Source organism: Alishewanella agri BL06, assembly GCF_000272005.1.
GTDB classification, from domain to species: domain Bacteria; phylum Pseudomonadota; class Gammaproteobacteria; order Enterobacterales; family Alteromonadaceae; genus Alishewanella; species Alishewanella agri.
In genome coordinates this window covers 1-53,466 of the sequence record NZ_AKKU01000028.1, presented here as the reverse complement: position 1 = coordinate 53,466, position 53,466 = coordinate 1, and the positions used below count along the sequence as shown (strand labels likewise).

The 53,466-nt window shown below is 50.6% G+C and carries 46 protein-coding genes and 2 tRNA genes; 16 read left to right on the top strand and 32 right to left on the bottom strand.

Annotation, left to right across the window (positions count from 1 at the left end):
* Nucleotides 1–7 precede the first annotated feature (7 nt).
* From AGRI_RS16085 to dnaQ, 4 genes are all read right to left on the bottom strand, one after another.
* Nucleotides 8–84 (bottom strand) — tRNA-Asp (locus AGRI_RS16085).
* Nucleotides 85–100: 16 nt separating this feature from the next.
* Nucleotides 101–177: transfer RNA gene (locus AGRI_RS16080), tRNA-Asp, on the bottom strand.
* A 104-nt stretch (nt 178–281) separates the two neighbouring features.
* Entirely contained in the window at nt 282–1,673 is a 1,392-nt protein-coding gene (locus tag AGRI_RS16075; protein WP_008985919.1) for a TIGR03503 family protein, read from the bottom strand.
* Nucleotides 1,661–2,365 carry a DNA polymerase III subunit epsilon gene (gene dnaQ / locus AGRI_RS16070; RefSeq protein ID WP_008985918.1) on the bottom strand — a complete coding sequence of 235 codons (705 nt, stop codon included), beginning with the start codon at nt 2,363–2,365 and terminating at the stop codon, nt 1,661–1,663. The genes AGRI_RS16075 and dnaQ overlap by 13 nt, the downstream gene beginning before the upstream one ends.
* 67 nt (nt 2,366–2,432) lie before the next feature.
* Here dnaQ and rnhA point away from each other — a divergent pair, with 67 nt between their 5' ends.
* The gene (rnhA, locus tag AGRI_RS16065) at nt 2,433–2,912 is read left to right on the top strand and encodes a ribonuclease HI (RefSeq protein WP_008985917.1); all 480 of its coding nucleotides are present in this window, start codon (nt 2,433–2,435) and stop codon (nt 2,910–2,912) included.
* 17 nt (nt 2,913–2,929) lie between these two features.
* Here rnhA and AGRI_RS16060 read toward each other — a convergent pair whose 3' ends face one another.
* Nucleotides 2,930–3,484 carry a glutathione peroxidase gene (locus AGRI_RS16060; RefSeq protein ID WP_008985916.1) on the bottom strand — a complete coding sequence of 185 codons (555 nt, stop codon included), beginning with the start codon at nt 3,482–3,484 and terminating at the stop codon, nt 2,930–2,932.
* A gap of 176 nt (nt 3,485–3,660) precedes the next feature.
* On the opposite strand from AGRI_RS16060, the gene AGRI_RS16055 reads away from it, so the two are divergent.
* Nucleotides 3,661–3,846, top strand: a complete 186-nt coding sequence (locus AGRI_RS16055) for a PA3496 family putative envelope integrity protein (protein ID WP_008609869.1) — start codon at nt 3,661–3,663, stop codon at nt 3,844–3,846.
* Between the two features lie 82 nt (nt 3,847–3,928).
* Nucleotides 3,929–6,895 (top strand): EAL domain-containing protein, encoded by a 2,967-nt coding sequence (locus tag AGRI_RS16050; RefSeq protein WP_237713117.1) that lies wholly within the window; start codon nt 3,929–3,931, stop codon nt 6,893–6,895.
* A 29-nt stretch (nt 6,896–6,924) separates the two neighbouring features.
* Here the strand turns inward: AGRI_RS16050 and folE are convergent, their stop codons facing one another.
* Both folE and AGRI_RS16040 read right to left on the bottom strand, forming a co-directional pair.
* The gene (folE, locus tag AGRI_RS16045; RefSeq protein WP_008985914.1) at nt 6,925–7,566 is read right to left on the bottom strand and encodes a GTP cyclohydrolase I FolE; all 642 of its coding nucleotides are present in this window, start codon (nt 7,564–7,566) and stop codon (nt 6,925–6,927) included.
* 144 nt (nt 7,567–7,710) lie between these two features.
* Nucleotides 7,711–8,064, bottom strand: a complete 354-nt coding sequence (locus AGRI_RS16040) for a DUF2750 domain-containing protein (RefSeq protein WP_008985913.1) — start codon at nt 8,062–8,064, stop codon at nt 7,711–7,713.
* A gap of 161 nt (nt 8,065–8,225) precedes the next feature.
* Between AGRI_RS16040 and ettA the strand changes: the two genes are divergently transcribed.
* The 3 genes from ettA to AGRI_RS16025 all read left to right on the top strand — a co-directional run bounded on the left by ettA (nt 8,226) and on the right by AGRI_RS16025 (nt 11,122).
* Complete coding sequence (gene ettA / locus AGRI_RS16035) at nt 8,226–9,887, top strand: energy-dependent translational throttle protein EttA (RefSeq protein ID WP_008985912.1); 1,662 nt, start codon at nt 8,226–8,228, stop codon at nt 9,885–9,887.
* Nucleotides 9,888–10,002: 115 nt separating this feature from the next.
* Nucleotides 10,003–10,365: a DUF6746 family protein gene (locus tag AGRI_RS16030; RefSeq protein WP_008985911.1), complete on the top strand. Its 363-nt coding sequence runs from the start codon at nt 10,003–10,005 to the stop codon at nt 10,363–10,365.
* 49 nt (nt 10,366–10,414) lie between these two features.
* Nucleotides 10,415–11,122 carry an energy-coupling factor ABC transporter permease gene (locus tag AGRI_RS16025; RefSeq protein ID WP_337445399.1) on the top strand — a complete coding sequence of 236 codons (708 nt, stop codon included), beginning with the start codon at nt 10,415–10,417 and terminating at the stop codon, nt 11,120–11,122.
* Between the two features lie 22 nt (nt 11,123–11,144).
* Here AGRI_RS16025 and gdhA read toward each other — a convergent pair whose 3' ends face one another.
* Nucleotides 11,145–12,497: an NADP-specific glutamate dehydrogenase gene (gene gdhA / locus AGRI_RS16020; protein WP_008985909.1), complete on the bottom strand. Its 1,353-nt coding sequence runs from the start codon at nt 12,495–12,497 to the stop codon at nt 11,145–11,147.
* A gap of 372 nt (nt 12,498–12,869) precedes the next feature.
* Between gdhA and AGRI_RS16015 the strand changes: the two genes are divergently transcribed.
* Nucleotides 12,870–13,151 (top strand): hypothetical protein, encoded by a 282-nt coding sequence (locus AGRI_RS16015; RefSeq protein ID WP_008985908.1) that lies wholly within the window; start codon nt 12,870–12,872, stop codon nt 13,149–13,151.
* Nucleotides 13,152–13,234: 83 nt separating this feature from the next.
* On the opposite strand, the gene AGRI_RS16010 is transcribed toward AGRI_RS16015, so the two are convergent.
* Together AGRI_RS16010 and AGRI_RS16005 are read right to left on the bottom strand one after the other, a co-directional pair.
* The gene (locus tag AGRI_RS16010) at nt 13,235–14,431 is read right to left on the bottom strand and encodes an amino acid aminotransferase (RefSeq protein ID WP_008985907.1); all 1,197 of its coding nucleotides are present in this window, start codon (nt 14,429–14,431) and stop codon (nt 13,235–13,237) included.
* Nucleotides 14,432–14,471: 40 nt separating this feature from the next.
* A complete protein-coding gene (locus tag AGRI_RS16005; RefSeq protein ID WP_008985906.1) occupies nt 14,472–15,173 on the bottom strand; it encodes a GAF domain-containing protein in 702 nt (233 codons plus the stop codon).
* A 142-nt stretch (nt 15,174–15,315) separates the two neighbouring features.
* Between AGRI_RS16005 and AGRI_RS16000 the strand changes: the two genes are divergently transcribed.
* Complete coding sequence (locus AGRI_RS16000) at nt 15,316–15,720, top strand: translation initiation factor (protein ID WP_008985905.1); 405 nt, start codon at nt 15,316–15,318, stop codon at nt 15,718–15,720.
* A gap of 55 nt (nt 15,721–15,775) precedes the next feature.
* Here the strand turns inward: AGRI_RS16000 and AGRI_RS15995 are convergent, their stop codons facing one another.
* From AGRI_RS15995 to AGRI_RS15980, 4 genes are all read right to left on the bottom strand, one after another.
* Entirely contained in the window at nt 15,776–17,443 is a 1,668-nt protein-coding gene (locus AGRI_RS15995) for a M28 family metallopeptidase (RefSeq protein ID WP_008985904.1), read from the bottom strand.
* A gap of 85 nt (nt 17,444–17,528) precedes the next feature.
* Nucleotides 17,529–18,845, bottom strand: coding sequence for an amidohydrolase family protein (locus tag AGRI_RS15990; RefSeq protein WP_008985903.1), 1,317 nt, complete (start codon nt 18,843–18,845; stop codon nt 17,529–17,531).
* Complete coding sequence (locus AGRI_RS15985; RefSeq protein ID WP_008985902.1) at nt 18,845–21,964, bottom strand: amidohydrolase family protein; 3,120 nt, start codon at nt 21,962–21,964, stop codon at nt 18,845–18,847. The genes AGRI_RS15990 and AGRI_RS15985 overlap by 1 nt, the downstream gene beginning before the upstream one ends.
* A gap of 25 nt (nt 21,965–21,989) precedes the next feature.
* Entirely contained in the window at nt 21,990–24,887 is a 2,898-nt protein-coding gene (locus tag AGRI_RS15980) for an EAL domain-containing protein (RefSeq protein ID WP_237713115.1), read from the bottom strand.
* Nucleotides 24,888–25,070: 183 nt separating this feature from the next.
* Between AGRI_RS15980 and AGRI_RS15975 the strand changes: the two genes are divergently transcribed.
* The gene (locus AGRI_RS15975) at nt 25,071–25,526 is read left to right on the top strand and encodes a c-type cytochrome (RefSeq protein ID WP_008985900.1); all 456 of its coding nucleotides are present in this window, start codon (nt 25,071–25,073) and stop codon (nt 25,524–25,526) included.
* 59 nt (nt 25,527–25,585) lie between these two features.
* On the opposite strand, the gene AGRI_RS15970 is transcribed toward AGRI_RS15975, so the two are convergent.
* A complete protein-coding gene (locus AGRI_RS15970) occupies nt 25,586–26,239 on the bottom strand; it encodes a cytochrome b/b6 domain-containing protein (protein WP_008985899.1) in 654 nt (217 codons plus the stop codon).
* A gap of 55 nt (nt 26,240–26,294) precedes the next feature.
* Between AGRI_RS15970 and AGRI_RS15965 the strand changes: the two genes are divergently transcribed.
* Nucleotides 26,295–28,643: a penicillin acylase family protein gene (locus AGRI_RS15965; RefSeq protein WP_008985898.1), complete on the top strand. Its 2,349-nt coding sequence runs from the start codon at nt 26,295–26,297 to the stop codon at nt 28,641–28,643.
* A gap of 182 nt (nt 28,644–28,825) precedes the next feature.
* Complete coding sequence (locus AGRI_RS15960; protein ID WP_008985897.1) at nt 28,826–29,977, top strand: chorismate mutase; 1,152 nt, start codon at nt 28,826–28,828, stop codon at nt 29,975–29,977.
* Between the two features lie 76 nt (nt 29,978–30,053).
* Here AGRI_RS15960 and AGRI_RS15955 read toward each other — a convergent pair whose 3' ends face one another.
* Nucleotides 30,054–31,460, bottom strand: coding sequence for an MBL fold metallo-hydrolase RNA specificity domain-containing protein (locus tag AGRI_RS15955; RefSeq protein ID WP_008985896.1), 1,407 nt, complete (start codon nt 31,458–31,460; stop codon nt 30,054–30,056).
* Nucleotides 31,450–33,057, bottom strand: a complete 1,608-nt coding sequence (locus AGRI_RS15950; protein ID WP_008985895.1) for a Na/Pi cotransporter family protein — start codon at nt 33,055–33,057, stop codon at nt 31,450–31,452. The genes AGRI_RS15955 and AGRI_RS15950 overlap by 11 nt, the downstream gene beginning before the upstream one ends.
* Nucleotides 33,058–33,149: 92 nt before the next feature.
* Between AGRI_RS15950 and AGRI_RS15945 the strand changes: the two genes are divergently transcribed.
* A complete protein-coding gene (locus tag AGRI_RS15945) occupies nt 33,150–34,031 on the top strand; it encodes an LOG family protein (RefSeq protein WP_008985894.1) in 882 nt (293 codons plus the stop codon).
* Nucleotides 34,032–34,049: 18 nt separating this feature from the next.
* Here the strand turns inward: AGRI_RS15945 and tyrA are convergent, their stop codons facing one another.
* From tyrA to ffh, 8 genes are all read right to left on the bottom strand, one after another.
* On the bottom strand, nt 34,050–35,186 hold the full coding sequence (gene tyrA, locus AGRI_RS15940; RefSeq protein ID WP_008985893.1) for a bifunctional chorismate mutase/prephenate dehydrogenase: 1,137 nt from the start codon (nt 35,184–35,186) through the stop codon (nt 34,050–34,052).
* Between the two features lies 1 nt (nt 35,187).
* Entirely contained in the window at nt 35,188–36,240 is a 1,053-nt protein-coding gene (locus AGRI_RS15935; protein ID WP_008985892.1) for a 3-deoxy-7-phosphoheptulonate synthase, read from the bottom strand.
* Between the two features lie 334 nt (nt 36,241–36,574).
* The gene (locus tag AGRI_RS15925; protein WP_008985890.1) at nt 36,575–37,189 is read right to left on the bottom strand and encodes a DNA-J related domain-containing protein; all 615 of its coding nucleotides are present in this window, start codon (nt 37,187–37,189) and stop codon (nt 36,575–36,577) included.
* Between the two features lie 38 nt (nt 37,190–37,227).
* Nucleotides 37,228–37,587, bottom strand: a complete 360-nt coding sequence (gene rplS, locus AGRI_RS15920; RefSeq protein WP_008985889.1) for a 50S ribosomal protein L19 — start codon at nt 37,585–37,587, stop codon at nt 37,228–37,230.
* A gap of 26 nt (nt 37,588–37,613) precedes the next feature.
* Nucleotides 37,614–38,387, bottom strand: coding sequence for a tRNA (guanosine(37)-N1)-methyltransferase TrmD (gene trmD / locus AGRI_RS15915; RefSeq protein WP_008985888.1), 774 nt, complete (start codon nt 38,385–38,387; stop codon nt 37,614–37,616).
* On the bottom strand, nt 38,387–38,923 hold the full coding sequence (rimM, locus tag AGRI_RS15910; RefSeq protein ID WP_008985887.1) for a ribosome maturation factor RimM: 537 nt from the start codon (nt 38,921–38,923) through the stop codon (nt 38,387–38,389). The genes trmD and rimM overlap by 1 nt, the downstream gene beginning before the upstream one ends.
* Before the next feature lie 18 nt (nt 38,924–38,941).
* Nucleotides 38,942–39,193: a 30S ribosomal protein S16 gene (rpsP, locus tag AGRI_RS15905; RefSeq protein WP_008609832.1), complete on the bottom strand. Its 252-nt coding sequence runs from the start codon at nt 39,191–39,193 to the stop codon at nt 38,942–38,944.
* Nucleotides 39,194–39,328: 135 nt separating this feature from the next.
* Nucleotides 39,329–40,696: a signal recognition particle protein gene (gene ffh, locus AGRI_RS15900; protein ID WP_008985886.1), complete on the bottom strand. Its 1,368-nt coding sequence runs from the start codon at nt 40,694–40,696 to the stop codon at nt 39,329–39,331.
* 144 nt (nt 40,697–40,840) lie between these two features.
* Between ffh and AGRI_RS15895 the strand changes: the two genes are divergently transcribed.
* Nucleotides 40,841–41,632: a cytochrome C assembly family protein gene (locus AGRI_RS15895; RefSeq protein ID WP_008985885.1), complete on the top strand. Its 792-nt coding sequence runs from the start codon at nt 40,841–40,843 to the stop codon at nt 41,630–41,632.
* 43 nt (nt 41,633–41,675) lie between these two features.
* Nucleotides 41,676–42,932, top strand: coding sequence for an HlyC/CorC family transporter (locus tag AGRI_RS15890; protein ID WP_008985884.1), 1,257 nt, complete (start codon nt 41,676–41,678; stop codon nt 42,930–42,932).
* Between the two features lie 6 nt (nt 42,933–42,938).
* On the opposite strand, the gene AGRI_RS15885 is transcribed toward AGRI_RS15890, so the two are convergent.
* The 3 genes from AGRI_RS15885 to pssA form a co-directional block, all read right to left on the bottom strand.
* On the bottom strand, nt 42,939–43,577 hold the full coding sequence (locus AGRI_RS15885; protein WP_008985883.1) for a transglycosylase SLT domain-containing protein: 639 nt from the start codon (nt 43,575–43,577) through the stop codon (nt 42,939–42,941).
* A 106-nt stretch (nt 43,578–43,683) separates the two neighbouring features.
* Nucleotides 43,684–45,276: a glutamate--cysteine ligase gene (gene gshA / locus AGRI_RS15880; protein ID WP_008985882.1), complete on the bottom strand. Its 1,593-nt coding sequence runs from the start codon at nt 45,274–45,276 to the stop codon at nt 43,684–43,686.
* Between the two features lie 106 nt (nt 45,277–45,382).
* On the bottom strand, nt 45,383–46,216 hold the full coding sequence (pssA, locus tag AGRI_RS15875; RefSeq protein ID WP_008985881.1) for a CDP-diacylglycerol--serine O-phosphatidyltransferase: 834 nt from the start codon (nt 46,214–46,216) through the stop codon (nt 45,383–45,385).
* Nucleotides 46,217–46,280: 64 nt separating this feature from the next.
* Here pssA and AGRI_RS15870 point away from each other — a divergent pair, with 64 nt between their 5' ends.
* Nucleotides 46,281–46,691, top strand: a complete 411-nt coding sequence (locus tag AGRI_RS15870) for a DUF4124 domain-containing protein (RefSeq protein WP_008985880.1) — start codon at nt 46,281–46,283, stop codon at nt 46,689–46,691.
* Between the two features lie 40 nt (nt 46,692–46,731).
* Here AGRI_RS15870 and clpB read toward each other — a convergent pair whose 3' ends face one another.
* From clpB to rluD, 3 genes are all read right to left on the bottom strand, one after another.
* A complete protein-coding gene (clpB, locus tag AGRI_RS15865; protein WP_008985879.1) occupies nt 46,732–49,311 on the bottom strand; it encodes an ATP-dependent chaperone ClpB in 2,580 nt (859 codons plus the stop codon).
* A gap of 110 nt (nt 49,312–49,421) precedes the next feature.
* Nucleotides 49,422–50,183, bottom strand: coding sequence for a peptidoglycan editing factor PgeF (pgeF, locus tag AGRI_RS15860; protein ID WP_008985878.1), 762 nt, complete (start codon nt 50,181–50,183; stop codon nt 49,422–49,424).
* A 3-nt stretch (nt 50,184–50,186) separates the two neighbouring features.
* On the bottom strand, nt 50,187–51,161 hold the full coding sequence (rluD, locus tag AGRI_RS15855; protein WP_008985877.1) for a 23S rRNA pseudouridine(1911/1915/1917) synthase RluD: 975 nt from the start codon (nt 51,159–51,161) through the stop codon (nt 50,187–50,189).
* 123 nt (nt 51,162–51,284) lie between these two features.
* Between rluD and AGRI_RS15850 the strand changes: the two genes are divergently transcribed.
* Complete coding sequence (locus AGRI_RS15850; protein WP_008985876.1) at nt 51,285–52,037, top strand: outer membrane protein assembly factor BamD; 753 nt, start codon at nt 51,285–51,287, stop codon at nt 52,035–52,037.
* Nucleotides 52,038–52,075: 38 nt separating this feature from the next.
* On the opposite strand, the gene radA is transcribed toward AGRI_RS15850, so the two are convergent.
* A complete protein-coding gene (radA, locus tag AGRI_RS15845) occupies nt 52,076–53,437 on the bottom strand; it encodes a DNA repair protein RadA (protein WP_008985875.1) in 1,362 nt (453 codons plus the stop codon).
* Nucleotides 53,438–53,466: the final 29 nt, after the last annotated feature.

The window sequence follows — 53,466 nt, the reverse complement described above, 5'->3', positions numbered from 1 at the left end:
ACTGAAGTGGCGGAGCGGACGGGACTCGAACCCGCGACCCCCGGCGTGACAGGCCGGTATTCTAACCGACTGAACTACCGCTCCGGAAAGCATCGAAAGTTGGCGGAGCGGACGGGACTCGAACCCGCGACCCCCGGCGTGACAGGCCGGTATTCTAACCGACTGAACTACCGCTCCGCGCAGTGCACCAAACTATCAGATGGGTATCGTCTGGTGCGGCGGGAATGATACGGATATGGCCGAAAGCCGTCAACATCTTTTTTGCCGCTTTTGCCTATTCCTTAATCATCCGGTAACGAAAGGTCTAATATATCGTCTTTTTCCTTCGATTGAGTAGGTTTTGCGCTGCTCGCAGCGTTGCTCTTGGTAGCACTTGGCATAGCTTTAGCTGCGGCAGGCACGTTTTTTTTGCGCCAAAATAGTAAGGCGCTAAAACCCCGACCAGTCATCACCAACCAAATCGCTGTGGCACCAAGCCCCAGAATCAGTAAATTTGATAAGATCACAAGTCCCCACGGAAAAGGTTCTGGTTCTGGCTGTTCAATAACAGGGGGAACCGGTTGTTGTAACTCAGGAGGTAATTCTGTTAACGCCGGCGCCTCTTGCGCCTGCAGCATTACCAGAAACCGCTCTTGTGGCAGGTTAAGGACGAACTCGCGACCATCCTGCATTTGCCCAAATACCGAGACATCAACCAGATAGCTGCCAGCCCCTTTATTCGCAACCGCTAACACTTTGGCCTCGGCCGGATCCGTCAGCGAAAATTGCAACATCTCGCCATCTGGATAGCGAACGACGCCCTGAAATAGCAAACTATTAAGGTTAACGTCGGCAGAAACCGCCTGAAACGACAGCTGATGTGGCGACTCCGCCTTAGTAGCCTGTTCAAATACCAGTTGCACAGGCGCAGGAGCAATAATCACGGGCGGCTGCTCCAGCTCGCGACTATATAAGGGTGTTTTTAACACATAACGCGGGATCCATTCGCCGGCACCAAAGGTCAGATTAATTTCCCCGGTAAAAATACCATCACGCGCGCTGGCGTCATACCCTCTACCATCATCGCGGAAACTGGCAACTTCAGCCAGGCCACGACCGTAATTATCCTGTTCTTTATTATTGGTGCTGATAAATAGCACTTGCAGCGTCAAGATCTCACGAAAATCACGGGCATTCACCACCTGATCACCATCCATCAGGCGAGCGGTAAGCTTAAACGTTTCCCCAACCATTAAAGATGCTGGTAAAGAATCAACCTGCAACTGAATATCAGTTAATACCAGGATCCGGCTTTCCGGTAAAATTCGCCCTACGGCCTGCCACGGGCCCGGCATCGGATTATTAATCTCAATTAAGTCATAGGTTGCGGCATCGTGCCAACGCATATTATGGTCTTTGGCTGTGTTATAGAACACCTTGCTGCCGTCAGGACGCACCAGTACCACCGATGCCGTGCCTTGACGACGGAAAAACACCAGTGTGATACTGTCAACACCATCATCAATCCGAAAACGATTATCCAGTAACGGGATCTGATTACGCACTGGTAGCTGATCCAGAATAGTCAGCCCGGTATCAGACTTTACCTGCGCTGCCGGTGTTGCCGTATCCTGCTGTGCCACCCCAGTACCGCTAAGCAGCAAGGCCGCGAACAGTAAAATTAACCGCGCCACAGGCAGGTTCCTCCTTTTTTCTGCACCAAATCAAGCCGGCTCTCATGAGCGCTAAGCTCAGCCTGGTTGGCCCGAATCACTTTCAAGCGTCCACTACGTTGCACCGGCTGTAAATTGTCCTGCATTTGCTGTTGTGACTCTTCCTCTGCCGCCAGATTCAGACTGACCTGGCCACCGGTCATCAACAGATAGACATCAGCCAGGATCTCCGCATCCAACAAGGCGCCGTGCAAGGTACGATGACTGTTATTAATATCGTAGCGTTTACATAACGCATCCAGGTTATTTTTCTGGCCTGGGTGCAGCTCACGCGCCAGCATTAAAGTATCAAGTACGGTGCAATACTGTGCAACTGGAGGCAGTGCCGGTTTTAATAGCGCAAACTCATGATTGATAAAGCCGACGTCAAAGGCTGCGTTATGAATAACTAATTCTGCGCCCTGAATATAATTGAAAAAGGCTTGGGCGATATCGCGGAATTTCGGCTCTGCTGCCAATCGCTCGTTAGTAATGCCGTGCACGGCAATGGCTTCCGCTTCGATTTCCCGTTCCGGATTGATATAAACATGAAAGTTATTGCCGGTAAAACGCCGGTTGATCAGCTCAACACAACCAATCTCGATAATCCTATGCCCCTCTTTCGGATTAATGCCGGTGGTCTCGGTATCGAGGATAATTTGTCGCTTTGCCATCTGCAGTTTCGCTTTTTCATTGTATTTACGCTAGATTATACGCCGTTTTCAGCTTAGGAAAGGCCAAATGAAGAAAAGTGTTGCAATCTATACCGACGGTTCCTGCCTCGGTAACCCGGGACCGGGCGGCTATGGCACTATTCTCTGCTATCAACAACACCGCAAAGAGTTAAAAGGCGGCTTTCGTCTGACGACCAATAACCGGATGGAGCTGTTGGCCGCGATTGTTGGCCTGGAGGCATTAAAACATCCCTGTTTAGTTGACCTGACGACTGACAGCCAGTATGTGCGACTGGGAATAACCCAATGGTTGGCGGGCTGGAAACGCAATAACTGGAAAACCAGCCAGAAACAACCGGTAAAAAATCAGGATCTGTGGCAAAGACTGGACCAGGCTTGTCAGCCACACCAGATAAACTGGCACTGGGTTAAGGGTCACAATGGGCACCCGGAAAATGAACGCTGCGACGAGCTGGCCCGTGAAGCCGCCAGTGCAGCACCAGCGGCCATAGATAGCGGCTTTGAAGCGACGCAGGCCGCTGGCTAGCCAGCGTGCCCAGCTGCCTACTCGGCTTGTAGCAGCTGTTCCAATTCGGCGATAAACTTCGGATCTGTCGGGTTAACCCGGCTACCAAAATGCAGTACTTTTTGTTCGTCTTTACTCACCAGGTACTTATTAAAATTCCAGGAGGGTGACTCACCCGTTTTCGCAATCAAAGCTTTGAAGACCGGATTGGCAGCGTCACCACGAACGCTGGTAGTCGAGAACATCGGGAACTCGACGCCATAAGTCAGATAGCAAACTTCTGCGGTTTTTTCCTCGTCGCTATGTTCCTGCCGGAAGTCATTTGACGGGAAGCCTAGCACTACTAAGCCCTGATCTTTGTATTTTTGATAAAGCTGCTCCAGTGCTTCGAACTGCGGGGTAAAACCACATTTACTGGCGGTATTAACCACCAGCAGTGTTTTGCCTTGGAATTGCTCACACAGGTCCACCGTTTCACGGGTTTTTAGTTGTTGCACCGAGTGGCTTAACACCGCACCACATTGTGCCGCAGCGGCAGTTTGTGGCAACAAACTCAGCCCCAGTAACCCCATGCCTAATACTAATATTTTCATCTCTAACTCCAGTTTATGTTGTCTGTTCTGCTCACTACGCCAAGCAACCGCTCTCAGATCGTTTTTATCAGCTTTATCGTATATCAACAAAAATATTTATCGATACCTAAAAAAATTTTCACTGTTGTTTCAGCCGCTTTAGCGATAAATAAGCAGAAAATTGTGAGGTAATCAGTATGTCTGCACTACAGCCAATAGAGTTGGATGAATTTAACGAGCCAGCAGAGCTGGAAGCCGCAGTCAATGTGGTTAAGGATAGCAAAGCCAAACAAAAGTACGAAGCAAGGCGACGCATTGACGAAATTATGGAGCAAAAACGACTCCGGGAACTACTGGACGACTGGGAACTTAGCGACGACTGAATACAGACGCTACCTCGGGCGAGCGTTAAATGCTAAACTGCTAAATTATTCAACTTAGCAAAGCATAACGGGCCACCACACTGTGTTGAGATCGAGAGCTTTTCATCTGGGATTTATTGTCCCGATATTGGTTTTGTTGTTAAGTGGCGCCGTAAGTTATAGTTTATTGCAACATCTGAGCGACCAGCGTCAGCTGCAACAGCAAAGCCAGCTCAATGATCAAGCACAATCCTATGCCAGTGCCATTCAACAAGAGCTGGTAAGAACGGCAACCGCAGCTTATGCGATGGCCGGCTGGCTGCGCTTACAACAAGGTAATCTGCAACAATTTGAACACTTTGCTGCGCAAATCTATCCTTATTACCCACATCTAAAAACTTTATCTGCTGCCCCAGCAGGCATCATTCGTGCCGCTTATCCGGCGCAGACCAATCAACAAATGCTAGGTTTCGATATTCTGCAAGATCCAATTCAGGGTCCCTCTGCTAAACGCAGCTTACAAAGCCAGCTGGTCTATCTGACCGGTCCCTTCCAACTGCGCCAGGGCGGTGTAGGTATTATCGGACGCCTGCCAGTCCAGCTGCCGGATGACACCGGCAGCAACCACTTTTGGGGGCTTGTCAGTGTCACTTTCGAACTGGAAGCACTGGAAAGTATCAAACAATTGGCACAACTGCCGGCACGCGGTATTCAATATCAAGTGTGGCTGGATGAGACGACGGAACAAAGTCTGATTATCAGCAGTACGGCTTCTGCGTTCAGCGCGCTAGCAGAAGCGAAAATTCAGACCGGCACCGTCAGCTGGCGTTTGCAGCTCAGTGCACCGGCCGCGGCTAACTACAGCAAGGTTGCTTACTGGCAACAGTTTCTTGCTATCATATTTAATCTGTTGCTTGCAGCGCTAAGTTACTTTTTACTACGCACCCTGAATACAAAGCAACAACTTAAGCAACAGGTTGCTGCCCGAACGGCAGATTTACAAACTCAGCTAGCACGCCATCGCAGCTTTATTGTTGCCAGTAACACCGGCAGCTGGGAATTTGATCCCGAGCTGCAGCAATTAAGCTGTAGTCCGGAATATTTTTCAATGCTGGGTTATCAAAGCCAGGATCTACCCGCAACTACACCGCAGAATCTGGCTAAGGTATGGGCTGATTTATTGCATCCGAGCGATCGTCAGACCGCCAGCCAGGCCTTCGCGGACTATCTGGCAAGCCCGCAACAGGAGCTATATCAAAATCATTTCCGGATGCGGCATAAAGATGGCCACTGGGTGTGGATTCTATCCCGCGGCCGCACTATCGTTACTGAGCAGGGTAAACGGCTGACCGTAGGCACTCATATCGATATCAGCGATCGCAAAGAATCAGAACTGAAATTACAATTGCTGGCACGTTTGTTTGAGCAAAGCTCTGAGGGACTCCTGATCACCAACTCACAACAACAAGTGGTAATGGTTAATCAGGCGTTTTGTAATATTAGTGGCTATCGGCCGGAGGAAGTGGTTGGTAAAGATCCCAAATTGCTGTCATCCGGTAAACATGACAAAGCCTTTTACCAGAAAATGTGGCAAGCCATTCAACAACAGGGCGTATGGAAAGGTGAAATCTGGAACCGGCGCAAAGATGGTACTATTTACCCGGAGTGGTTATCGATTAGTAAAATCGATGGTCCTGAGCCGGGTGAAATTTATTATGTTGGTTTATTCAGCGATATCACCCAATACAAAGAAGACGAAGCACAAATTCGCTTTTTAGCGCAATATGATGCCCTGACCTCACTACCAAATCGTGCCTTATTGATGGATCGGACTGAACAGGCACTGGCTATCGCCAAAGCGCAACAGCAAGCCCTGGCGCTGCTATTTATCGATGTTGACCGTTTTAAACAAATTAATGACTCGCTCGGTCATCAGGTTGGTGACCAGTTACTGATTCTCATCGCGCAACGTTTAGCTACCCTCTGTCGTCCGGAAGATACACTCTGTCGACTGAGCAGTGACGAATTTGTCTTGTTACGCCCTCATACCGATGGTGATCAAGCAGCACAACTGGCCGAGCAAATTCTGCCCTTAATGCTTACGCCTTACCAGGTTACTGGCCAGGAATTGGTGCTCTCCGCCTCTATTGGCATTGCACTCTATCCGGAGGATGGACAACACTTTCATGAGCTGTATCGCCATGCCGATATAGCAATGTATCGTGCCAAGGAAAAAGGACGTAACACATACTGTTTCTTTACCAGCGAGATGCAGCGCTATCATGCCCGCCATCTGCTATTGGAAAACGCCCTGCGCCGTGCCATCGATAATAACGAATTGAGTTTGGTTTATCAGCCACAGTATTCGCTGCAGCAACAAAAGCTGATTGGTTTTGAGGCCCTGCTGCGCTGGCAACATCCGGAGCTGGGTTTTGTCTCTCCCGGTGAGTTTATTCCGCTGGCCGAGCGTAGCGGTTTGGTGATCCCGTTAGGTGAATGGGTACTAAAAACGGCGTTGACAGAACGCGCAGCGTGGCAACAGCTAACGTCAAGCGAACTGACTGTCGCAGTAAACTTATCGCCGGTACAGTTCCGCCAGCCCGGCTTACTGACATTAATTAATGCCCAGCTACAAGCACATCAGCTATCGGCTGCTGCGCTGGAATTAGAAATTACCGAAAGCGCTATGGTCGAAGATCCGGCACAGGCGGCCAGTCTGTTAGACGCATTCCGGCATCGGGGCTTACGCATTGCCGTTGATGATTTTGGTACCGGCTATTCATCGCTTAGCTATTTGAAACGTTTTGCGCTGAACAAACTAAAAATCGACCAATCCTTTATTCGTGATCTGTTAGCGGATGCCGATGACCGGGCAATAGTACAAGCCATTATCAGCATGGCAAACAGTCTGGAGCTGGAAACTATTGCTGAAGGGGTAGAAACCGCTGAACAACAAGCTTTGTTACAGCAGCTGGGTTGTCAGGCGATCCAGGGATACCATTATGGCAAGCCGATGCAGGCAACTGCTGCCAGAGAAATGATTAGCAGGGAACTGGGGCGTGAACCGTAACGAACGGCTCAGGCACCAGCGTGACCGCTCTAGCGGGCTAAAAACTCAGCGCGGGTACGGGCGTCGTCTTTAAAAATACCGCCCAGAGCCGTGGTTTGGGTTTTCGAATTCACATCCATTACACCACGCGATTTAACGCAGTAATGCACGGCATCCATGGTCACCGCCACGTTATCGGTCTCCAGCAACGCCTGCAACGCAATCAGAATTTGCTGCGTTAAGCGCTCCTGCACTTGTGGGCGCTGAGCAAAAAAGCGTACGATCCGATTGATCTTCGATAAACCAATAATCTTCTTTGCCGGAATATAGGCCACAGTAGCGCTACCATCAATAGTCACAAAATGGTGCTCGCAGGTACTGGTAAAGCTAATGTCTTTCACCTTGACCATTTCGCTAACTTGCATCTTATTTTCAATCAGCGCAATTTTCGGAAAGTTGCGGTAATCCAAACCGCCAAATACCTCATCGACATACATCTTAGCAATGCGATGGGGTGTTTCACTCAGGCTGTCGTCGTTTAAGTCCAGCCCGAGCGTCTGCACAATTTCGGTCATCAGCTGATTAATTTTCTGATACTTTTGATCGCGGGATAAGCCGTTATCTCGCATTGGGGTTTCCAGACCTCTGGCTTCCAATGCACTACGGACTAACATCGCTTCTTCAGTTAACATATTCACTTCCAACACCTGACTCTGATGCGCCTTGTACGCGGCAACTCTGCTTGCAGTTTAGCGGCGGGCATAATATTTGCCATTTTACACCCATAAAACACGAAAGCCCAGCTAAAGCCGGGCTCAAGGATGTCGCGGGCGGGCTTACTGTAACAAAGCGAGCGCTTCTAACAGTTCACGCGGCTCCACTTCGGGGCCATTTAACGACTCATCCCAGTTGGTGCCAATCAGCACACCGTCATCGTACATTTCTTTTAACCAACCTTCACAGAACACATCCAGCGGGATAGCTTCCGGCTTATAATTTTCCCATTCGTCTGAGCAATGGGCCTGAGCATCTGCTTTATTTGACCAGAACGGCATCACGTCAGTTTCTTCAAATTCTACCGATTCCACTACCAGCAAATCTTCACCATCCGCCAGGGTCCAGACTACCCCTTCGGTTTTAGCTTCTTCGACAAAACGCTGAAAACTTGGATCATGTGCAAACTCAGACATACCTAACCTGCTTTAAAAGAAATTCTTCCTGCTATTAAAGCAGAGATCGGCAACCAAAAGCCAACTTTATTCACCATAATGGCTGCTCCCTACCCCCTAATCAGAAAATGGCGTACAATCGCCCCGACTGTGACAATCCAGAATGGACGGTAACTGAAACCATGGCGCAATATATTTTTTCAATGTATCGGGTATCGAAAGTTGTACCCCCGAAACGTACCATCTTAAAAGATATCTCCCTGTCGTTTTTCCCTGGTGCGAAAATCGGCGTACTGGGCTTAAACGGCTCAGGTAAATCTACGCTGTTACGCATTATGGCCGGCGTAGATAAAGAATTTGAAGGCGAAGCCCGGGCACTTAGCGGTACCAAAATCGGTTATCTGCCGCAGGAGCCGGAGCTGGATCCGAATAAAACCGTAAAAGAAATCGTTGAAGAAGCGGTCGCTGATGTGAAGCAAGCCTTCGCCCGTCTGGACGAGGTCTATGCCGCTTACGCCGATGAAAATGCCGACTTTGATGCGCTGGCCCGTGAACAGGGTGAACTGGAAGCCTTAATTCAGGCTAAAGACGGCCACAACCTGGAGAATACGCTGGAGCGCGCCGCAGACTCACTGCGTTTACCGCCCTGGGATGCCAAAATCGAACACTTATCAGGTGGTGAACGCCGCCGGGTCGCGATTTGCCGCCTGGTGCTGGAACGCCCGGATATGCTGTTACTGGACGAGCCAACTAACCACCTGGATGCTGAATCCGTGGCCTGGTTAGAGCGCTTCCTGCACGACTACCCTGGCACTGTTGTGGCCATTACCCACGACCGTTACTTCCTCGATAACGTCGCCGGTTGGATTTTAGAACTGGACCGCGGTGAAGGTATTCCATGGCAGGGTAATTACTCCAGCTGGCTGGAGCAAAAGGAAGCCCGCCTGGCGCAGGAAGAGAAGTCCGAGAATGCCCGCCAGCGCTCTATTAAGCAGGAATTGGAGTGGGTACGCACTAACCCCAAAGGTCGCCATGCCAAGAGCAAGGCACGGATGGCCCGCTTTGAAGAGCTGCAAAGCCAGGAATTTCAAAAGCGTAATGAAACCAATGAGCTGTTTATTCCGCCGGGGCCGCGCCTGGGTGATAAGGTGCTGGAAGTCAGTAATCTGCGCAAAACCTTTGGCGATCGGGTGCTGATTGATGATTTAAGCTTTAATATTCCGAAAGGCGCTATCGTCGGTATTATCGGTCCGAACGGTGCCGGTAAATCGACACTGTTTAAAATGATCACCGGCACCGAACAACCGGATGGCGGTAAGATTGAGATTGGCGAGACCGTACAGATCGCCAGCGTCGATCAGTTCCGCGATAAGATGAACCCGAAGAACACGGTCTGGCAGGAAATTTCCAACGGTCAGGATATGCTGCAAATCGGTAACTTCCAGATCCCAAGCCGGGCTTATGTCGGTCGCTTTAACTTTAAAGGCAATGACCAGCAGAAGTTTATCGGTGAGTTATCCGGCGGTGAACGTAACCGGGTGCATTTAGCGGCGCTGCTCAAAGCCGGCGGCAATATGCTGTTGCTGGACGAACCGACCAACGATCTGGACGTAGAAACGCTGCGGGCGCTGGAAAACGCCCTGCTGGATTTCCCGGGCTGTGCCATGGTGATCTCGCATGACCGTTGGTTCCTCGACCGTATCGCCACCCACATTCTGGATTACCGCGATGAGGGTAAGGTGAACTTCTTCGAAGGTAACTACTCGGATTATGAAGCCTGGCTGAAGCAAACCTACGGCGCGGCGGCATTAGAGCCACACCGGATTAAATACAAGCGGATCTAATCACCGCTTTCTCTTTAAAACGCCTGCACTTGCAGGCGTTTTTGTTGGTACAACTTGTCAATTACAAAAAAAGGCGTATAGTAACTGAGAATCATTATCATGTAAGGAGTTTATGATGAAAGCACTGATGATTATTACCCTGCTCACCGGTATTGCCTTACCCACTGTGGCGTCAGATCGTCCGGCCCATTTTCAGGGCACCGAAATTACCTCAGCCGCGCAAGCAAAAAGTATTTTAAAACAGTACAACGCTAAGTTAGCGGCGTTGTTAAAAACCGAGTTAAACCCGACCAGCATGACCGAGATCCACCAGCTGACCTATACGCTGGAGAATGCATTGGCTAAGCTACCCGCTGCAACAGACGACATTAAAGCTGTGCTGGAAGAAGTGCATCTGGGTTCAGAAAGTATGGATTATCAGCGCGTGAAAACCAACGCAGCGGCCTATTTGCAGCAAAGTCAGGCGCTGCTTAACTAACCCTCTGTAATATGGCCTGGCAGCTGCCAGGCTTTGATAAAACCAAAAACTGGCAAGCGCTTGGCACAGCCGTTACAATAACCGCACCCACGTTACTGATTGTACTGTAATGAGCAGCTGGCAACTTTTAAGCTGGATCCTGTTTGCATTTATCCTGCTGCGTTTTTATCCGCGGGAACTGTTACCACGGCTGCTGCAGATCTCAGGCTATCAACATCTGGTATTCGCTTCGGCTGTGGCGCTGACGCTGCTCTGGTCGGTGCGGGCCGGTATCGCACCGGGGTTGGAATTATTCTTTCTTGGTGTGACAACACTGGTACTGTGTCATGGCTGGCGTATCGCGATCTGGATTAGTTGTCTGCCGCTGCTGCTGTTAATGCTGTTTGGAGTTATCGACTGGCCAGATGGCGGCGCCTTTGCCTTAACCACCTTTGTACTACCCGGCTTGTTTAGTTACGCCGTATTTGTCTGGTCTTATCACTATTTAAGCCGGCACCTGTTTGTTTATATCTTTGTTGCCGGCTTTATCAGTGCAGCTCTGACGATCTGCGTGAAAATCTTGCTGACGTCTTTGTGGTTCTATACTCAGTTTGATTACGGCTGGCATACCATCTATCAAAACTATACGCAGCTGGCGTTACTGATTTGGTTTGGTGAAGCTCTGCTTAATGGCATGGCCATCACCCTGATGGCGGTGTACCGGCCACAGTGGCTCAGAACTTTTTACGATAATGAGTACCTGTCGCCGGATCGCTAGGGCGTTTAAACGCCCCAGGTCGCTAGACCACGCCCTGCTCGATCATCGCCTCAGCGACCCGCTTAAAGCCAGCGATATTGGCCCCTAATACTAAGTTACCCGGTTGACCAAATTCTGCCGCGGTATCACGGGCGCGCAGATAGATATTACGCATTATCACCTGCAGCTTGGCATCGACCTCCTCAAAGCTCCAACGTTGCATACTGGCATTTTGTGCCATCTCCAGTTGACTGGTGGCAACACCGCCGGCATTGGCTGCTTTGCCGGGGCCATAGGCAATACCGCTTTTTAAGAATACTTCAACCGCCTCTTGCGTAGAAGGCATATTGGCACCTTCTGATACCGCCAGACAGCCATTCTCTACCAGGGCTCTGGCATCAGCGACGGTCAGCTCATTCTGGGTGGCACAAGGAAACGCCAGCTCGGCTTTAAAGCGCCACACCGCATGACCATCAGCCGGATAATCCGCTGTACTGATATATTCGGCGTCCGGATGAAACTTTAGATAAGCCGTTAAGCGTTGTGGCTGCGCTTCTTTAATCTGCTTTAAGGTATCCAGATTAATACCGCTGGCATGATAGAGAGTGCCTGAGGAATCGGAACAGGTAACCGCTGTGGCACCCAGCTGCTGCAGCTTTTCGATGGTATAGATTGCGACATTGCCCGATCCTGAAACCAAACAACGTTTACCAGCGAGCTGCTGCTGCCGGTCTGCCAACATATATTGGGCAAAGTAGACGCAACCATAACCAGTTGCTTCCTTGCGCGCCAGTGAGCCGCCCCACAATAAGCTCTTGCCGGTAAAGACACCATCAAAGCTGTTGGCCAGCTTTTTATATTGGCCAAACATATAACCAATCTCGCGGGCACCGACACCGATATCACCGGCTGGCACGTCAGTGGTGGGCCCGATATGCCGGTACAGCTCATTCATAAAAGACTGACAAAAGCGCATAATTTCGCCGTCAGATTTACCCTTAGGATCGAAGTTAGCACCACCTTTAGCGCCGCCGATGGGTAATCCGGTCAGGGCGTTTTTAAAGATTTGCTCAAAACCCAGGAATTTGATGATACTGGCATTGACCGAAGGGTGAAAACGAATGCCACCTTTGTAGGGCCCCAGAGCGGAGTTAAATTCGACGCGATAACCTTTGTTTACCTGAATATTGCCCTGATCATCAACCCAGGGCACCCGGAACATAATTTGCCGCTCTGGCTCGACCATCCGTTCAATAATAGCTTGTTGCCGGTATTTAGGATTGTGTTCCAGGATGGGTGTCAACGACTCCAGTACTTCTTCAACGGCCTGATAAAACTCAGCCTGAGCCGGGCTGCTGTGTTGTAAACGGCGAATGGTATCGTGAATATAGGTCATGATTTGGCTTCTTGCTGCAATGTCTGGCGCAATAATGATTTCTAGCCGTATAGATGTCAAGAGAGAAAGATTTCCAAAATAGAATATTTAAACAAATAATGCGCATAAATATATGGAATAGTAAGTTTATTGCGCATAAAAAACCGATCATCATCGGATTTCCGCTTGCCATCCCAGATTGAAAACAAAAAACCTAATTTTTAGTCAAAAACGCTACTAATTAGTATTAAGTAATTTTCACAAATTAATAAAAACTGGCATATAAAAATAATTATATATAAAACATGATGTTAAGTTAGTTACAAAGTTGGCATAACGCTTGTAATAGTAAGGGGGTAGTAACCCACTAACCCTTAACGAAGCGAGTAGAATATGAAAACCTTAACTAAACTGATGCTGACCACTGTTGTAGCTTTAACCTTAGCCGCCCCGGCCAGTGCCAATAGCCTGAGCGAACTCAGTAGTGAATTACTGAGCAAACAGCTGAGCGAATTACGTGAATCGGTAAAAGTACAAGCGAAACAAGCGCTGGAAAGCAGCGTGCGGCAAGTTGCAGAGCAAATTGGTTTGGCATCCGCTGTTACGCCAGAACAGACTGACGTAGCAACGACCAGTCCAGTCGCTAAGCCAGAGGCTCAGGCTAAGGCGGAATAATGCAGAATACAGGACAGGCGGTAATGCAGTACGCCTTCAGGCCCCAGTGGTATTGCGCAACCGGGGCCTGTTAGCCAGCAAGGTTAGCCTTTTAACACCGTCGCCACGGCTTTGGCGAAATAATCGATATTAGTATGATTTAACCCGGCAATACTGACCCGGCTTGAACCCACCATATAAATACTAAACTCTTCGCGTAAGCGATCGATTTGCGCTTTATTGATTCCCAGAAAGCTAAACATACCGTGCTGACGGGCGATAAAGCTAAAATCCTGCGTAATCCCTTCGGCGGCAAATTTATCAATAATCAGCTGACGGTAGCTGTTAATCCGGTCGCGCATTTCTGCCAGTTCCTGATGCCACAATGCTGTTAATTCCGCGCTATCCAGAATATGGCTAACGATAATGGCGCCGTGTGCCGGTGGCATGGAGTAAATCGAGCGTACGACGCTCAGCAGATTGACTTTCGCCAGCTCCATCACCTTGCTGTCTGCAGAGACGACACTAACCGCACCGATCCGCTCACGATACAGGCCAAAATTCTTCGAGCAAGAGCTACACAAGATCATCTCAGCGACCCGCTCCGCCAGATAACGCAGGCCCTTGGCATCTTCATCCAAACCGCTACCAAAGCCCTGGTAGGCCATATCTACCAATGGCGTAAAGCCTCGCTCCAGTGCCAACTCGGTAAAGCGCTGCCATTGCTCAAAGTTCAGATCCATACCACTGGGGTTATGACAGCAGGCATGAACTAATACCACGTCGCCGGCCGGCACTTGCGCTAACTCTGCGAACATCTGCTCGGTTTTTAGCCCCTTGGTATCGTAATCGTAATAGGCGTACTCTTTAACTTTTAAGCCAGCTGCCTGAAACATCGAAATATGGTTAGCCCAGGTCGGGGTGGTGACCCAAATTGTCGCATCCGGATTAGCACGTTTAATAAACTCGGCCGCTACCCGCAGTGCGCCAGTACCGCCAGGCGTATGCGCCGTGGTCACCCGGTTCGCTAGCAACACCGGATGGCTACTGCCAAAGGCCAGCTTCTCAATATGGGCGTTAAACCCCGGATCTCCGGCCATCCCAATATAGGTTTTACTATCTTCCTGCTTCAGACGCAGAGCTTCGGCTTCTTTTACGCACTTCAGCACCGCCGTGTGGCCCTGCTCGTCTTTATACACACCGACGCCAAGGTCAACTTTCAGTGGATTAGGATCTTCACGGTAAGCCGCCATCAGGCCCAGAATGGGATCGGTGGCGACGGGTTTTAACTGAGCAAACATAATGTTCTACCTGGATTAGAGTGCTAATAAAAAAGCCGGTTTACACGGCCGGTAAATAGTCCGGAATAGTCAGGCAGACCGCCACCAGCAAGGCCAGCGCCTGCGGATTAAACACCTCTGGCTGGAAGTCTTCGGCATCGACAATGCCCAGTATTCTGCCCGATTGCGCATAGAGTGGCAAACAGGCTTCGGCCTGAACTTTCGGGTCACACGTATAGTATTCGCCACCCTGTTGTAAATAACTGGCGACACTGTTAATCACCCGCGCTTTACCGCTTAAGCCAACAGTGCTGTTGTTACTGATTGCAGCGAACTCTGCCGTCAGCGGGAACTCGGCGCGTGAGGGCGCACCAAAGTAGCTGAGTTTGACCAATACCGCTTCGCCAGCTGGATTTTGTCTCGCCTGGTAGATGCCAAACCAGGCCACGCCAGCCTGCTGTTGATAAAAAGCAGTAATTTGACTGAGCTTACTGAGGGCTTGTTGATTGGCAGCAGTTTGACCACCTAAAATAGCGGTTAAATCATATGGCTCTGCCGCCAGCACGCCAAACAGTGAGCAGGCCCCACCTTCACCGAGCTCTGGCACCTGATATTGCCAGTTCACCGCTGTGTCGGCCGCTTGCTGCAGATACTGCTGCAACGCCTGCTGTTGTTCAGCGACTGCGGCAGTAAAAGCCGGAGTCGCCCACTCTGCTAAACCACTTAATTGCAAATACTGTGTTAAAGAGACTGAATTACTCAAAGTATAGCCGTCCAGATTTCTAAAATAATGCGCATCATTCTACCAGAAGCCACTGAAAATCCAAGCTGACCACCGAAAAACTTGCCTCGCGCTTACCACCTCAGTAAGCTTGCCGGCAATCGTTTACGCAGATCCCTATCTTATGAGTAAAAAAATATCTCTTGCCGATTGGCAAACGCAACTGGGAGCCAACAACAGTCCGGAAGCTTTGGTACCGGCCTCGGCTGCTGACAATCTGGTTTATTCCACGGCCAGTGGTCGCATTAACAGCAAAACAGAGCAAAAAATAGTCGGTACCGCCTACGCAGACGGGGCTCTTAGGGTAAGGCGTGAAACCAAAGGCCGGGGTGGTAAAACCGTCCTGACGATAAGCGGCCTTACCGGCAGCAACGAGCAACTAAATGCCTTATGCTCTGAGTTGAAAAAGAAATGTGCCTGCGGTGGTGCGGTAAAAGACGGCGTGATCGAAATTCAGGGCGATAAACGCGAACAGGTCACGGCAGTCCTGCAGCAAAAAGGCTATCAGGTAAAACAAGCCGGCGGCTAGCAGAACCATAACTTAACAGTAAAACGGCAGCTCAAGCTGCCGTTTTTGCTCAGGCTCACTGTTCCGAGTTATCCGGCCGGCCAAAAACGCCGGTGAAGAAGCTGTCTTTGCGCCACAGTGGTCGCTGTGCGGCGTTTGCCACATCTAAGGCAATATTAAAGTTAATATCAGTAAAGACCGCCCCGGCATCATAGCGAATGGGGCCGTAGTCACGTTCCAGGCTTGGGATATCGTCTGATGGCTTATGATAATGCTTGGCAAAGAAACTGCCCCAGATCTTACCGCCATCCTGCGCCGGATCCTGCGAGGTAAAACCGGTCATTAAAAAGACGGCCGGTACGCCCTGTTGTACTAACCGGAAATGGTCTGAGCGGGTAAAAATTGCCTGTTCTGGCATCGGATCGGCACTGAGCTTAATACCTTCTTTTTCCGCCGCACGCGCTACTACCTCACCCAGCGTAGAATGGTTAGCGCCAAAGGCTATCAGATCGGCAAAGGGGTAAAGCAGCACCGGCATATCCAAATTAACATTGGCCACCAACTTCTCAACCGCCACAGGTGGATTTTTGGCAAAGTAATCGGCACCCAGCAGGCCTTTCTCTTCGCCGGTCAGCGCGACAAACAGAATCGAGCGTTTCGGCGCCGCTGGCAAAGCCGCAAATAAGCGCGCCGTCTCCAGCAAAATGGCGGTGCCCGCAGCATTATCCATGGCACCGTTATTCACTTTATCATTAGTGCGTAAATCATTGGCCAGGCCAATATGATCAGAATGTGCACTTAATACCACGACTTCATCTTTTAAGCTCGGATCAGAACCAGGCAGTAGCGCCAGCACATTGGGGCTGGTTACATTTTGATGACTGCTCTCGCTTTGCAGACTAACAGTACCATTCAGAGCAAAGCCCTGTGGGGTTGCATCCTGCTCCAGCTGGGCAAAGATCTCATCCAGCGATTTACCACTGGCGGCAAACAAGGTTTTAGCCGCTTCCGGATGCAAATATGCACTGCCTTGTAACTGCGGAAAGCCGCGTCCCGGTTCACCATCAGCATTAAGCCAGGTCATACTGGGCGTATTTAAATACAGCAAGCTGTTGGCATAAGGCCGCGTTTTTTCTTGCTCAGGCGTATGCACCGTTAGAATGCCAACGGCACCACGCTCGGCGGCAAACTCGGTTTTCATGCTACCCAGATAGGCACGCTCTTCACTAGGCAACTTAGCAGGCAAACCTGCCAGCATGACCACAACCTTGCCTGTTACATCAAGGTCCGCATAATCATTCAACCCAAAAGCTTCGGAAACCAAACCATAGCCGACAAATACCATTGGCGCCGTTAACGCCACACTGGTCTGTTGTAAACTAGGCCCACTAAAAAACTGCTGCGGATAGCTCAGCTCCTGTACTTGATCGTCAAACTGAAAACTCAGTTTGGCACTACCTGGTACCAGCAAGGCTTTGCGCAGTGGGACTTGCTGATAGAAACTGCCATCGGCAGCACCGCCTTTCAATCCCAACCCCTGTAACTGTTTGGCAATATACAGTGAGGCGATGTCATGACCACGACTGCCGGTATCCCGGCCTTCCAGTAAATCATCCGCTAAAAAGCTCAGATGGCTCTCAATAAACAGCGGGTTAGCTTTAGGCTGGCTTAGCTCCGGCGCTGACTTACCACAGGCAAACAGCGTAGCCGCTGCGGCCAGCGCCAATAAAACAGGTTTTTTCATACGACAGTACTCGTTTACTCATAAGATTACTGAAAACAAAAAGGGTGCCGCTTAAGCGGCACCCGGAAACGTTACGCAGCAAACATCAGGGTTGTGCAGAAAGCTGCCCCTGCTGCTGATAACGCTGCTGATAGCGACGATGCAGCTGCTTATGCTTGTTATCCAGATTGACAGTACGGCCATCGATCCACATTTGTTCAACCTGATGGCCGCGGTAATCGAAAATATCACCGTTTGATACCACTAAGCTGGCACTTTTACCCACTTCAATCGAACCAAGACGATCGGCAACACCGGCAATCTCTGCAGCATCCAGCGTCAGTGCGCGCAGCGCGGCAGCAGGATCCAGCCCATAGCGGGTAACATGGCCGGCAGCAAACACCAGATTACGGGTATCCCAGAAGCCGTCCAGCGATAGCGCAAACTTCACGCCGGCACGTTTTAACACGCCTGGCGCACTAAACGCCTGATCGTAGGCTTCATCACCTCGGGTCGGCAGACCATAAGGTGCGGTATAGATCACCGCCACCTGGTTGGCAGCCAGCTCATCAGCAATGCGCCAGCTATCACGACCACCGACAATCACTAACTTCACGCCATACTGCTGCGCCAGCAGCATTGCCTGACGCATTTGCCGTGGGTCATCGGCATGCACAAACAGCGGTAACTGCTGCTCAAAAAAGCTTAACATGGCATGCCAGCGTGAATCACGACCACGATTCAGCCCTGCTTTTTCCGCCAGATAGTAGGCATGAGCCGCAGTAAAGTAGTCCTGCAATTGCGCCAGCTGCTCGGCCTGACGCTTTTGCTGCTGCTCGACACTATCGCGAACCCACCAGCCGGTTTGAATCCCCATTCGTGGCCAATTGACATGCAAGCCAACACTGGATTGCACCAAAGCATCCTGCCAGTTCCAACCATCCAGTTGCATCAGGGCTGAGCGCCCGGTGATCAGCGCGCCGGACGGGTAAATCAGGCTGTGGCTAAAGCCATTACTGCGAATGGTTGGGATCACGGCCGAATCAGCATTAAAGGCCACTTCAGCGCGCAAATCCGGGTTAGTAGCAGTGGTTTCCCGATCATCACGGGTGGCACGTACCGCCTCGACTTCAATTAAACCCAGCTGATTAATCAGTGCAATCAGGCCCGGGTACAGATTCTTACCAGTCAGATCCTGCACCTGTGCATTGGCTGGCGCGCTCAGGTTCACGCCAACCGCGGCAATTTTACCATCCTGAATCAGTACATCCTGCACCGTTGGTGCGACCACCACTGAATGGACGGTAGCATTTTTTAATAACAGGGGCTGGCTCGCTGCCGTGCCTGGTACCGGATTAACCGCGGCGGCACTGCCGGCCGCCAGCACACAGGCTGCGGCCAGAATAGATTTTATTAATTTCATCAGTGTTGTCCTCCGTGGGCATGACCGTGGCTGTGCAGATGATCACCAAAACCAAAACGCAGTTTCAGCCAATCGTCGTTATCCTCACAGTGCCAGATCGGATCATCCTGTTTATAACTGTTAGTACTGCCCTGGCGCGCTGACTCACCGGCCGTCAGCACTTTCTGGATCAGCTGCTGGCGCTCGCTCTCCAGTTGCTCACGCTTTGCCAGATCGCTGCTACGATCAAAGTAACGCGCACCTTCAATCCAGGTTTGCTGCACGACGCTATAGACTGATAACGGATGCTGATCCCACAGTACGAAGTCAGCTTGTTTACCTTCGGCAATCGACCCGACTTTATCATCAATCTTCAGTTGCTTGGCCGGGTTGATGGTGACCATCTTCATCGCTTCATGCTCATCCATATTGCAGTACATGGTCGATTTTGCTGCTTCCTGATTTAAGCGACGTAACAGGCCCGGGTCATCGGAGTTAACACTCACTAACAAGCCTTGCTCATGCATTAAACAGGTATTGGTTGGGATGGCGTCTGTCACTTCCATCTTAAAACCCCACCAATCAGCAAAGGTTGACACACTGGCACCGTGCGCCTGCATTTCACTGGCGACTTTGTAGCCTTCCAGAATATGGGTATAGGTATTGACCTTGAAGCCCATTTCCTCAGCAACTTGCATCAGCATCAGAATCTCTGACGCCACATAAGAGTGAGTATGGATATGGCGTTTACCTTCCAGAATTTCGACCAGCGTATCTAACTGATAGTCACGACGTGGTGGCACAGTGCGGCCCTGTTCACGGCGCGACAACGTGTTATAAGCCTGCCAGGCAGCCTGATACTCTTTTGCCGCTTGGAACTGATCACGGATAAAGGTTTCTACCCCAATCCGGCTTTGCGGGTAACGGGTATTAAACTCGGTGCCCCAGTTTGATTGCTTGACGTTTTCACCCAGCGCAAACTTGATGCTTGGCGGCGCATTACGGAACTTCATGCCTTCGGCATCCGCCCCCCAGCGCAGGCTGATAATTTGTGCCCGGCCACCGATAGGGTTGGCACTACCATGCAGTACCTGAACCGCGGTAACCCCACCTGCCAGCGCACGGTAGATATTAATATCATCCGGGTTAATCACATCGCCCAGATGCACTTCAGCGGTATTGGCATGCGAACCTTCGTTAACGCCCTGCTCAGTAGCAATATGCGAGTGCTCATCGATAATACCTGGGGTTAAATGTAGTCCGGTCGCATCAATGACACGGTAGCCGCGTGGCGTTGCCAGATTTTGGCCAATTTTTTCAAACTTGCCGTTACTGACCAAGACGTCGGTGTTTTCCAACACGCCAGCCTCAGTAGCCGACCAGACGGTCGCATTTTTAATATGGAGCTTTTCCGCTTGCGGTAAGGCTTCGACACCAAAGGCACGGTTTGGATAAGTCAGCTTTGACAGCATGGCTGCCGGCGCTGGCGCCGGTTTCGCGGCTTTGGGCTCGACGCTACTGCGCTGCGCCGTCACACTTTGCTGTTTGCCTGCTGCATCCAGCCAATAACCGGCTAACTGTTCACCACTGAGCACGCCATTAAACTGCAGTACTACGGCCTGCTCTGTTAAATCTTTTAATGGCAGACTAAATTGCAGGCGCTGATCCTGAGCTTTGATATTTTCCAGTTTGGCTTTTTTCTCGCCCAATACCGCTTCGCCAGTCAGTTTTGGGGCATTGCCAGTTAACGTAATCTGTACGCTTTGCTCACCAACAGTCAGCTGATACTGTCCGGCAAAGGCCGCAGGCTGGACTGGTGCAAAGCGTTTTTCCTGACCACGCAGCCAGGTCGCCACGATCTCACCCTCCGCGAACAGATCGCCACGGCTGATTACCAGATCGGCCTGATAACCCGGCGCTACTTTACCCAATTGTTGACCCAGGCCAAGAATATTAGCTGGTACCGTAGTCAGCGCCGCCAGAGCTTGCTGTTGGCTTAAGCCGTACTGAACAGCTTTGCGCAGATTCGGGATAAAGTCGGTTTTTTTGTTCAAACCGTGGCTGGTAAACGCAAAAGGGATACCTGCCTGCGCCAGTACTGCCGGGTTAGCCGGTGCCCGTTCCCAGTGGCGTAAATCGGCCAGATTGACATCCAGCCGCTGCTCGGCAGTCGTCACATCCGGCGCTGCCGGGAAATTCAGTGGTAATAAGATCGGCTTGCCAGTGGCTTTGATTTGCTCCAGCCGGCTGTATTCGTAACCTGATCCCAGTACCAAGGCATTAGTAATCTCAAACTCAGACAACACCTTGTTGGCTCGCAGCAGCGAACGCTCATCACTGGTGTCAAATAACACCCCTTGCTGCTTTATATTAGCCAGACCTGCCAGCGCAGCATTAAACTCCAGTGGCTGACCATTCACCGTGACATTTTCGCGGCTGCTGGCTGCCTGATACCAGTTGGCATCAGATAAAGTCTGACGGATCAGCGCAATAGAGCCCATTAGGGAAGAGGGGTAAGTTTGTTTCGAGCTGCCTTTGCTAAACGCCATAAAATGCTGGCTATCGGCTTTTAATACCAGATTATTCGGTAAATCATCGGCCAGTGAGGCTACAAAGGCGGTGCCGCGGAAAATCCCATCCTGGCGCGCACTCTGCACCACCGTAAAGCCCTGCTTCAGAAACTCTTCCGCCGCTTTGCTATCCGGTTTGAATTCGCTGACCCAGCGCTGCTCTGCATGGATGGCATCATTGGCAGCATTACCACCACGGCGTTCATTTTCATAGACCGGACGGCGGCCAAAACTAAAGCCCTCGCCTTCACCGGCTTTTGGCACACCGTACTGGGTGTAGGGGTCGATAAAACCCGCATAGACGGTGTAACCGCTAAGATCCCGCTGTTGGTAACCAGCCGGCACCCGACCGTTACTGTTAACAGCCTCGATTTTGCCATCCCGGATCAGGATGGTCGCACCGGTCAGGGTTTTACCCGGTTCGGTTTGCACGGTGGCATTGGTCAGCGCAACCAGATTCGGTGTTTTATCGCGGATCCCAAGCTGCGGTGTAGTCTGAGCTGCGCTACCGGCTGCACTATAGCAGCCGAATAACGCCAAACTCAGCAAAGACAGGCGAGCTGATGTCATAACATTTTCCTGAATGAAGCGGGGTTTACCCCTGCGTTTTTATACTAAAAGTAAGATGACTTAACTCCTGCTCGGCCAGCGGCATACTAAAATAGTAACCCTGTACCAGGTAGCAGGCGTTTTGCTTTAAAAACTCGGCTTGCGCTTCAGACTCAACCCCCTCTGCTACCACCCGTAGCTGCATCTTCTGCGCCATCGCGATAATAGCCGCCACGATATCCATATCATTCTGATCTTCCGGAATATCTTTGACAAAGGAGCGGTCGATTTTCAGCTCATCAACCGGAAAGCGTTTTAAATAGTTAAGCGACGAATAGCCTGTACCAAAGTCATCAATAGATAAAGAGACGCCGAGACGCTTTAACTGATTTAGCTGTTTAATAGCCGCATCGGTGTCCCCCATTAACATACTTTCAGTAATTTCAAACACCAGATAGGCCGGATCGACACCGGTACGCTGTATAATCCGTTCAATCGTTGCCGTTAATTGTTCGTCGTTAAATTGCCGTACCGACAGATTAATTGAGACACTAACCGCATAACCACGACTATGCTGTCGCGCCAGGAAACGACAAGCCTCCAGAATGATCCATTCACCAATGGGTACAATCAGACCGGTACTTTCTGCTACGTGGATAAAGCGGTTAGGTGGAACCAGCGTATTATCCGGCCGCAGCCAGCGGATCAAGGCTTCATAACCAATTAAGGTTTCATCACTGAGATCGATTTTTGGCTGGTAATAAAGTAAAAATTGCTGGTCCCGGATCGCTTCCCGCAGCTGACTTTCAATCAACAACCGTTCATTCGCCGCATCATTCAAGTCCTGTGAGAAGAATCGGTAAGTGTTCTTACCGCGGGCCTTAGCTTCATACATTGCTAAATCGGCGTGTTTTAGCAGTAATTCTTCATCAACCGCATCATCCGGCGCCACGGTAATACCGATTGACGCGCTAATCGCCACTTCTTGCCGGCCCAGTTTGACGGGTGTTAAAAACGCCTGTTGTAACTCTGACGCTATAGTACCGGCGTGTACCTTATCCTTAATATCACTGAGAATAACCGCGAATTCGTCCCCGCCCAGCCTGGCGATTAAGTCATCATCCCGCAGTCTGCCTTTTAAACGCCGTGCCACCTCGACCAGCAACTCATCACCCGCATCATGACCCAGGGTGTCGTTAATTAATTTAAATTCATCCAAATCGAAATAGAGTAGCGCGAAACTAAAATAACCACGCTGCGACATCAAAATCGCCTTGCGTAGCTGATCGCGGAAATAGCTGCGGTTAGCAAGCCCGGTTAGCGCATCATAATAAGCCAGTTGCTCCATTTGTTTCTGGCTCTGTTTGATAAAGGAAATATCCTGTAACGATGCGACATAATGCGTGAGTAAACCTTTATCGTCACGGATTGGTGCTATCGCCAATGACACCCATTGCCCCTGTTCTGCCTGGCGACCAGGTTGCAGCAATACATCACCATGCCAATGCTGACGCTGCTCTAAGGTCTTGCTGATATCAGTACTGAGTTGCTGCATATCATTGGCAAACAATTTCAGCAAAGAACAGCCATGGATAGTCGCAGCAGGTTGCGCCAACATCTCAGCTAAAAAAGGATTGATATATTCAATTTCCAGATGCTGATTCGTTATTGCGATACCTGAACTGGAAAACGCGACCGCCTTACTTAACTTTCTCGCCTGGAGTTCAGCCCGCTCCTTTTCGGCAATACGGGCATTTAAACCTTGCACCAGCTCACTAATTTCCCGTGACATTCCCAGAAATGCCCGGTTTAGCATCCCCAGTTCATCCGCCTTATTGTCCAGAAAAAGTTCCGGTAATTGTCCCTGCCCCAACCGCTCAACAGCCTGAGCCAACCTTTTTAACCGGCGTAACAAAATCTGGTGCATCAGGCCATACAGCAGCAGCGTCAACAACAACGCAATGGCAACGGACATCAACATCGCGCGAAAACGAAAGTCATATTGTGATGCCAACAGCTGTGCGCGATCCTGGTATAACAGCAGCGTCCATTGCAGTTTCGGGATCGGGATGCTGGTTAACAAATAAGCCGGTGCCAAGGCGGCAAAACGGTCGGACCCGCCGGGTAAGGCTGCGGCGACAGCTGCCAACTGCGGATCGGCAATAGGTTCGCCCTGATAAACAGCATACATAGCTGCTTGGGAGTCTTTAACGCCAGGCTGCAATGCTTGTCCATGTTCATCCAGAAGCAGACTGCGGTTTAACGGACTCCAATGACCGATATTGGAGCGGTTAACGGTTAACTCTGCCAGGTTAAGAGTTAAACCTAACACTCCCAGAAATTCATTTTGCTGATAAATGGGAAGTAACACGGCAACGACCCAGCTTTCCCAAACCTGGTCATAATAAACCGAGCTCCACCGCAAGGTTCGCTCGGGGTTTTGCTCCGGTGCCGCTAACTGATACAACGGATTCGTGGTCACCGGCAACTGCTTGTCTACGTGGATGACCCAATCAGCAGGGGCCACACGAATAAACTGCTCTGCTGCCATAAAAAACACACTGGAAAAATCCTGCTGCAATAGCAGCATCATCTGCTGCCAGGCCAGTGCACTGGCCTGCAAAATGGGTTGCGCTTTATTCGCTGGCCGCCCTTGCGGTGAAAAGACCCCAGACCACTCATCGCGCTGGCGCCAGCTGCCATCGTTAACTGGCAACGCCTCACTAGCCGGTAGCGTACCGACAGAGCGTTCGGTTAAATGACGCAGCAGAATTTGCTGCGCGCGCAACGCTTTTAACTCAAGTGACAGCAGATAACGTTCAAATTGCTTCTGATAATTGTCCGCCGTACGGGCAATACTTTGCTGTTGCTGCTGTTGTAAGCTTTGCTGTTGGTAACTGGTGAAAAAATGGGTGATACTCAAGCCTGTCAGCAAAACGGCCATAAACACCAGAGCTGAAAACTTTAGTCCCAGTGAATTAATCCTGGTAACCTTATTCTGCGTAAGATCCTTCACCAATTGGGCTCGCTGCTGTTATAGTGACCTAAAGTGCCTCAGTCAGGTACACTGAAAGCGGTGTTTGACTGTACAATGTTCTAAGTTAATCGAACAGAAGAGAGTATACAAATGAAAAAAGCCCTGTTTGCTTCCCTGCTAAGTTTTACGCTGGCTATGCCTGCCATCGCTGCCACCGCTTTTACTGATGGCAAAGATGCTGTTGACTACCGTCAAGCCAGTTTTCAATTGATTCGTCACAATATGGGCGATATTCAGGATATGATTCGCGGTAATGTTGCTTTTGATGCTGAGCGGGTACAACGCCGTGCCGAAGCACTGGCCTTGTTAAGCCAATTACCCTGGGAAAGCTTCACCATTCCGGGCACTAAAGAGGCCGGTGGTAATGTTAAGCCGGCGATTTGGGATAATTTGCCAGAAGTACAGGAGCGCGGTGCTAAGATGGCTGCAGATGCAGCAGCTCTGCTCGCAGCGGCGAAAACTGCCGAGCAAGCAGAGATTCGCAAAGCCTTCGGGGATTTCGCCAGAAACTGTAAGGCGTGTCACGATAAATACAAAGCAGATTAATTAATGCATCAAGGGCAGCCATGGCTGCCCTTGCACTGTAAAGCGCCGCTTAATCGTCGTTAAATAAACTTCAACAGCATTTCCCCTTGCCAGAGATAAAACACCGTTAATAACACCGCCACCAGCGCAAAATAACTCCAGCTGGCACGCAAAGATGGTGCTTTAGCAGAAGTACTGGCTTTACTGCGCCCGGTAACCATGGCCCCAATTACGTTATCATGCCGGATACTGTGCCAGATTGCCGCCAATATATGCACAGCGACGCAAATCAAAATCAGATCAATATTCAGTTTATGAATTTTTGATGCCAGTGACACCCAATCTTCTGCTAAGTGCCGCACCAAGGGGCCGTCGCTAATATAACTGTTGTCAAAGGTTGCCAGCCCGCTCAAAATTTGCACACTGAGTAGTGATAGCAGCGCAAAAATCATATAGCCGCCGGCCGGGTTATGACCGAGTACTGGTTTCGGATTGCGTAAATAACGAACCGCGGCGAGTGGTGAAGCCGCAAAGTGACTAAAGCGGGCGGTAACACTGCCATAAAACCCCCAGCAAATCCGGGCAATCAACAAGGCAGCCAGGGTGTAGGCCAGTAACTGATGTTGTGCCATAAGTCCTTCATTGCCGGTGTACCAGAGCGCGGCCAGCAGAACCACCTGCGACCAGTGAAATACCCGTACCGCCAAATCCCATACTTGCACTTTAACTAACATTGAGCTTTCCTTTTGTTGTGCTAACCTTCTGATTTTACACCAGCGGAACAATAAGATGAAAATACTAAGCTGGCTACTGGCGCTGCTTTTACTGGTAATTATTCTGCTCAGCGGCAGCCTATACTTTTACCTTAAGGGTAGTTTACCAAACTATAATGGCCGTTATCAGGTCGCAGTGGCTGAACCTGTCAGCTTAAGCCGTGATGCGCTTGGTTATCTGACTATTTATGCCACCGAGCGTTCCGATGCAGCTTTCGCACTGGGTTTTGCTCACGCCCAAGAGCGTTTTTTTCAAATGGATTTGAGCCGCCGTTATGCCGCAGGAGAACTGGCGGCCTTATTCGGTGCGCGGGCATTACCTCAAGACAAACAACAGCGGCAGCATTTATTCCGGCGCAGGGCCGAACAACTACTCACCAGTCTGCCAACCGCTGAGCTGCAACTGCTGGCCGCATACAGCCGGGGCGTCAATGAGGGTCTGGCCAGTCTGTCGCGAGCGCCGTTCGAATACAGTCTGCTACAGAGCCAACCCGAGCCCTGGCTGGAGGCGGATACCCTGTTGGTGATCTACAGCATGTATCTGGATTTACAGGGCAAAGCCGGACGCGATGAATATGCGATGACCCAATTACAGGCGGCGCTTCCAGCCGACTGGTACCGTTTTTTACAACAACACAGTAGTGATTGGCAAGCAGCAATCGACCAAAGTGAGGTCGCCGCCGTAGCAGTTCCGGATAGCCCTTATCCCACAGCATTACAGCAACGACAAAGTTGTCAGGATTGTACGCTAAAAGATGCGACTGATCTGGGCAGTAATAACTTTGCCGTCGCCGGCAGCCTTACCTCGCATGGCGCAGCAATTCTGGCAGATGATATGCATCTGTCACAACGCGTGCCGGGGATTTGGTACAAGGTGCAATTAAATTGGCAACATAACGGCACCACCAGACAAGTAACCGGCCTCAGTTTACCGGGTACACCCGCGATAGTGGTCGGCTCCAACGGCAAAATCGCCTGGGGTTTTACCAATACTACCGCCGACTGGCACGACCTGGTGAAGATCGAACTCTCAGCCGATAAGCAACAGTACCTTGGCGTCGAGGGTTGGCAGCCGTTGCGACGTTATCAGGAACAGATTCTGGTCAAAGATGCGCCGGTTGAAACCTTGACCGTACAATACACTGAGTGGGGCCCGTTAGTGTCCTTTCCCGACGACCAGCCATATGCACTGCGTTGGGTCGCGCACGAACCCTATGCCGTTAATTTTACGCTGCGCCAGCTGGAACTCGCCGATAATGCTGCAGCAGCGCTCGCGCTTGCACCTGAGATGGGTATTCCGGCGCAGAATCTGCTGGTAGCCGATGCCGGTGGCAATATTGGCTGGACAGTATTTGGCCCAATCCCAGAGCGGAAACTACAAGATTGGAATACTGCACAGTATTGGCATCAGGGTGATAATTACTGGCGTGAGCGCATCGCTGCCTCCGCTTATCCCCATATTTTTAATCCTGCTTCAGGCCGTTTATGGTCAGCAAATGCCAGGACCGTTGGCGGTGAAGTTTATCAACTACTGGGTAATGGCGGCTATGATCTGGGGGCCCGTGGCCGGCAAATTGCGGATAGCCTGCGTGAAGCCAGCCAGTTTGATGAACAGGCGCTACATCAAATCCAGCTCGATCACCGCGCAATATTACTGCAACGCTGGCAACAGCTCTTGCTAAACGAGCTGAGCGTCGAACTAGCGGCGCAGTCAGGTTTGAGCGAGTTTAGGCAACATATTGCCCAATCAGCTGATACTGCCTCACCCGAGGCAATTGGCTATACCCTGCTGCGGCAATTCCGGCTTAGCATGCTGGAGCTGACCTTTGCCCCCGTTGCTGCGTTACTGGAGCAAGCCGGCGCCCGCAGCAGCGATCTAAAATATTCGCTGGAAACCCCGTTTTGGCTGCTGTGGCAACAGCAGCGCCCGGATACCTTACCGGCGTCCCATAGCAGCTGGCAGGACCTGCTGTTAAGCGCCGCTCAGGATAGCCAACAGAAGATCCTGGCGCAGTATGGCAGTTTGCAGCAGGCCAACTGGGGCAAACGCAACAGTGCGCGGATCGAGCATCCGCTGGCTTCAGCCATACCACTGCTCGGCCGCTGGCTGAATATGCCAGCCACGCCGCTCGCCGGCGACAGCCATATGCCGCGGGTACAACATGCGGCCTTTGGCCAATCGCAACGTATGGTGGTGACTCCCGGTCAGGAGCAAAACGGCATTCTGGTGATTCCGGCCGGGCAATCCGGGCACCCGCTGTCGCCCTTTTACCGGGCGGATCATCGTTACTGGCAAGCAGCGATAGCGCTACCCTTTTTACCGGGGCCGGAAAAATATCAGCAACAGTTGCTGCCGGCCCCTTGACTTTGGCCATCCAGACGGATTATGGTGCTGGTATGAAAACAGTATCAGTTGTGCTCGGTTTTTTTAGCTTTACCACCTTAGCGAGGAGGTAGCTGACCGTGCGCGCGTGTTAAGCAGAAACCTCCCAAGCCGGGAGGTTTTTTTTTGAGTCGTTTTTAGTAGTTATCAGCACAGAGGCCGTTATGGAATTAGATCAGATCAGAACCGCGATCAGCGATACCGATCAGCAGTTATTGGGGTTACTGGCAAAAAGGCGTGCACTGGCTTTGGCCGTCGCCGAAGCGAAATTATCGCAGAACAAGCCCATTCGCGATCAGAAGCGGGAACAGGAATTGTTGCTGTCGCTGATTGAGCAAGGTAAGCCGCTGGGACTGGATGCGCAGTATGTGACACGAATTTATCATGTCATTATCGAAGACTCAGTGTTGCAGCAACAAGCCAAAGTGCAGGACCAGCTAAATGGCGAACATACGCCGGCGGTACGGGTAGCCTTCCTCGGCGGTCAGGGCTCGTACAGCTACTGGGCAACGCAAAAATACTTTACCCGCCGCGCCGAGCGCATTATTGAACTGGGCTGTGACAGCTTTAATGACATTGTCAAAGCGGTGGAAACCGGCCATGCCGACTATGCAGTACTGCCGATTGAAAATACTTCATCCGGTTCTATTAACGAGGTGTATGACTTACTGCAGCACACCCGCCTATCAATAGTTGGTGAGTTAACCCATCCGATCGAGCACTGCTTGCTCGGCCTGCCCGGTACCGACCTGAGCAAAGTACGCCAGGTCTGCTCCCATCCGCAGGTCATTGCCCAGTGTAGCCAGTTCTTACTGGGGCTGACCAACGTTAAAATTGAATACTGTGAAAGTTCATCCGCCGCCTTTGCCAAGGTAAAAGCCCTACAGGACCCCACTATTATCGCGATTGGCGGCGAGGAAGGTGGCAAACTCTATGGCCTGGAGGTATTAACCCGCGAACTGGCGAATCAGAAACAAAACGTCAGCCGCTTTATTGTGGTTGCCCGTAAACCGGTGCAGGTGGCAAAAGCGATCCCAGCAAAAACCACCTTTATTATGTATACCGGCCAGCAACCCGGTGCTTTGGTTGAAGCGCTGCTGGTACTGAAACAACATGGCATCAGTATGAGCAAACTCGAGTCACGCCCTATTCCGGGTAATCCGTGGGAAGAGATGTTTTATGTCGATGTCAGCGCCAATCTGAATGACTACGCCATGACGCGCGCGCTGGAAGAGCTGAACAATCTGACCAAGTTTGTCAAAGTGCTGGGCTGCTACCCGAGTGACGAGGTTACGCCAACCGAGATCCAGGCATAAGTCTGCATAGCCAGGCCTAAACAGCCAAGCCTTAACAGATAATATCGAGGGCAGCCCAGAGGCTGCCCTCACTGTATCAGAACAAGATCTGCTGGCCCTGCTCCGGGATCTGCGCCTGAATACCGGCCTCTGCCAGTACCTCTTGCAGCACCTGCTGTGCCTCTGGTTCACCATGCACCAGATAGAACTCGGGCGCGCCGCCAATGGCGGTGGCCCAGCGTACGAGCTCAGTTTGTCCGGCGTGCGCAGAAAAGCCGCCAATGGTATGCAATTTGGCTTTTACCACTGTGTCCTGGCCGAAAATTTTCACCCGCTTTTCACCATCCACCAAACGCCGACCCAGGGTGCCTCTGGCCTGAAAACCGACAAAGATGAGATGGTTGGTGTTTTTCCATAAATTATGTTTCAAATGGTGCACGATGCGACCGCCATTACACATACCACTGCCGGCGATAATAATAGCGCCATGAGTGACCCGGTTGATTGCCATTGAGTCTTCCACGGTTTCAGACACTTTCAACATCGGTAACAACTGCTCCAATGTCATGCCTTTCTTATAACCAATCTTGTCCAAATCACTTTGCTCAAGTCGGTGCAGATACTCGCTATAGATCCGGGTAATGCTAATCGCCATCGGGCTATCCAGAAAGACCAAACGTTGCTTTAGCCGCCCCTGACGGTGCAATAGTGCCAGGTAATACAGAATTTCCTGCGAGCGTCCCAGGGCAAAGGCCGGAATAAACACATTACCGCCATCGTTATAGGCTTGCTCCAACGCAGTCGCAAACTCTTCAATGGTATTATCCAGCGGTTGATGGTTACGATTACCATAGGTACTTTCCATCAACACAATGTCGGCCTGGTCAACCTCGGTTGGTGCCGGCAGCAGTACAGTCGCGGGATTACCCAGATCACCGGAGAACACCAGTTTTTTCATCGCCTGCTTACCCTTTAGCCAGAGCTGCACTATGGCCGACCCCAGAATATGGCCGGCATCAGCAAACTCCAGTTCAACGCCCTGTAATGGGAAAGCTCTTTTGTTATAGCCCAGCACCTGTACTAAGTCACTCACCCGCTCCGCATCCTGCAGCGACATCACCGGCTCATAGATTTTCTTGCCGGCTCGGGCGGCTTTGCGGTTTTGCCATTCCAGATCTTTTAGATACAGATTGACTGAGTCCTTTAACAGCACCGGTAACAGTTCGGCGGTGCCCGGAGTACAGTAAATATTGCCGCCAAAGCCTTTCGCCACCAGCAAAGGCAATAAGCCGCTATGATCAATATGCGCATGCGACAGGATGACGGCATCTATGTCCTTTGGTTTAAACGGGAAGCGGAATTTGTGCCATTCTCTGACCTGATCCGCGCCCTGCACCATGCCACAATCGAGTAAAAACTGTTGTTGATTCATCTTTAACAGATAACAGGAACCGGTGACCTGCCTGGCGGCGCCGATAAAGGTTAAGCTGGCATTAACTGGCATGGCTAATTTCCTTATGGTTCACCGCGCTAGTTTGCGGTGCTGGTTGGGGTCCATGCAGTTTGGCAAGTGCCAGCATAGCCCGGGTTAATTGTTGGTTAAAACGACGCAGCTCGGCAAAACGCAACAGCTGATCGCCGCCGGAGTCATTACTTAAACGTTCGGTCAGCACCAGCAGGTATAACTGCTCTTTCAATTTTTGCCGTTGCCGCATCAAATCACGATAACAGCTACGGATCTGCTGTGCTGCATCCGGCCAATGTGCCGAACTGAGTTGTTGCCATAACGCCTGTTCTGGCACAAAGGCTTGCGGATCGCGCTCGGCTTGCTCTGCTAACTCAGGTAGTAATTGTAATGTCATTTCTAACCTTAGCTGATTTTTGATTAGTTCGTTTAATGCCTGCGACTCCTGCTCTGTCAGCTGGCTTTTGCCCAACAAGGTTAAATAGTGGCTAATCTCACTTTGTAGCTGCCGGATCTGCTCAATACTCTGGCTTGATAATGTTTTCCCCTGACTTAACAGCAACGCCTGACCGCTTATCAGTTGCCCTACCCTCAAACTCTCCATACTCAGGGTCTTAATGGCCACTGCCGGAATACTCAGGCTGGAAGCATCCAACACCCGTAGTTGGCCGGCTTTTTGTGCCCGAAAGCGGCTATTTAAAAACAATACCAACCTGCTGGTCAGCGGCCACATCAGCAGCACGCCTAAAATATTAAATAAGGTATGAAACAGCGCCAAGCTAAGCGCCGGATTCGGGTCGTGAAACAGCGCGTTCTGTAGCAGGCTGATTAACCACAGCAAGGGCGTCAGGATAATGATAGCGACAACACCGGTTACCACGTTAAAGATCACATGTAGCATGGCTAACCGCTTGGCTTTTGCCGTCGCAGCTAAGGTCGAGATAATGGCGGTGGAGGTAGTACCTAAATTTGCCCCTATCACAAAGGCAGCCGCCACTGACAACGGGATAACCCCAGTTGAGGTCGCCGTAATCACCAGCGCCAGTACCGCAATTGAAGCCTGCATCACCACTGTCAGCAAGGTGCCAATTAACACCCCGAGTAACAAGCCCCAGACACCAAGCTCACTGAGCAGGGAAAACTCAATATCGACAAAGACGGTATCAAAGCTGTCTTTTAAGTAAGCCAGCCCCAGGAAAAACAAACCGAAGCCAACCAACGCCTCGCCAAAACCTTGTCGCCGAGCCGATTTTGCGAATAGTTTTAATAAGGCCCCCACGCCGATCAGCGGCATCGCCAGCGCATCAATTTTAAATTGCATGCCGACTAAAGCGACAAACCAACCGGTCAGAGAGGTCCCGACATTACTGCCATAAATGACAAAGGCGGCATTTTGCAGCGACAAGATACCAGCATTGACGAAACCTATGGTGGTGACAGTAATCACGGTTGAAGATTGCACGGCGACGGTGGCGGCCGTACCAAAGAGCAAACCCTGCCAGGATTTTTGGGTACTGCGTTCGAGGAACTGCATCAGTGCCCGACCGGCTGCAGCTTTTAGCCCCTTACTCAGCCAGTCCATGCCCAGCAGGATTAACCCGAGCGCACCCAGACCAATTAAAATATCTGACAGCATAGCCTTCCTTCTTGCTTTTCTATGTTATAACCCAACTTTACAACGCCTTAGCTGTTTTGTATCAAAAAAGTAGTAATAAAGGGGATCTTGTTATGACCGAAAGCAATGCTTTATATAAACGCCATTTTGCCACGGCCCAGGAATCATTAGACGCTATCTCGCAACTGCAGGACCATGACTCCTACAAACTGGCCTTTGCCGATACCGGTTTTTTAATGCAGGACGAGCTGCGGCATGTGCGCTTACAACTGGAATATCTGAAACCGCAACTGGTGCTGGATCAACATCAGATCAATGCCACTATAGTCGTGTTCGGTAGTGCGCGCTTTTTGTCCCCAGCTCAGGCCGAGCAACAACTCGCAGAAGTGAAGCAGCATTATGCGGCAAACCCGGACTCCCCTGCCGCTATCCATGCACTGACGCAAGCGGAGCGGGATCTGAAGAACAGCCGTTATTATGCGGCATCGCAGGAGTTTTCACGTCTGGTGACCAGTCATAGTTGCCAGCATCCGCACTGCGCGCTGACTATTATCAGCGGTGGTGGCCCGGGGATTATGGAAGCGGCCAACCGCGGCGCGATGGATGCGAACGGCAAGAGCATCGGCTTAAATATTGTGCTGCCAAAAGAGCAGCATCCTAACCCCTATATCACCCCGGAATTCTGTTTCCAGTTTCATTATTTTGCCATTCGCAAAATGCATTTCCTGCAACGGGCGCGGGCGCTGGTAGCCTTTCCGGGTGGCTTTGGTACGCTAGATGAGTTATTTGAAACCCTGACCCTGATCCAAACCAAAAAAGCCGAACGGGTACCGGTGATCCTGTACGATAAAGCTTTCTGGCAACGTTTGATCAATTTCGAGATGCTGGCAGAAGAGGGACTGATTAGCCCGCAGGACCTGGAACTGATTCAGTATGTCGACAGCCCTGAGCAAGCCTGGCAGGTGATTTATGATTTCTATCAGTTGGGTAAGTAGCGCCAGTAAATTCGGGCGCTAACTGCGCCCGTCTGCTGCTTTTTGCAGTAATTGCTTACTTTCCTGCAGAAATTGCTGCGCCAGCTCGCCGAAGAACTGCTGGCCCTTGGCAAATTCCGCCATTAAACCGGCTTTGTCCTGCGCTGCCAACAAGCCCAGCAGCTGAGTAAAACGCTGCTGATAACGCTGCAGCAGCGCCGTCACATCAGCCGATGACAACATAATATCGGCATAAAGTTCAGCGTTCTGTGCAAACAAGCGCCCCACCATCGCCAGCTCCAGCCGGTAAATCGGTGAACTGAGTGCCAACAGCTCATTTAAATCGGCCTGCTCTTCGGCCAAATGCACACCATAGACCAAAGAGGAAAAATGCCGCATCGCCTGGATCAGTTGCATGGCGCTATCATGCTCATCCGCGGCCTTAGTCGTCAGCTCCGCGCCCCAGATCACCAGTTGCTTTAATAACCACTGATAATCTTCCGGCTGCCGGCCGTCGCAGACTACGACGACTTGCTTAATCAGGTTATTGATATCCGGACCAAACATCGGATGTAAGCCAACGACAGGCCCGCTATGCTGCGCCAACATCGCTTGCAGCGGCCGAGCCTTAATGCTGGTTAAATCGGCCAGTACGCACTGTGCAGGCAGCGTCGGTAACTGCGCAATCACCTGCTCGGTCAGCGTAATAGGTACCGCCAGTAATACTAGGGCGGCATCCTGACATAACTGGGCCGCCTGCGGCCAGTCCTGAGGTTCCAGTATTGCCACCTGATAGCCGGAGCGTTGAAATAAGCTGACAAAACGATTGCCTAAGGCCCCGGCGCCGCCGACCACCACCACCTTGCCGCCACTGGGCCGGCAACAGACAAAGTGCTGATCCTGGGTGGCATAAGACTCGCGCATCACCCGGCGTAATAAGTCCTCAACCAATTCCGGCGAGACGCCTTGCGCCAGCGCTTGCTGTCGTCTGGCGGCAAGTAATGCCTGCTCCCGCTCCGGTACATAGACCGGCAATGCATATTGTTGCTTCACCTGCCCAACCTGGGCGGTGACTCTGGCCCGGCGCGCCAATAGCTCGACGAGCTCACTATCCAGCTGATCAATTTGCTCTCGCAGCGGCTGTAATGCCGCTGCAGCTGCATCACTGGGCTTCACCTCAGGCCACCGCCGCCAGTTGCCGCATTTGTTGCGCTAAACTTTCCAGTAAATCTGCGGTTGTTGACCAATCGATACAGGCATCCGTGACTGAGACACCATATTTTTCAGCTTTGCCATTGACGATATCCTGCCGCCCGGCCTGCAAGTGGCTTTCCAGCATAATGCCGATAATGGCCTCATTACCGGCCAAACGCTGCGCCAACACCTCTTGGGCCACCTGCGGTTGCCGGTTATGGTCCTTATTGGAATTGCCATGGCTACAGTCTACGACAATGCCGTGCGGTAGTTTGAGTTTATCCAACTGCGCCAACGCAGCCCCGATGCTGGCGGCATCATAATTAGGTTTGGCACCACCTCGCAGAATAATATGCCCATCCGGATTACCGGCAGTTTGGATCAGGCTGACCTCACCTTTTTGGTTAATGCCGAAAAAGGTATGACCGCTGGCAGCCGATTGCAGGGCATTAAGCGCAACGCTTAGGCTGCCATCAGTACCATTTTTAAAACCAACCGGCATGGATAAACCGCTGGCCATCTCGCGGTGAGTTTGCGACTCCACAGTGCGGGCACCAATCGCCGCCCAGCTAATCAGATCCGACATATACTGCGGGCTGATCGGATCCAAGGCTTCGGTCGCCACCGGCAATTCCAGCTCGACCATTTTCAATAACAGCTCTCTGCCCCAGGTTAAGCCGGTCTCTAAATCGAAAGAGTCATCCAGGTGGGGGTCGTTAATAAAGCCTTTCCAGCCGACTGTGGTACGGGGCTTTTCAAAGTATACCCGCATCACGATATACAAACTGTCCTGATAGGCTAACTGCAGTGCTTTTAACTTATTGGCATAGTCAATGGCGGCGACCGGATCATGGATTGAACACGGGCCAGTTACCACTAACAGACGTTTGTCACGGCCGTGAATAATATTGGCGATATCAGCGCGGGCTTTGGCAACAAAGTCCGCGCCTTGCTCCGATAACGGCAATACCCGTTTTAATACAGCCGGCGAACTTAAGGGTTTCTGCGCTACGATACGCAGGTCATCGACGATCATGGACACGATTGAGCTCCTTTGCAGTGCTGCGGAGACTAAGCATAGGCAAGAGTCTGGGCTTGTGCCGCCTGCTGACGCAAAAAAGCGTTATCTTCCGCCCTCTGCGCTAAGTAAGCTGTTCAAAACCCAACTCAAATACGTAAACTTATTTATACAGCACGTATCTATAAAATTACAATAGACTGGAGTGTACGGATAGATGGCTATCAGGTCAACCCTGTAGGCCAACAAAAATAAGGAAATCCCTAGCTTTAGCCAGAAAAACAAAATGCACACTTATCTTTACAGCTAACCTGACAGAATAGCGAATTCAGATAATTAACAGCGAAAAGAGTTATAAACGTTGTAAGATTTTTTGATAGGCCAGCGAGATACGGACAAAGGTGGTTTTATCACCGCCTCGATCCGGATGATGTTTTAGCGATAAACGCCGAAAGGCCTTTTTCAGCTCGCTAAGGCTGCAGGGCCAATCCAGTTGTAGCAGCTGTAACGCCTCATCATCGTTGAGCTGGATCACGCTACTGCTAACGCCATGGCGCTGCTGATAATACTGCCAGAAGCTCGCCAGTCGCTTACTTAATGCCACCGGCGTCATCCGCCAATAGTTTTGCCAGTCGGCATAATAAGCAGCCTTGCTGTCGGTAGGCAGCGGCAGATGGTCTTGCCAGGGTGCAATTTTAATTCGTGCCAGGCCAATATCCAGATAAGCGGTACTGCTTAACGCCCAACGCTCTGCCAGTCGGTACAGCAAGTGATACAGCACAAAATGGCGTTGGAACAGCGCAAACTGGCTGTCTTGAATGGTAGTAAGAGGTTTTAAATCCAGCAGGCTTAAAAGTTGCTGCTCCGTCAGCTCGCCAAAACGGCGTAGCAGGATCTGCTCCAACCGAAGTTCCAGTTGTTGCAACTGAGTGGGATTTAGCGGTGCTTTAGCAGTCAGTTCTGCCATAAAAAAACAGGGCCGGCATAGTGCCGGCCCTTAACAGCTTAGTTAAGCTTTTCGCGGATACGCGCTGATTTACCTGAACGATCGCGTAAGTAGTAAAGCTTAGCACGGCGAACGGCACCACGACGTTTAACGGTGATGCTGTCTACCAGCGGGCTGTGCGTCTGGAATACACGCTCAACACCTTCGCCATTAGAGATTTTACGTACGGTGAACGCAGAGTGCAGACCACGGTTACGCTTGGCGATAACAACGCCTTCGTAGGCCTGTAAACGGGTTTTGTCACCTTCTTTAACTTTAACCTGAACCACTACAGTGTCACCTGGAGCGAATGCAGGAACGTCTTTTTTCAGTTGTTCCTGTTCAAGTTGCTTGATGATGTTTTGGCTAACTTTGCTCATAACAATCTCACTTTACCTGGAGTTAACTATCTTGCTTGCTGCTGCAACGCCTGGTATTCCTGTTGGAATTCTGCCAGTAATTTGCGTTGCTCCTTAGTCAGAGCCAGGGAATTTAACATATCCGGCCGTCTTAACCAGGTTCTACCGAGAGCCTGTTTCAGACGCCAGCGTCTAATTTCTTCATGGTGCCCACTCAGCAATACGGCGGGTACCTGTTTGTCTGCTAACACCTCAGGGCGGGTATAATGTGGACAATCCAACAAGCCGGCTGCAAACGAATCCTGCTCAGCAGATAAATCATGTCCCAAAACCCCGGGCACCAGTCGCGACACGGCATCAATTAACACCATTGCCGGCAACTCGCCCCCGCTTAGTACGTAATCACCGATTGACCATTCTTCGTCAATTTCGGTTTCGATCACGCGCTCGTCAATTCCTTCGTAACGGCCTGCTACCAGGAGCAGTTGCGGATGTTTTGCCAGTTCAACCACACCTTGCTGGTCTAATTTGCGGCCTTGCGGCGACAAATAAACCGTATGCACCTTACCTCCCGCTGTGGCTTTCGCCGCGCGAATGGCATCGGTCAGTGGCTGCACCATCATCAGCATACCGGGGCCGCCGCCATAAGGCCGGTCATCAACAGTCCGATGTTTGTCCGTGGTAAAATCCCGCGGGTTAAAACACTGCAGCTGAATAATGCCCTGCTTTACAGCCCGACCAGTGACACCGTATTGCGTAATCGCCTGAAACATCTCCGGAAACAGTGAGACAACGCCCACCCACCTTGGTTGTTCCTGCATTAAAACGCCGGGTCCCAATCTACTGTGATTTGCTTCGCGGTTAAATCCACCTGCTTGATCACGGTCTGATCAAGATAGGGAATTAAACGCTCACCCTTACCAAAGGCGTCAGTCCGGTTGGCTTTCACCACTAACACATCGTTAGAGCCGGTTTCCATTAAGTCGGTTACCACGCCCAGATCATAGCCTTGCTCATTCACGACTTTCAGATCCATCAGATCTTTCCAGTAGTACTCGCCATCGTCCAGCGCCGGTAAGGCATTGGCAGCAACCGCGATTTCAGCATTGACATAGGCCTGCGCCTGTTCCCGGACATTAATGTCAGTCAGTTTGGCGATTAAGCCATTACTATGCCGTTTCCAGCTGCTGACTGTTACTGTCTGCCAGTTACCCTGAAATTTGACCTGCCAGGGTGTGTAATCAAAAATCCCTTCCGGGATGTCCGTGTAGGAGTTAATTTTTAGCCAGCCATTGATGCCGTAAACCGCACCAAACTTGCCAAGTACTACAAAATCTTTTTCACTCAACAGTGACAACTCCACACGCCTTGCTAATTAAGCAGCTGCTTTCTTAGCGTTTTTTACCAGAGTGGCCACGCGATCACTCAGTGCAGCACCTTGTGCTACCCAGTGGTCAACGCGATCCAGGTCCAGACGCAGTTTCTCTTCAGTGCCGCTGGCGATTGGGTTAAAGAAACCCACGCGCTCAATAAAACGGCCATCACGAGCAAAACGGCTGTCCGCTACCACAACTTGGTAAAATGGACGCTTTTTCGCGCCACCACGTTGTAAACGAATAGTTACCATACCGTCCTCTAATTTCAATCGTTCAGGTTTTAAAAAATAACAAAGCCCGCAGTCGGACTGCAGGGCTGCTGCATTGTACGGATTTTTGCCGCGAATGCAAGGCATTTCGCGGCCTGGCAACCCGTCACACCAGGATCAGCGCGGTGGTAACATACCGGGTGGCAACTTGCCGCCCATGGCCCGCATCATCTTCATCAAGCCGCCTTTGCCGCTCATTTGCTTCATCATTTTCTGCATTTGAGTAAATTGTTTCAGCAACTGATTGATCTCCTGCACCTGAGTGCCGGAGCCGGCCGCTATTCGTTTTTTGCGCGAGCCTTTTAGCAGGTCCGGAAACTCACGCTCTTTCGGCGTCATCGAGTTGATAATGGCTTCCATCCGTACAAACTGCTTTTCATCTAACTGGCTGGCAGCACCTGCCGGCAGATTTTTCATCCCCGGCAGTTTATCCATCAGCGACATCATGCCGCCCATGCTACGCATCTGTACCAGCTGCTCGCGAAAGTCCTCCAATGAAAAGCCTTTGCCTTTCATCATCTTCTGCGCCATTTTCGCGGTTTTTTCTTTATCGACCTTCTGCTCAAGCTCTTCAATCAGGCTTAGCACATCGCCCATGCCTAAAATGCGCGAGGCGATACGATCCGGATGGAAGGGTTCTAAGGCGTCGGTTTTCTCACCGGTACCGATAAACTTAATTGGCTTACCGGTAATATGGCGGATAGATAAAGCGGCACCACCACGGGCATCGCCATCGGCTTTGGTTAAGATCACCCCGGTTAATGGCAAGGCTTCGTTAAAGGCTTTAGCCGTATTAGCCGCATCCTGACCGGTCATGGCATCGACCACGAACAGGGTTTCAATCGGTTTTACCGCGGCATGCAGCGCCTTGATTTCATCCATCATCTCGCTGTCGACATGCAGACGACCGGCGGTATCGACCAGCAGCACATCAAACATCCGGGTTTTGGCATGTGTGATAGCAGCATTAACAATGGCAACCGGCGCCTGCGAGATGTCGCTGGGGAAAAACTCAACATTGACCGCTTTGGCCAGGGTTTCCAATTGTTTAATTGCGGCAGGCCGGTAAACGTCAGCCGATACCACTAACACTTTTTTCTTTTTCCGTTCGGTCAGAAACTTTGCCAGCTTACCAACAGAGGTGGTCTTACCCGCCCCCTGTAAACCCGCCATCAGAATCACCGCCGGCGGTTGGGTATTCAGGGCCAGCTCTTCATTCGCCTCGCCCATGGCTTCTTCCAGGGCTTTACGGACGATTTTTAGAAATTCCTGCCCCGGAGTCAGACTTTTGCTGACCTCCAGACCCACAGAGCGCTCTTTGATCTGGTTGATAAAGTCTTTGACAACCGGCAATGCCACGTCAGCTTCGAGCAGTGCCATCCGCACTTCCCGTAGCGTTTCTTTAATATTGTCTTCGGTAAGACGACCACGACCACTAATATTTTTCAGGGTCCGGCTTAAACGATCTGACAGATTTTCAAACATAGTGGAGATCCAATTCGGTAATTGCGCCGATTATAGCGCGTTGTGATGCCAGCGTCAGCCTTTGCGCAAAGCCATCTTGCTGCTGGGCTTTGCCGGAAACTTGCAATACAATAGCCAACTTACTGCATCACAGGAGTGTTAAGCATGCCTTGGTTGTTACCCGCGTTGGCCCTGACTGCCTATACGGTTGCAACGGTTACCCTGCTTTGGCGTTTGTTCCACCCGGCAGGACCGAATTTTAAACTGACGTTCAGTGCCGGTACTGCGGCAGTGGTACTGCATATGCTGGCGCTGGTAGACAGCATTTTCACCGGGCAGGGTCAAAACTTCAGTTTACTTAATGTCAGCTCGCTGGTGTGCTGGTTACTCACCCTGTCCGTTACGCTAACATCACTGCGCTCACCCGCGGTGCTTCTATTACCACTGGTGTATGGCTGTGCTGCGCTGATTTTGCTGGCCAGTTTGTTGTTCCCGGTTTCAGTTCAGCTGCAGCATCTGGAGCAGAATGCTGGCTTGTTAGTCCATATCGCTATCGCCTTTACGGCCTATGTTGTACTGATTATGGCCACCTTGTATTCAATTCAAGTGTCTTATATTAGTTATAAGTTGAAACAGAAAAATTTTTCTGGTGTCAGTCGCTTTTTGCCGCCATTATTACAAGCTGAAAATCTGCAGTTTCGCCTGTTAGCGGCTGGAACCTTGCTGTTAGCGCTGGCGTTACTCAGTGGTATTCCTTTTATGACAGACTGGATAGATCATAAAAGCCTGTTAAGTTTACTGGCTTTAGTGTTATTCGGTGCTTTAAGCTGGGGACATGCTCGTCTTGGCTGGCGTGGCAAAACCGCTATTACGCTGACAATCAGTGGTAGCGTGTTGCTCACCCTGGCTTATTTTGGCAGCCGCTTTGTAAAAGAGGTGTTGCTAGGCAGATTTTGATACTGCCACTTAATTTATGTTAGGCCATAAAGGTAATTAACGTTTGGACGCAATCTCAACCAGTACACTCTTTATTATTTTGGGAGTACTGCTGTTTATCTCAGCCTATTTCTCAGGATCAGAAACAGGCATGATGTCGGTTAACCGGTACCGGTTAAAGCACCTTGAAAATGAGCAGCATAAGGGCGCAAAACGTGTGTCAGAGCTGCTAGACCGGCCAGATCGGCTAATCGGCCTGATTCTGATTGGTAACAACCTGGTTAATATCGCCGCTTCAGCTATTGCCACTATCATAGGCATGCGTTTGTACGGAGATGCCGGCATCGCTATCGCAACCGTCGTCCTGACCCTGGTGATTCTGGTATTTGCCGAAGTTACCCCGAAAACCCTGGCCGCCCTGCATCCTGAACGCATTGCCTTCCCAAGCTCCGCCCTGTTAAAACCACTGTTAAAAATATTCTATCCGCTGGTCTGGTTAATTAACTGGATCACTAATGGCTTGCTGGCCATTATGGGCGTCAGCCCGGAAAAACATCAGGGCAACAGTTTAAGTGCTGAAGAATTACGAACTGTAGTGCATGAAGCCGGCGCGCTAATTCCGGAACAACACCAGAGTATGCTGGTTGGCGTGCTGGATCTGGAAAATGTAACGGTTGAAGACATCATGACGCCGCGCAACGAAATCACCGGTATCGACGTTAACGATGATTGGAAAGATATCGTGCGTCAGCTGGCGAATGCTCAACATAGCCGGGTATTACTGTACCGGGATAGCATGGATGATGCGATTGGCTTTGTGCATCCGCGAGATCTGGTGCGCCTGCTGTTAAAAGAACAATTTACCAAAGCCAGCCTGCTGCGCTCAGTACATGAAATTTATTATATCCCGGAAGGTACGCCGCTAAATACCCAACTGTTAAAATTTCAGAGTACCAAAGAACGAATCGGTTTAGTGGTAGATGAGTATGGTGATATTCAGGGGCTGGTCACCCTGGAGGATATTCTGGAAGAAGTGGTAGGCGAATTTACCACTGACGTGATTGAAGATAAGCACGAAGATATTCTGCAGCAGCCAGACGGTTCTTATCTGATAGATGGCAGTATTAACCTGCGTGATCTGAACCGGCAAATGCAGCTCGATTTTCCTACCGATGGTCCGAAAACCCTGAATGGTTTGTTATTAGAGCATCTGGAAGAAATCCCGCAAGGTTCAATGAGTGTCAAAATTGCCGGTTTTCAGCTGGAAATTCTGGATGTGCAGGATAATATGATTAAAACGGTGCGGCTGGTATTGCCTTAAAGTGTCTCAACCGAACAGCAGACGGCTTAACCAGCCACGTTTGAGGTCTTTCTCACAGCCTTGTAGCTGCTGCTGATACATTCTGGCGCGATCATCAACCCGCCTGGCCGTATTCTGTAACCAGCTTTTATTGCGGTAAGTACCGCGCCGATAGCCGCCCCACCCCTCGTGATAGTTCAGGTAAAGCCGGTAAGCATCGTCTTTGGCAACTTTATTAACCTGATGGGTTTTATCTATATACCAACCGATAAAGTCTACTGCGTCAGCAAAATTGCTGCGACTGGCAAAAAAGCGGCCGGTATCCTTGACATAATCGTCCCAGGTTGGTGTTTTGGCTTGCGAGTAGCCATAAGCAGAGCTGCCGCGACCATAAGGAATAAAGCCAAGGAAGTAGCGCATCGGCGGCTTAGCATTATGCTTAAAGCCGCTTTCCTGATACATAAAGCTGATCGGCACTGCGATTGGCATGCCCCATTTTTCACTGGCATTGGCCGTTGCCTTATACCAGGCGCGATTTTCACCGAAAATTTCGCAGATATTACTTTTGTTTTGCGGCGGTGGCGTAGCGCAGCCGCCAAGCAGCACTAACAAGCTTAGCAGAATCAAAGAGTTATTTTTTTTAAACTTTTTTTGAACTATAGGCATCAGTCAGATTCTAACAGTATGCATGGATGCAAACCAAGTTTTTGTTTTCCCTGGATTCTCCTTCACGGCTACCTCTGGTAGCCGTTTTTTTATCCGGCTAAGCCACTCAGGCCTGAGTACAGGCTGGAACTTCAGCAAAATATTCAGCCAGATACTGTTCAAAGCTCATGGTGTCCGCCGCTTCAATTTGCTGCTGCTTGGTCAGCGATGTACTGGCAGTGCTGACGAAATCTTCCTCGGTATAAACCTGATAGCTTTCGGCTAACAGTTGCGCGCGATACGTTTCCGCCAGCTCACGCATATAGTGGCCATTGTCCTGCCGGCTACTAAGCAAATGATTGAGGATTTTGCCAGACGGGGTTTGCGCCGGATCGAGCAAGCTTAAATAATACTGACGCATTGCCGCCTGATAGCGGTCACTCTGATAAACCTCATCCAACCATTTAGCTATTGGCATCATGTCAGCGAATAGTTGCTCGGCCCAATCTTGCATCAGTCGTGGCTGACCATCCTGGATTAGCTCCAGATTATGACGCCGACCATCTGTCACCACCTTTTTCAGATTTTGCTCGGTCACTTGCTGCTCACGGGCTGATAAGTCCGGACTTTGCTCAAGTAAACAATAGACCAGAAAAATATCCAGAAAACGCATTTGCTCAGCCGTAATGCCAATACTACTAAACGGATTCACATCCAGGGCGCGAACTTCAATATACTCAACCCCGCGTTTTGATAAGGCACAGGTAGGACGCTCGCCCGATTCCGTAGTACGCTTTGGACGGATAGTCGAGTAAAACTCGTTTTCAATTTGCAGCACATTACTATTTAACTGCTGAAACTCACCGTCCACTTTTACGCCAATACTTTGATATTCTGAAGACGGCTGGGTTACGGCGGCGTGCAAACCAGCAATATATTCCGGCAGGCTGTTGTAAGTGATGTTTAAACTGGATTGCGCACTGTTGGTATAACCCAGATCACTCATTCGCAGTGAGGTCGCATAAGGCAGATAGAGCGTTCCCTTCCCCAGCTTCTGGAAAGAATAGCGCGATTGACGCCCCTCAAGGAATGACTGACACATGGCTGGTGAAGCGCCAAACAGATACACGATCAGCCAGGCATAACGCTTATAGTTACGAATTAACGCCAGATACTGTTCAGACACAAAATCCTGTAGGCTACCGTTATCGCCAACTAACGGCTTATAAGCCTGCCAGAAGCTCTGCGGCAGCGAGAAGTTAAAATGGACGCCACTGATCGCCTGCATCATACTGCCATAGCGGTTCTTTAAACCCTGACGATACAGCGTTTTCATTTTTCCGACATTAGATGTGCCGTATTGCGCCAGCGGGATCTGGTGTTGATCGGTGATATAACACGGCATACTAGCCGGCCAGAGTCGCTCCAGCTGCAATTTTTTTAGCGTAAAACGATGAATATCAGTCAGTTGTGCCAAGGTAAGCTCTAAGTCGGCACTGGCTGGAGTAATAAACTCCAGTAAAGACTCCGAAAAATCAGTAGTAATCCAGGGATGGGTCAACGCAGAGCCAAGGGCCACCGGATGTGGCGTTTGAGCCAGAGAACCATCCTGATTAACGCGCAGCGTCTCGCGCTCTATACCGCGTTTTATACCTTTGATACTGTGTTGCTGGCCGGCTTGCTGCAGTGCAGCCAAACGTTGAGAAATGCTGGAGCTCAAGATGATTCCTTACTGATTGAAGCTTTCCCCAATGATTGGGGAAAGCAAACCTATTATCAAGGGCGTAACACGAAAAGCGCCTTACGCGACCAACCAGCTTCCGGGATCAGTTTTTCGGCTCTGACTCCGTCGATTCTTGCGCGGCGGGCTTTTTCGGTTCAGCGTCATCCAGAAAGTCTGCATCTTCAGAATCCCCCACCACATGTTCGAGTTTAAGTTTGCGCACACTGCGAAACGTCGTGATCGGACCAGAGCAAGCGTAGGCAAGAAAGATAATAAACAGCATTTGTGCCGGTCGTGCCGCAATAACGACAAAAATTAATACCACCAGCAAAATCGTCAGGAATGACACCCGGTCACGCCAGTTGAGATTTTTAAACGAGTTATAACGGAAGTTACTTACCATTAAAAAGCCTGCGGTAATGGTAAGTAGCCCCACTAAGTAACCATATTTATCGCCGTCGATTTCAAAGGCGGCACCATTCCAGACCATACCCGCAACCAGTGCTGCGGCCGCCGGGCTGGCTAACCCCTGAAAAAAGCGACCGTCGGTAACACCCAAGTTGGCATTAAAGCGCGCCAGACGCAAAGCGGCACAAGCAACATAGATAAAGGCCGCTAACCAACCAAACTTACCTAAATCGGCCAGAGCCCAGTTATAAGCCACCAAGGCAGGGGCGACACCAAAAGCCAGTAAATCTGACATACTGTCATACTGAGCACCAAATTCACTTTGGGTATTGGTTAAGCGCGCCACCCGGCCGTCAAGACCATCAAAAATCATCGCAATAAAAATGGCGACCGCTGCAGCTTCAAAGCGACCGTTCATTGATGATACGATAGCAAAAAAGCCAGAAAATAAACCTGCAGTCGTTAACAGGTTAGGAAGCAGATATATGCCCTTATGTGGGCTGGTTTCACTGTTTTTTAAATCTGTCATAAGGCAACTTCTGAAAAAACGATTACACTGATTATAAGGGACATAACATAGCATGGATAGAACCATGGCAAAAGTGAGGCAAATCTTAATTGGTAGCATCTTTTCAGTTCTTAGCCTGAGTGTTGCTGCGCAAACGGTTTACAGTTGGCAAGATGCTAAGGGTGTAGTGCATTTCAGCCAACAGCCACCGGCTCAGGGCGAATATCAATTAGTGACAATTCGTACCAGCCAGGCGGCATCAGCCCCTGCATTAACGGCGGGTACCGTTAATGCTGAGCAGGCAGCAGCGGTAGCACTTGATCCAACGCTTTGTCAACAAGCGCGAGACCAGTTAACGCTACTGCAAAGCAGTCAGGAGCTGTTTACCAAAGAAGCAAACAGTGAAGAGCTAAGATTGTTGACTAACGAAGAGCGTGAGCAGCAAATCCTGTTGGCAAATTTTGAAATAAAAAGGCGCTGTCCTGCAGCGCCTTAATCGTTAAGTTTATTTCGCTCCGGAAGTTTCCGGAGCGCAATTAATTCCGGCTGGTTACCGTGAACTGCTGGCCGTTGTGGTCTATTACCACAGTAGAACCAGGTAAGATCTCGCCTTGCAACAAGGCCTGCGCCAGCGGGTTTTCCAGATGTTGCTGAATCGCCCGTTTTAATGGTCTGGCACCATACAATGGATCGAAACCTACCTCAGCCAGTTTTTCCAGTGCCGCATCACTTACAGACAACTGGTAATCACGCTGCTGTAAACGTTGCTCCAGCCGCGCCAGCTGAATCGAGGCGATCTGTTTAATTTGCCGATCATCCAGCGGGTGAAATACCACTGCTTCGTCCAGCCGGTTTAGAAACTCTGGCCGGAACTGTTTACTCAGCACGCCCATCAACATCTCTTTCATCTCGGTATAGCTAAACTCACGATAGTGTTCCTGAATCAAATCGGAGCCAAGATTCGATGTCATAATAATCACCGCATTTTTGAAATCGACGGTGCGGCCCTGGCCATCAGTCAGCCGGCCATCATCCAGTACCTGTAGCAGAATATTAAACACATCCGGGTGCGCTTTCTCCACCTCATCCAGCAAGATCACAGAATAAGGTTTCCGCCTTACCGCCTCGGTCAGATAACCGCCCTCCTCATAGCCAACGTAGCCCGGAGGCGCACCCACTAGCCGTGAGACCGCATGTTTCTCCATAAACTCGGACATATCGATCCGCACCATCGCATCCGGGCTATCAAATAAGAATTGCGCCAGCGCCTTGGTCAACTCGGTTTTACCGACTCCGGTGGGCCCCAGGAATAGGAAGGAGCCAATGGGTTTGTTCGGATCGGCCAGCCCGGCACGGGAACGGCGAATAGCGTTCGCAACCGCACTTACCGCCTCCTGCTGTCCGACAACTTTAGCGTGTAGCGCATCTTCCATCCGTAATAATTTATCGCGTTCGCCTTCCAGCATTTTATTGACCGGAATACCGGTGGCCTTTGATAACACATCGGCAATTTCCTGATCAGTCACCTTATGCCGCAGCAAGGTCATTTCCTGCATCTCGGCTTGCGAGGCGAGATCCAGTTTTTTCTCCAGCTCAGGGATACGACCATACTGTAGTTCCGACATCCGCTGCAGATCGCTGGCGCGTCTGGCCACTTCCAGATCCAGTCTCGCCTGCTCCAATTCGGCTTTAATATTTTGCGTGCCTTGTAACGCAGCCTTTTCCGACTCCCAGACTTCATCCAGTTCGTTATAACGCTGCTCCAGCTCATCGATTTGTTCACGGATGGTGTCGCGGCGTTTTTTACTGGCATCATCGGTTTCTTTCGCCAACGCATTGTCTTCCAGCTTTAGCTGGATAATCCGGCGCTCTAAGCGATCTAGCTCCTCCGGTTTGGAATCCATTTGCATCCGGATACTGGAAGCCGCTTCGTCAATCAAATCGATAGCTTTATCGGGTAGTTGCCGGTCACTGACATAACGATGTGACAGCGTTGCTGCCGCCACAATCGCCGGGTCAGTAATTTCTACCGAATGGTGCAGTTCGTAACGCTCTTTTAAACCACGCAGGATGGCAATGGTGTCCTCGACACTCGGCTCTTCTACCAGCACTTTTTGGAAACGACGCTCCAGCGCCGCATCTTTCTCAATATATTTGCGATATTCATCCAGCGTAGTGGCGCCCAAACAGTGCAGTTCACCGCGCGCTAGTGCCGGCTTTAACATATTACCGGCGTCCATGGCACCATCGGCCTTGCCGGCACCGACCATGGTATGAATTTCATCAATAAACAGAATGATCTGGCCTTCTTCTTTGGCTACTTCATTCAGCACGGCTTTTAAGCGTTCTTCAAATTCACCGCGATATTTAGCGCCAGCCAGCAGCGCGCCCATATCCAGTGATAATACCCGCTTATCTTTTAACCCCTCCGGTACTTCTTTATTAACAATTCGTTGTGCCAAGCCTTCGACAATCGCTGTTTTACCCACACCAGGCTCACCAATTAGTACCGGGTTATTTTTGGTACGCCGCTGCAGCACCTGAACACAACGACGAATTTCTTCGTCTCGGCCGATCACCGGATCCAGCTTGCCGGACTCGGCGCGGGCGGTCAGATCAATGGTATATTTGGTCAATGCCTGGCGGGTATCTTCAGCATTCGCATCTTCCACTTTCTGACCGGCACGCAGTTGCTCGATCGCAGCGCTGACCTTATCTTTCGTCACGCCCAGTAACTGTAAAATGCGGCCTAATTCAGATTTATCCTCGGTAGCCGCCAGCACAAATAACTCACTGGAAATAAACTGATCTTTACGCTTTTGTGCCAGCTTATCGCACTGCTGCAACAATTGAGCTGTTGCAGCAGACAGCTGCAAGCTACCGGCATCACCCTCCACCCGGGGCAGACGCTCTATTGCCTGACTTACTTTAGAACGCAGTTCATTAAAGTTGATTGCCAGCTTGTTCAACAGCTCGCGCACTGTGCCGCCTTCCTGATTCAGTAAGGCAAACATAATATGCACCGGCTCAATAAATTGTTGATCGCGACCCAGCGCCAGCGATTGCGCATCGGCAATCGCTTCCTGGAATTTACTGGTAAATTTATCTAGACGCATTGGCAGGCTCCCGCTGATACCTTAACTATGATGTTAGCTAAGATTGGGTGGGAGTGTGGAAAATTCAAGCAGCAAACGTCAAAAATTTGACTTGCATCAAGCTAAAGCATTTAAGGTGAGGTTTGCAGCCAGATTGCACTGGCCTGACGGCCGGTTTGGCCATCTCGCCGATAAGAGAAAAAGCGCTGTTGATCGCTATAAGTGCAATATTCTGCTCCATAAATGGCTGTAATACCGCTCTGCTGTAATCGGAGTCGGGCGAGCTGATAGAGATCCGCTAAATACTTTTCGGCGCTTAACGCCACAAAGGCATCTGACGCCAGTGGGTTTTGTGCCATAAATATGGCCCGCACCTCGCTACCCACCTCAAACGCCGTAGGGCCTATTGCTGGCCCCAGCCAAACCAGCAATTCAGCAGCAGGTGACTGAAAACAAGCCAGCGTTTGTTCTATCACACCGGCAGCTAAACCACGCCAGCCTGCATGTACCGCCGCGACTTCCGTGCCGGCACGATTGCAAATCAGCAGTGGTAAGCAATCGGCGGTCATCACCAGACACACCTGTGCCGCTTGCCTGCTGTAACTGGCATCAGCGGTTAAATCGGTCTGCGCAGCCGTAGGTAATTGCAACACCCGGGTACCATGCACCTGGTTCAGCCAAAACGGCATCGCCGGCAGTGCCGCCAGTTCAGCAAAGCGCTGCCGGTTGGTATTGACTGCTATGGGATCATCGCCGACATGAGCTCCGAGATTAAGACTAGAAAAGCTCGCTGTTGACACCCCGCCCAAACGAGTCGAACTTACCGCTCTGACATTAGCCGGTGCCGGCCAATCGGGGTAGAGCAATACCGTGGTGTTGGCAGCGTCTATCATCGGTTACACAAAGTCCATACCGTGCTGCTGCGTATCTGCTCGCAGGGCGTCGTTTAGGGCAACTAAATCATCAGGTAAGGGTGCATGCCATTCCAGTAACTGGCCGGTAATAGGATGCGCCAGCTTTAACATAGCAGCGTGCAACGCCTGACGTTTAAAATTACGCAGCAGCTGCAATAACTCTTCACCGGCCTGGCGTGGCGGTCTTGGCCGACCGCCATATACCGGATCACCAACCAGCGGGTGACTAATAAAGGTCATATGCACCCGGATCTGGTGCGTGCGACCGGTTTCCAGCCGCAGCCGCAAACGGGTATGAGCGCGGTATTTCTCCATCACCCGATAATGCGTCACTGCCGGTTTGCCGTTTTCATTGACTGCCATTAGCGTTCTTTTGGTTTGATGCCGGCCAATCGGTTGTTTCACAGTACCGCCACCGGTCATAGTGCCGTAACAGACCGCTTCATATTCCCGGGTAATTTCCCGCGCTTGCATCGCCTCGACTAAATGCGTCTGTGCCGGGATGGTTTTCGCGATCACCATCAGACCGGTCGTATCTTTATCTAAACGATGTACGATACCCGCCCGTGGTACCTCAGCAATAGCCGGACAATGATGTAACAGCGCATTAAGTAAAGTGCCATCTTGATTACCAGCACCCGGATGCACCACCAGACCAGCCGGCTTATTAATTACCAGAATATGTTCATCTTCAAAAATAATATCCAGAGCAATGGGTTCAGCATCAAAACGCTCTTCTTCCGGAATATCGGCCAGAATCTCGATCTGCTCACCGCCCAGCATTTTCTGGCGTGGAATCGCACAGGCCTGCCCGTTAACCTGCACACTATTGGCCAGGATCCACTCTTTTATCCGCGAACGTGAATAATCCGGGAACATTTCGGCCAGAACCTGATCTAAGCGCTTACCGAAAAGATGCTCAGGTACGATTTCTGAAAGTTTTAGCTGTTTTGTCATAACGGAAGCAGTTATCCTGTGTGCAACCCCGCGATATCTGGGGTAGAATCGCTTGAGCGGGTATTTTAACGATTTTACGCCGGACTAGACAGCCATTTAGCCGAAGTAGTAACGGATTTTTACATGAAACTAAAATTTATTTTAATCGCTTTGTGCGTAATTGCCTTATCTGCCTGTGCCGGGAAACCGAAAGAGGAAGCCATTAACCCAAATCAAACCGCGCAAGGCCAGTATCAACAAGCTAAAGAAGTGCTGGACGCCGGACTTTACAACCGAGCCATTGAACTGCTAAAAGCCGTAGAAAGTCGCTATCCATTTGGCCCTATTGCCCGTCAGGTCCAGCTCGATTTAATTTATGCCTACCATCAGTCAGGCGACTTACCACAAGCGCTGGCCAGTATTGACCGTTTTATCCGGCTAAACCCCAATCAGCCGGATTTGGATTATGTGTACTATATGCGTGGTCTGACCAACCTGAAAGCTGACGAAAACGCTTTTCAGGAGTTCTTCGGCGTTGACCGCGCAGACCGTGATCTGGCGAGTACTCGTCAGGCATTTGATGACTTTCGGATCCTGTTAAATAACTATCCACAAAGCCGCTACGCCGATGATGCGAAAAAGCGCATGGTAGCCATTAAAGATAAATTGGCTCGTCATGAGCTATTAGTAGCGGATTATTACATGCGCCGTGGTGCTTTCCTGGCTGCTGCTAATCGGGGCAAATATGTAGTTGAGTTTTATCGTGACTCACCCTTAGTTGAACAAGCGCTGGAAATTATGGTGGAAAGTTATGACCGCCTGGGTCTGGATAAATTAAAAACAGACACCGAACAAGTCTTGTTACTCAACTTCCCGCAAAACGCGCGTTTCCGCTAGAAATCATCGCCCCTGCGCTATGCAGGGGCGCCTCTTTATCAAAGGGCTTCTAAAGCTTCTGATAACTTAGTTACACCGATCACCGTCATTCCGGCAATCGCCTCTTTCGGTTGGTTCGCACTTGGGACAATGGCGCGTTTAAATCCGTGCTTAGCTGCTTCCTTCAATCGCTCCTGCCCACTAGGGACCGGACGAATTTCGCCAGCCAGACCCACTTCACCAAAGACAACCAAATCATTAGGTAATGGCTTATCCCGGAAACTTGAAACTAACGCCAGCAAGGTTGCCAGATCGGCACTGGTTTCATTAACTTTAACCCCCCCCACCACGTTCACAAAGACATCCTGATCGGCCATCTGAATACCGGCATGCCGGTGCATTACGGCCAGTAGCATAGCAATCCGGTTTTGCTCCATCCCCAGTGTAACCCGGCGCGGATTATTGAGCGGTGAATAATCAACCAACCCCTGGATCTCTACCAATAATGGCCGGGTGCCTTCCCATAGCACCATGACAATACTACCGGATTGATCTTCTTTGCTGCGGGTTAAAAAAATAGCCGACGGATTTTTGACTTCTTTCATGCCCTGACCGGTCATCGCAAACACGCCCAGTTCATTCACCGGGCCAAAGCGATTTTTATGACCTCGTAAGGTGCGATAACGACTATCCGCATCACCATCCAACATCACCGAGCAATCAATACAATGCTCCAGAACCTTGGGCCCGGCGAGCGAACCATCTTTGGTAACGTGGCCAACCATGATAATGGCAATTTGATGCTGCTTGGCAAAGCGCGTTAGAAAAGCCGCACTTTCACGCACCTGTGACACACTGCCAGGTGCGGATTGAATGTCGGCCAAATGCATCACCTGAATCGAATCAATTACCATAATGCGTGGCTTTTCTTGCTGTGCCAGATGGCAGATCGTTTCAACATTAGTCTCTGCCAGCATTTTCAGTTCACTCATGGGTAAACCTAAACGCTGAGCCCGCATTGCCACCTGTTGCAACGACTCTTCGCCAGTGACATACAGGGCGCCGCCTTGCGCCGCCAGACCACACATAATTTGCAGCAGTAAGGTACTTTTACCTGCACCAGGATGACCACCGATTAGAACGGCAGAGCCCGGCACAATACCTCCTCCCAGCACCCGATCAAACTCAGCAAAACCAGAGCTAAAACGCGGCACATCCTGTAAATCGACTTCATCAAGCCGCATGACCTTAGCCACTGCCGCCCCGGCATAGCCTTCGAAGCGGGCATTTTTACTGTTAACTGCGCCTAAGCGCACTTCGGTAATACTATTCCAGGCCTGACATTCAGTACATTGCCCCTGCCAACGCATAAAGTCTGCCCCACATTCATTGCAGACATAGGCGGTTTTATTTTTAGCCATTTACTTTCCTGTTATCTAGGGCGTGTTGA

What these genes read in the sequence shown, in the direction of transcription:
- rpsP (WP_008609832.1), bottom strand. Translation starts at nt 39,193, where the DNA reads ATGGTAACTATTCGTTTACAACGTGGTGGCGCGAAAAAGCGTCCATTT.
- radA (WP_008985875.1), bottom strand. Translation starts at nt 53,437, where the DNA reads ATGGCTAAAAATAAAACCGCCTATGTCTGCAATGAATGTGGGGCAGAC.
- AGRI_RS16010 (WP_008985907.1), bottom strand. Translation starts at nt 14,431, where the DNA reads ATGTTTGCTCAGTTAAAACCCGTCGCCACCGATCCCATTCTGGGCCTG.
- AGRI_RS15870 (WP_008985880.1), top strand. Translation starts at nt 46,281, where the DNA reads ATGGCAAAAGTGAGGCAAATCTTAATTGGTAGCATCTTTTCAGTTCTT.
- AGRI_RS15950 (WP_008985895.1), bottom strand. Translation starts at nt 33,057, where the DNA reads ATGCTGTCAGATATTTTAATTGGTCTGGGTGCGCTCGGGTTAATCCTG.
- ettA (WP_008985912.1), top strand. Translation starts at nt 8,226, where the DNA reads ATGGCGCAATATATTTTTTCAATGTATCGGGTATCGAAAGTTGTACCC.
- AGRI_RS15850 (WP_008985876.1), top strand. Translation starts at nt 51,285, where the DNA reads ATGAAACTAAAATTTATTTTAATCGCTTTGTGCGTAATTGCCTTATCT.
- AGRI_RS15955 (WP_008985896.1), bottom strand. Translation starts at nt 31,460, where the DNA reads ATGCCAGTTAATGCCAGCTTAACCTTTATCGGCGCCGCCAGGCAGGTC.
- AGRI_RS15895 (WP_008985885.1), top strand. Translation starts at nt 40,841, where the DNA reads ATGCCTTGGTTGTTACCCGCGTTGGCCCTGACTGCCTATACGGTTGCA.
- AGRI_RS15970 (WP_008985899.1), bottom strand. Translation starts at nt 26,239, where the DNA reads ATGTTAGTTAAAGTGCAAGTATGGGATTTGGCGGTACGGGTATTTCAC.
- gdhA (WP_008985909.1), bottom strand. Translation starts at nt 12,497, where the DNA reads ATGACCTATATTCACGATACCATTCGCCGTTTACAACACAGCAGCCCG.
- clpB (WP_008985879.1), bottom strand. Translation starts at nt 49,311, where the DNA reads ATGCGTCTAGATAAATTTACCAGTAAATTCCAGGAAGCGATTGCCGAT.
- rplS (WP_008985889.1), bottom strand. Translation starts at nt 37,587, where the DNA reads ATGAGCAAAGTTAGCCAAAACATCATCAAGCAACTTGAACAGGAACAA.
- AGRI_RS15885 (WP_008985883.1), bottom strand. Translation starts at nt 43,577, where the DNA reads ATGCCTATAGTTCAAAAAAAGTTTAAAAAAAATAACTCTTTGATTCTG.
- AGRI_RS15945 (WP_008985894.1), top strand. Translation starts at nt 33,150, where the DNA reads ATGACCGAAAGCAATGCTTTATATAAACGCCATTTTGCCACGGCCCAG.
- dnaQ (WP_008985918.1), bottom strand. Translation starts at nt 2,365, where the DNA reads ATGGCAAAGCGACAAATTATCCTCGATACCGAGACCACCGGCATTAAT.
- AGRI_RS15960 (WP_008985897.1), top strand. Translation starts at nt 28,826, where the DNA reads ATGGAATTAGATCAGATCAGAACCGCGATCAGCGATACCGATCAGCAG.
- AGRI_RS16015 (WP_008985908.1), top strand. Translation starts at nt 12,870, where the DNA reads ATGAAAACCTTAACTAAACTGATGCTGACCACTGTTGTAGCTTTAACC.
- folE (WP_008985914.1), bottom strand. Translation starts at nt 7,566, where the DNA reads ATGTTAACTGAAGAAGCGATGTTAGTCCGTAGTGCATTGGAAGCCAGA.
- AGRI_RS15975 (WP_008985900.1), top strand. Translation starts at nt 25,071, where the DNA reads ATGAAAAAAGCCCTGTTTGCTTCCCTGCTAAGTTTTACGCTGGCTATG.
- AGRI_RS15980 (WP_237713115.1), bottom strand. Translation starts at nt 24,887, where the DNA reads ATGGCCGTTTTGCTGACAGGCTTGAGTATCACCCATTTTTTCACCAGT.
- AGRI_RS16060 (WP_008985916.1), bottom strand. Translation starts at nt 3,484, where the DNA reads ATGAAAATATTAGTATTAGGCATGGGGTTACTGGGGCTGAGTTTGTTG.
- AGRI_RS16055 (WP_008609869.1), top strand. Translation starts at nt 3,661, where the DNA reads ATGTCTGCACTACAGCCAATAGAGTTGGATGAATTTAACGAGCCAGCA.
- AGRI_RS15935 (WP_008985892.1), bottom strand. Translation starts at nt 36,240, where the DNA reads ATGATCGTCGATGACCTGCGTATCGTAGCGCAGAAACCCTTAAGTTCG.
- AGRI_RS15995 (WP_008985904.1), bottom strand. Translation starts at nt 17,443, where the DNA reads ATGAAAAAACCTGTTTTATTGGCGCTGGCCGCAGCGGCTACGCTGTTT.
- AGRI_RS15925 (WP_008985890.1), bottom strand. Translation starts at nt 37,189, where the DNA reads ATGGCAGAACTGACTGCTAAAGCACCGCTAAATCCCACTCAGTTGCAA.
- ffh (WP_008985886.1), bottom strand. Translation starts at nt 40,696, where the DNA reads ATGTTTGAAAATCTGTCAGATCGTTTAAGCCGGACCCTGAAAAATATT.
- pgeF (WP_008985878.1), bottom strand. Translation starts at nt 50,183, where the DNA reads ATGATAGACGCTGCCAACACCACGGTATTGCTCTACCCCGATTGGCCG.
- rluD (WP_008985877.1), bottom strand. Translation starts at nt 51,161, where the DNA reads ATGACAAAACAGCTAAAACTTTCAGAAATCGTACCTGAGCATCTTTTC.
- AGRI_RS16030 (WP_008985911.1), top strand. Translation starts at nt 10,003, where the DNA reads ATGAAAGCACTGATGATTATTACCCTGCTCACCGGTATTGCCTTACCC.
- AGRI_RS15985 (WP_008985902.1), bottom strand. Translation starts at nt 21,964, where the DNA reads ATGACATCAGCTCGCCTGTCTTTGCTGAGTTTGGCGTTATTCGGCTGC.
- pssA (WP_008985881.1), bottom strand. Translation starts at nt 46,216, where the DNA reads ATGACAGATTTAAAAAACAGTGAAACCAGCCCACATAAGGGCATATAT.
- trmD (WP_008985888.1), bottom strand. Translation starts at nt 38,387, where the DNA reads ATGCAGGAACAACCAAGGTGGGTGGGCGTTGTCTCACTGTTTCCGGAG.
- AGRI_RS16040 (WP_008985913.1), bottom strand. Translation starts at nt 8,064, where the DNA reads ATGTCTGAGTTTGCACATGATCCAAGTTTTCAGCGTTTTGTCGAAGAA.
- AGRI_RS15990 (WP_008985903.1), bottom strand. Translation starts at nt 18,845, where the DNA reads ATGAAATTAATAAAATCTATTCTGGCCGCAGCCTGTGTGCTGGCGGCC.
- AGRI_RS16000 (WP_008985905.1), top strand. Translation starts at nt 15,316, where the DNA reads ATGAGTAAAAAAATATCTCTTGCCGATTGGCAAACGCAACTGGGAGCC.
- rnhA (WP_008985917.1), top strand. Translation starts at nt 2,433, where the DNA reads ATGAAGAAAAGTGTTGCAATCTATACCGACGGTTCCTGCCTCGGTAAC.
- AGRI_RS15965 (WP_008985898.1), top strand. Translation starts at nt 26,295, where the DNA reads ATGAAAATACTAAGCTGGCTACTGGCGCTGCTTTTACTGGTAATTATT.